Annotated in this window: 41 protein-coding genes; 18 read left to right on the top strand and 23 right to left on the bottom strand. The window is 63.3% G+C overall.

All coding sequences use genetic code 11. The features are described from left to right. Positions 1-202 precede the first annotated feature (202 nt). The gene (locus ACX80E_RS14045) at positions 203-997 is read right to left on the bottom strand and encodes a hypothetical protein (RefSeq protein ID WP_459302632.1); all 795 of its coding nucleotides are present in this window, start codon (positions 995-997) and stop codon (positions 203-205) included. Positions 998-1066: 69 nt separating this feature from the next. Here ACX80E_RS14045 and ACX80E_RS14040 point away from each other — a divergent pair, with 69 nt between their 5' ends. Then, positions 1067-1576, top strand: coding sequence for a prepilin peptidase (locus ACX80E_RS14040; RefSeq protein WP_459302631.1), 510 nt, complete (start codon positions 1067-1069; stop codon positions 1574-1576). Here the strand turns inward: ACX80E_RS14040 and ACX80E_RS14035 are convergent. Both ACX80E_RS14035 and ACX80E_RS14030 read right to left on the bottom strand, forming a co-directional pair. Continuing rightward, positions 1573-2235: a response regulator gene (locus ACX80E_RS14035; RefSeq protein WP_459302630.1), complete on the bottom strand. Its 663-nt coding sequence runs from the start codon at positions 2233-2235 to the stop codon at positions 1573-1575. The genes ACX80E_RS14040 and ACX80E_RS14035 overlap by 4 nt on opposite strands. Continuing rightward, the gene (locus tag ACX80E_RS14030; protein ID WP_459302629.1) at positions 2232-4001 is read right to left on the bottom strand and encodes a sensor histidine kinase; all 1770 of its coding nucleotides are present in this window, start codon (positions 3999-4001) and stop codon (positions 2232-2234) included. The genes ACX80E_RS14035 and ACX80E_RS14030 overlap by 4 nt, the downstream gene beginning before the upstream one ends. Positions 4002-4169: 168 nt before the next feature. Here ACX80E_RS14030 and ACX80E_RS14025 point away from each other — a divergent pair, with 168 nt between their 5' ends. After that, complete coding sequence (locus ACX80E_RS14025; protein WP_459302628.1) at positions 4170-5639, top strand: CitMHS family transporter; 1470 nt, start codon at positions 4170-4172, stop codon at positions 5637-5639. Positions 5640-5733: 94 nt separating this feature from the next. Beyond that, entirely contained in the window at positions 5734-6204 is a 471-nt protein-coding gene (locus ACX80E_RS14020; protein ID WP_459302627.1) for an NUDIX hydrolase, read from the top strand. 473 nt (positions 6205-6677) lie between these two features. Here the strand turns inward: ACX80E_RS14020 and ACX80E_RS14015 are convergent, their stop codons facing one another. The 3 genes from ACX80E_RS14015 to ACX80E_RS14005 all read right to left on the bottom strand — a co-directional run bounded on the left by ACX80E_RS14015 (position 6678) and on the right by ACX80E_RS14005 (position 9542). Then, on the bottom strand, positions 6678-8108 hold the full coding sequence (locus tag ACX80E_RS14015) for a class II fumarate hydratase (protein WP_459302626.1): 1431 nt from the start codon (positions 8106-8108) through the stop codon (positions 6678-6680). A 139-nt stretch (positions 8109-8247) separates the two neighbouring features. Beyond that, on the bottom strand, positions 8248-8904 hold the full coding sequence (locus tag ACX80E_RS14010) for a carbonic anhydrase (protein ID WP_459302625.1): 657 nt from the start codon (positions 8902-8904) through the stop codon (positions 8248-8250). Continuing rightward, positions 8901-9542: a DUF4245 domain-containing protein gene (locus ACX80E_RS14005; RefSeq protein ID WP_459302624.1), complete on the bottom strand. Its 642-nt coding sequence runs from the start codon at positions 9540-9542 to the stop codon at positions 8901-8903. Before ACX80E_RS14005 ends, ACX80E_RS14010 begins: the two co-directional genes overlap by 4 nt. A gap of 176 nt (positions 9543-9718) precedes the next feature. On the opposite strand from ACX80E_RS14005, the gene glpX reads away from it, so the two are divergent. Both glpX and ACX80E_RS13995 read left to right on the top strand, forming a co-directional pair. Continuing rightward, positions 9719-10756, top strand: coding sequence for a class II fructose-bisphosphatase (gene glpX / locus ACX80E_RS14000; protein WP_459302623.1), 1038 nt, complete (start codon positions 9719-9721; stop codon positions 10754-10756). 41 nt (positions 10757-10797) lie between these two features. Further along, positions 10798-11802 carry a lipid II:glycine glycyltransferase FemX gene (locus ACX80E_RS13995; protein WP_459302622.1) on the top strand — a complete coding sequence of 335 codons (1005 nt, stop codon included), beginning with the start codon at positions 10798-10800 and terminating at the stop codon, positions 11800-11802. Between the two features lie 81 nt (positions 11803-11883). On the opposite strand, the gene ACX80E_RS13990 is transcribed toward ACX80E_RS13995, so the two are convergent. The 5 genes from ACX80E_RS13990 to ACX80E_RS13970 form a co-directional block, all read right to left on the bottom strand. Further along, a complete protein-coding gene (locus ACX80E_RS13990; RefSeq protein WP_459302621.1) occupies positions 11884-12876 on the bottom strand; it encodes an endonuclease domain-containing protein in 993 nt (330 codons plus the stop codon). Positions 12877-13085: 209 nt separating this feature from the next. Next, positions 13086-14336, bottom strand: a complete 1251-nt coding sequence (gene manA / locus ACX80E_RS13985; RefSeq protein WP_459302620.1) for a mannose-6-phosphate isomerase, class I — start codon at positions 14334-14336, stop codon at positions 13086-13088. 80 nt (positions 14337-14416) lie between these two features. Next, positions 14417-16036 carry an LCP family protein gene (locus tag ACX80E_RS13980; protein ID WP_459302619.1) on the bottom strand — a complete coding sequence of 540 codons (1620 nt, stop codon included), beginning with the start codon at positions 16034-16036 and terminating at the stop codon, positions 14417-14419. After that, complete coding sequence (purE, locus tag ACX80E_RS13975; protein WP_459302618.1) at positions 16033-16638, bottom strand: 5-(carboxyamino)imidazole ribonucleotide mutase; 606 nt, start codon at positions 16636-16638, stop codon at positions 16033-16035. The genes ACX80E_RS13980 and purE overlap by 4 nt, the downstream gene beginning before the upstream one ends. 9 nt (positions 16639-16647) lie before the next feature. Beyond that, positions 16648-17802, bottom strand: coding sequence for a 5-(carboxyamino)imidazole ribonucleotide synthase (locus ACX80E_RS13970; RefSeq protein ID WP_459302617.1), 1155 nt, complete (start codon positions 17800-17802; stop codon positions 16648-16650). Between the two features lie 205 nt (positions 17803-18007). Between ACX80E_RS13970 and ACX80E_RS13965 the strand changes: the two genes are divergently transcribed. Then, positions 18008-18526, top strand: coding sequence for a GtrA family protein (locus ACX80E_RS13965; RefSeq protein ID WP_459302616.1), 519 nt, complete (start codon positions 18008-18010; stop codon positions 18524-18526). Here ACX80E_RS13965 and ACX80E_RS13960 read toward each other — a convergent pair. Next, positions 18523-19308, bottom strand: coding sequence for a TIGR03089 family protein (locus ACX80E_RS13960; RefSeq protein WP_459302615.1), 786 nt, complete (start codon positions 19306-19308; stop codon positions 18523-18525). The two genes, ACX80E_RS13965 and ACX80E_RS13960, sit on opposite strands and share 4 nt — an antisense overlap. Positions 19309-19685: 377 nt before the next feature. Here ACX80E_RS13960 and ACX80E_RS13955 point away from each other — a divergent pair, with 377 nt between their 5' ends. From ACX80E_RS13955 to ACX80E_RS13945, 3 genes are read left to right on the top strand one after another with little or no spacing between them, the layout of a single operon-like run. Further along, a complete protein-coding gene (locus ACX80E_RS13955; RefSeq protein ID WP_459302614.1) occupies positions 19686-20207 on the top strand; it encodes a WhiB family transcriptional regulator in 522 nt (173 codons plus the stop codon). Next, positions 20207-23602, top strand: coding sequence for a glycosyltransferase (locus tag ACX80E_RS13950; protein ID WP_459302633.1), 3396 nt, complete (start codon positions 20207-20209; stop codon positions 23600-23602). Before ACX80E_RS13955 ends, ACX80E_RS13950 begins: the two co-directional genes overlap by 1 nt. Beyond that, the gene (locus ACX80E_RS13945; RefSeq protein ID WP_459302613.1) at positions 23595-25352 is read left to right on the top strand and encodes a DUF5719 family protein; all 1758 of its coding nucleotides are present in this window, start codon (positions 23595-23597) and stop codon (positions 25350-25352) included. Before ACX80E_RS13950 ends, ACX80E_RS13945 begins: the two co-directional genes overlap by 8 nt. A gap of 360 nt (positions 25353-25712) precedes the next feature. Here ACX80E_RS13945 and ACX80E_RS13940 read toward each other — a convergent pair whose 3' ends face one another. Then, the gene (locus tag ACX80E_RS13940) at positions 25713-26270 is read right to left on the bottom strand and encodes a metallopeptidase family protein (RefSeq protein ID WP_459302612.1); all 558 of its coding nucleotides are present in this window, start codon (positions 26268-26270) and stop codon (positions 25713-25715) included. 67 nt (positions 26271-26337) lie between these two features. On the opposite strand from ACX80E_RS13940, the gene ACX80E_RS13935 reads away from it, so the two are divergent. The 5 genes from ACX80E_RS13935 (at position 26338) to ACX80E_RS13915 (ending at position 29694) form a co-directional block, all read left to right on the top strand. Then, a complete protein-coding gene (locus tag ACX80E_RS13935; RefSeq protein WP_459302611.1) occupies positions 26338-26739 on the top strand; it encodes a DUF3499 domain-containing protein in 402 nt (133 codons plus the stop codon). 40 nt (positions 26740-26779) lie between these two features. Continuing rightward, entirely contained in the window at positions 26780-26959 is a 180-nt protein-coding gene (locus ACX80E_RS13930) for a hypothetical protein (RefSeq protein ID WP_459302610.1), read from the top strand. A gap of 27 nt (positions 26960-26986) precedes the next feature. Next, the gene (locus ACX80E_RS13925; protein ID WP_459302608.1) at positions 26987-27805 is read left to right on the top strand and encodes an MBL fold metallo-hydrolase; all 819 of its coding nucleotides are present in this window, start codon (positions 26987-26989) and stop codon (positions 27803-27805) included. A gap of 69 nt (positions 27806-27874) precedes the next feature. Then, positions 27875-29137 (top strand): L,D-transpeptidase, encoded by a 1263-nt coding sequence (locus tag ACX80E_RS13920; RefSeq protein ID WP_459302607.1) that lies wholly within the window; start codon positions 27875-27877, stop codon positions 29135-29137. Between the two features lie 53 nt (positions 29138-29190). Beyond that, the gene (locus tag ACX80E_RS13915; protein ID WP_459302606.1) at positions 29191-29694 is read left to right on the top strand and encodes a prepilin peptidase; all 504 of its coding nucleotides are present in this window, start codon (positions 29191-29193) and stop codon (positions 29692-29694) included. Here the strand turns inward: ACX80E_RS13915 and ACX80E_RS13910 are convergent, their stop codons facing one another. From ACX80E_RS13910 to ACX80E_RS13870, 9 genes are all read right to left on the bottom strand, one after another. Continuing rightward, positions 29695-30597, bottom strand: a complete 903-nt coding sequence (locus ACX80E_RS13910) for a type II secretion system F family protein (protein ID WP_459302605.1) — start codon at positions 30595-30597, stop codon at positions 29695-29697. It lies immediately after the preceding gene. A 14-nt stretch (positions 30598-30611) separates the two neighbouring features. Then, positions 30612-31544: a type II secretion system F family protein gene (locus ACX80E_RS13905; RefSeq protein WP_459302604.1), complete on the bottom strand. Its 933-nt coding sequence runs from the start codon at positions 31542-31544 to the stop codon at positions 30612-30614. Between the two features lie 2 nt (positions 31545-31546). Continuing rightward, positions 31547-32974 (bottom strand): CpaF family protein, encoded by a 1428-nt coding sequence (locus ACX80E_RS13900; RefSeq protein WP_459302603.1) that lies wholly within the window; start codon positions 32972-32974, stop codon positions 31547-31549. Continuing rightward, positions 32971-34170 carry an AAA family ATPase gene (locus tag ACX80E_RS13895; protein ID WP_459302602.1) on the bottom strand — a complete coding sequence of 400 codons (1200 nt, stop codon included), beginning with the start codon at positions 34168-34170 and terminating at the stop codon, positions 32971-32973. Before ACX80E_RS13895 ends, ACX80E_RS13900 begins: the two co-directional genes overlap by 4 nt. Further along, positions 34167-34910, bottom strand: a complete 744-nt coding sequence (gene cpaB / locus ACX80E_RS13890) for a Flp pilus assembly protein CpaB (protein ID WP_459302600.1) — start codon at positions 34908-34910, stop codon at positions 34167-34169. The genes ACX80E_RS13895 and cpaB overlap by 4 nt, the downstream gene beginning before the upstream one ends. 16 nt (positions 34911-34926) lie before the next feature. After that, positions 34927-35952 carry a pilus assembly protein TadG-related protein gene (locus ACX80E_RS13885; protein ID WP_459302598.1) on the bottom strand — a complete coding sequence of 342 codons (1026 nt, stop codon included), beginning with the start codon at positions 35950-35952 and terminating at the stop codon, positions 34927-34929. Continuing rightward, positions 35940-36347 carry a TadE/TadG family type IV pilus assembly protein gene (locus ACX80E_RS13880; RefSeq protein WP_459302597.1) on the bottom strand — a complete coding sequence of 136 codons (408 nt, stop codon included), beginning with the start codon at positions 36345-36347 and terminating at the stop codon, positions 35940-35942. Before ACX80E_RS13880 ends, ACX80E_RS13885 begins: the two co-directional genes overlap by 13 nt. A gap of 118 nt (positions 36348-36465) precedes the next feature. Next, positions 36466-36666: a Flp family type IVb pilin gene (locus tag ACX80E_RS13875; protein ID WP_459302596.1), complete on the bottom strand. Its 201-nt coding sequence runs from the start codon at positions 36664-36666 to the stop codon at positions 36466-36468. Positions 36667-36885: 219 nt separating this feature from the next. After that, entirely contained in the window at positions 36886-37281 is a 396-nt protein-coding gene (locus ACX80E_RS13870; RefSeq protein WP_459302595.1) for a hypothetical protein, read from the bottom strand. 354 nt (positions 37282-37635) lie between these two features. Here ACX80E_RS13870 and ACX80E_RS13865 point away from each other — a divergent pair, with 354 nt between their 5' ends. Further along, on the top strand, positions 37636-37845 hold the full coding sequence (locus ACX80E_RS13865; protein WP_459302594.1) for a helix-turn-helix domain-containing protein: 210 nt from the start codon (positions 37636-37638) through the stop codon (positions 37843-37845). A 42-nt stretch (positions 37846-37887) separates the two neighbouring features. Here ACX80E_RS13865 and ACX80E_RS13860 read toward each other — a convergent pair whose 3' ends face one another. Next, complete coding sequence (locus tag ACX80E_RS13860; RefSeq protein WP_459302593.1) at positions 37888-38691, bottom strand: RDD family protein; 804 nt, start codon at positions 38689-38691, stop codon at positions 37888-37890. Positions 38692-38743: 52 nt separating this feature from the next. On the opposite strand from ACX80E_RS13860, the gene ACX80E_RS13855 reads away from it, so the two are divergent. The 3 genes from ACX80E_RS13855 to ACX80E_RS13845 all read left to right on the top strand — a co-directional run bounded on the left by ACX80E_RS13855 (position 38744) and on the right by ACX80E_RS13845 (position 41846). After that, entirely contained in the window at positions 38744-39736 is a 993-nt protein-coding gene (locus ACX80E_RS13855) for a stage II sporulation protein M (protein WP_459302592.1), read from the top strand. 93 nt (positions 39737-39829) lie between these two features. Continuing rightward, positions 39830-40687, top strand: coding sequence for an SGNH/GDSL hydrolase family protein (locus ACX80E_RS13850; RefSeq protein ID WP_459302591.1), 858 nt, complete (start codon positions 39830-39832; stop codon positions 40685-40687). 76 nt (positions 40688-40763) lie between these two features. Continuing rightward, complete coding sequence (locus tag ACX80E_RS13845; protein WP_459302590.1) at positions 40764-41846, top strand: TIGR01906 family membrane protein; 1083 nt, start codon at positions 40764-40766, stop codon at positions 41844-41846. Positions 41847-41974 lie beyond the last annotated feature (128 nt).

The raw sequence follows: 41974 nt of genomic DNA, 5'->3' as shown, positions 1-41974 counted from the left end.
GTCTTCCGGTGATGACATTTTCTCTAAAAAAGCTTCATTAATTGATGAAGACTCCATCGGTATCGCAACTCCAAAAGGTATGGAGTGTTGCAACGATCCCTGTAACTCGCCGAAAGGACCGGAAAGGGCTTTCCGCGGGGAAATCGGTCCAACAACTGCCACACAGATATTAGGCGGGGCGGGGGAGCCCTTCCGGTGGTGCTTAGGCGTTGGGGCCCAGATCCCAGGGGATGTGTGCCCGCACATCCGTCAGCCCCATGCTGATCTCCTCGAAAAGGTCATCGAGCATGTACTCGTCAATGCCAAGGAGCACCATCCAATGCCCGGCCCCGGCTGTGTCACCATCCAACGACTGGGAGGCGACACAAATCCCGGTCTCCAGATCAATGCGGACGGCGGTACGACCCGGAAACAGCAGCGGCGCGTCGGCAAAGGTGGGGTGGTAGGAGGCGTTGGGGCTCAGCACCGCCTCAATCGCCGGTCGGCCCTGATGGCTGACCTGGGCAATGTCGCTGATCTCCGCCACATTGGCGAAGGGTGCCTCCAGGGGGACCGGGCGATCCCCGGCCAACTCCACCGGGTCCAGCGCCGCCGAAAACCGGCCCGAGCCATAGGCCGGCTCACCATAGAGGGCCTCGGGACGCCGCACCACAAAACCATTGCCGTCCCGCACCGGGTTCACCAGTGGCGGCGGCAACAGCCACGGCTTGCGGTTCCCGCTGATAAATAACGAATCCCTGGATTCGTTGATCCTGGTGGTGCTGGCCAGCAGCGTCCCCGCCAAGGTTTCCACCCGCAAGGCGCCCGGGCGCCGCACCCAACACTGCAGCGCCGGCGCCGTGTCCTGGCTGCCCTTGCCGCCGGCAGACTCCGGCGGGCCACCCACGCCGTCGGCGGGAAATTTTCTGTGCAACTCAAAACGCACGCTTTGCCAACGCCACGGAGACGACCGGCAAATATGTCGGAACGTATCGGCGGTAAATGCTGAGTCAGTCATGTCCACAGCATAGCCCCGGGCCCACAAAAATTTGCCCCGCAGATCCCGTCCATGGCGTAGCATCACGCTATGGTGACTCGGCTGGCGTTCCTGTGGGAAGCACACCTTGTGGCGTTCCTGGCCGTCCTGGCTGCCTGCCTGTTTCTGGTGTGGCTTGCCGTGGTGCTGAGCGTCATCGACATCCGCACCCACACACTGCCCAACCGGTATGTGCTGCCGGCGTACCCTGTGGCGGCAGTCCTCCTCATGGGCGCAGCAGTGGTGGCGGGGACGCCGCAGGTGGTGGTGGGAGTTGCGGGGGGAGCGTTGGCCATGGGTGCCGTGTACTGGCTGCTATGGGCGCTCTACCCGGCCGGAATGGGCTTCGGGGATGTGAAACTGGCGGGACTGTTGGGCATTTTTCTGGGTTTTCTTGGCTTCGAGCATGTGGTCCTGGGCCTGGCCGCCGGGTTCGTCGTCGGCGGTTTATGGGGTGTGGCGTTGATCCTGAGCCGCCGCGGCACGGCCAAATCGGCGATTCCCTTCGGCCCGGCCATGCTGGCCGGGGCGCTGGCCACCATGGCCTTAATTCCCGGCTAGTGGGTGGCCGCACTGTAGCGGTGTTCGGGCCGGCCGGTGGCGCCGTAGCGCAACGAGATGACCACTGCGCCGTCGTCAGCCAGGGCAGACAAATACCGCTGGGCCGTGGTGCGGGAAATGCCCACAGCCTTGGCCACGTCGGCGGTGGACTGGTCCCCACCGTGGGCCAGGGCGCTGAGCACCGCCACCTCGGTTGCCGAGCCAGCCCTGGGACCCGTGGCCGCGACGGCAGGGTGCAGCGCCTGCCAGGCGGTTTCGAGCTTGTCCTGTGACAGGGTGCCCGTTTCAGCCAGCAGGCGCCGGTACCTGATGTACCCGCGCAGCCGGGACTCCAACAGCTGGGCGGAAAATGGTTTGATCAGGTACGCCAGGGCGCCGTGGCGCAGGGCCTGGCGGATGGTGTGGGGGTCGGACGCTGCGCTGAGCATCATGGCATCAGCGTCGATGCGCCGGAGCAGTTCCAGTCCTGAGGCGTCGGGCAGGTAGACGTCCAGCAGGACCAGATCCGGTGCGTGGGCGTGGATTGCCTTCAGCGCCTGGGCGGCAGTGGGTGCCGGCGGCAAGGCCGTAAAGCCGGGCACGGCGTCGACAAAGCCCGCGTGCAACCGCCCCACATGAAAGTCGTCCTCAACGATCAGGACGGTGAAATCGTAGCTCACGGGGTCTCCTCTGGGACTTGCACGTTTTCTGCGGGCACGGCGTCTGCGGGCACTGCCGCAACGACGCCGGGCAGGCGGGCGCAAAACACTGCGCCGTGGGTGGTGGGGGAGCCAGCGTCGGCGACCCAGACGTCGCCGCCGCGGCGGCGGGCCATATGCCGGATCAAGGCAAGCCCCACGCCGTGACCGGCGATCGGGTCGGCACCGCCGGGTTCCGCGGCAGCGGTTGAAAAACCGGCGGCAAAGACCAGCTCGCTGGCATCGGCGTTGGAAGAACCGGAGGTTGGTAGGCCCTCCCCGGAATCAGCCACCACCAGGTGCAGGGTGGCCCCGCCAGCTGAAAAGTCATCCAAGAGTTCCACCTCAACCCACTTCGGGTCGTCTGCGCCGGACACGGCAGCCAAGATGGCGTTGTCCAGAAGATTGCCCAGAATGGCAGTCACGTCCTGGGGGTCGGTGATGCAACCGCGCATCAAGGTGTCAGCGCCAATCCGCAATTCCACGCCCCGCTCCTGGGCTTCGATGCTTTTGGCGCCGATGAAGGCCTCCAGATAGGGATCGCCCAGCATGCCAAGGTCCCTGGCCGGGTACCGCAGCGGGCCGTTGCTCATAATGGCACCAACGTAGTCGCGGGCCTCGGCCGCCCGCTCAAGGTCCAGCAGCCCGGCCACCGTGTGTAGGCGGTTGGCAAACTCGTGCCGTTGCGCTCGCAGGGCGGTGCCGAGGGCGTTGACGGCATCCAATTGGCGGGTCAGAGCCTGCACCTCGGTCCTGTCACGGACCATGATGACCTTGCCCAGGGTCCGTGCGTCGTCGCCGTCGAGCTTGACGGGGCGGGCCGACACAATGACCACCCGGTCGCCGGCAGCATGCTCTGACGGGCCATATTCGCCCCCGGCTGCGGCTTCCAGGAGAAATGGTGGCAGTCCGCTCCCGCTCAACGCGATGCCGCCAAAGTCGGAGTCGGAGTCTGGGGCCAGCAGCCGCCGCGCCCCCTCATTGAACACTGTGATGGTGCCGTTTTCGGAAATGCCGATGACTCCTTCGTCAACGCCGCGCAGCACCGCCTCCTGGTCTTGTGCCAGACCGGCGATTTCCTCCGGCTCCAGGCCCAGGGTGAGGCGCCGCAGTCGGGTCCCCATCATGGTGGACGCCAGCGCTCCAAGTGCCAGGGACATAGCCGCCGTGAGCGCCAGGGGAAGAATGTTGGGCCCCAGGCTGGCGGCGACGTCGTCGCTGGAGATACCCACGCTGACCTCACCCACCACGTCGGTTTCCCCGCCGGGGGCGTACACCGGAACCTTGGCCCGGGCGGAGTGCCCCAGCGTGCCGGACTGCTGTGAAGTCTCTTCCCCGCCGCCCAGGGCCACCGAGGGGTCGGTGGAAACTTGCTGACCCAGCAGGGCCGGGTTGGGGTGCGCCAGACGGAGCCCGGTGTCATCGGTGATGACCACAAAAAAGGCCCCCGTCCGCTCCCTGGCGGACTCCGCGCCGAGTTGGAGTGGCCCGTTGGCAAGGCTCGCGGGGGTCAAGGTCGACGCCGGTGCAGTGGCGAGGGCTGCGGTTTCGCGGCGCACATCCTCCCCGGATGCCACGGCCCGGGCCACGGCCAGTGCGCGCGCCTCGGCCTGATCGCCCAGCCGCTGGTAGGTCAGGGCGGCAAAGGTGCCTGCGGTGATGAGCACCACGGCAAACACCACGCCCAGTTGCAGGAGCAGAACGCGAGTGGAGAAGCGCAGCCTGGGCGCGGGGCGTACCTGCTTCAACGAATTCTCCTTCAGGGATGGGACTCACGGCAAGTGTGGGCTTAATGGGCTAAACGTGTTCAATGGGCACTAGTTGGGGCAAGCGAACTTAACCACCATGTGTGATGCAGACCACTCTATTCTCTATAAAGCGGGTCACAAATGCGGCCTTTGTACAAAGGAGTTCAAATGCTGGTAATCCTTGGATTTGCCATGATAGCGGTGTTCATGGCATTGATCATGACTAAGAAATTGACGCCCGTGGTGGCCCTGATAGTTGTCCCCACCATCTTCGGCCTGTTCGCCGGAGCCGGCCTGGGCCTGGGCGACATGGTCATGGACTCCATGAAAAGCCTAACGTCCACGGCCGCCTTGTTGATGTTCGCCATTGTCTACTTCGGCATGATGATCGACGTCGGCCTGTTCGACCCCCTGGTCAAGCTGATCCTGCGGACCCTGGGTAACGACCCTGCCAAGGTGGTGCTGGGCACGGCCGTGCTGGCGGCAGTTGTTTCCCTTGACGGCGACGGCTCCACCACGTTCATCATCACCACGGCGGCCATGCTGCCCATCTACCTGCGCCTGGGCATGAGCCCTGTGGTGTTGACCTGCGTGGCCGGCCTGGCCAATGGAACTATGAACATCCTGCCCTGGGGTGGCCCCACGGCACGCGCCGCCGCAGCGCTGAAGGTTTCCCCCAGCGAAGTGTTCGTCCCCATGATCCCGTCGCTGATTGCCGGCATGATTGTGATCTTCCTTTTCGCCTGGCACCTGGGCCTGCGCGAACGCCGACGTCTGGTCCTGGCCGGTCGTGTGTGGTCCGGCAATTCCAAGCTCGACGGCGGCACCCCCTCGGGCGGGACCCCCGCCACTGTGCCGGCTGGCAAGGGATCAACCGGCACAGTGCGCACGGTGGAAAAGCCCCGCTCCGCGGCGCAGGCCCGCTTTGATGAGCAGGTGCTTGCCGTGGCCAACCAAGATGCACAGGCCGTCAACACCTCCCTGGCCGACTCCCAGCTGGACCCCAACCGCAGCACCCTGCGGCCCAAGCTGTTCTGGTTCAACTTGGCCCTGACAGTGACGCTCATGGTGGTGCTGGTCATGGACATCCTGCCGCTGCCGTACGTGTTCATGGTGGGCTCAGCCGTGGCCCTTGTGGTCAACTTCCCCCGGGTCAAAGACCAGGCGAGCGCACTCGTCTCCCACGCCGGCAGCATCGTGGCCGTGGTGTCCATGGTGATGGCTGCCGCCGTGCTGACCGGCGTGCTCAGCGGCACCGGCATGGTCGATGCCATGGCCGCCTGGCTGGTCAGTGTCATCCCCACCTCCATGGGCCCGTACATGGCAGTCATCACCGGGCTGTTGAGCATTCCCATGACATTCTTCATGAGCAACGACGCCTTTTACTTCGGCGTGCTGCCCGTGCTCAGTGAAACGGCCGCGCACTTCGGTGTTGACCCCGCGGCCATGGCCCGGGCCTCCATCACCGGCCAGCCCGTCCACATGCAGAGCCCCCTGGTGCCCGCCATCCTGCTGCTGGTTTCACTCTCCCGCGTTGACCTGGGCGACCACCACAAGAAGGTCCTGTGGCGCGCACTGGTGGTGTCCGTGGTGATGCTGGCCGTGGCCATCGGCATCGGCGTCATCCCCTTCGGCTGACGCTCGCACCGTGGTGCGCCACACCGCAGGGCCCGGCCCGGACTGCCGTGGATCTTCCGGCCCGGGCCTGTTTTCTTGGGGCTAGGCTGGGCCCATGGGATCACCGGAATTCATTGTCAAGATGCGGGAAAAGATTGGCCACGACCCGTTGTGGCTGCCGGGCGTGTGCGGTGTGGTGTTCGACGCCGAGCACCGGGTGCTGCTGGGCGAACGCTCCGACATTGGCGGCTGGGCGCTGATCACGGGCATCCTGGAGCCGGGGGAGGAACCCGGGCCCGGCATGGTGCGCGAAATCTTTGAGGAAACGGCAGTTGTTGCCAGTATTGAGCATCTCTTAGGCATCACAGTCGTCGGGCCGGTGACGTTCCCCAACGCCGACGTGTGCGACTTCCTCAACATTGAATTCATCTGCCGCTACGAAAGTGGCACGGCTCGTGTCAATGACGACGAATCGCTCGCCGTCGCCTGGTTTTCCGTAGACGAGCTGCCGCCGTTGCGCCCCCACCATCTGGCCTGCATTCAGCGGGCTCTGGCGTTCGACGGCGAATCCTACTTCCAGCGCTGACATCAAGGTGCAACCGCTCGTGGGGAGAAGGGACGGCGATCGCGCAAAAAGCCGGTGGTGGAGCGCCGGCTTTAGGCGCGAGCGCCGTCCTTTCCCCGCCAGCCGCCGGAGCCGCCAAAGCGTTGGCCGAAGGTGCTCGGCTGCCAGATTCTGTCCATTGCGGTTCCCCCTTAGTTCGCGCGGCTCACTCAGAGCGGGGGACTGCTGGGGGGGCCGTGACGGACGTTCGATGCTGGTCTACCGGGGGCGAATGTCCGCAACGGCCCCCGCAGCTCCTAAGGAGGGTCCGAAGCGACAGCGGATGACCACTTCGGCCCCCGGTGAGCAACAACTATTACGCAAATAGAACTTGCAGGTACCTCCGGCGCGGCGAAGCCGCCCACCAGCTGACCCGCAGTAGCGGTCGAAAAACACCGCGAATTCGCGATTTCTCGGCCACTACTGCGGGTTAGTTGGAAAAGCTCGCGCGGGGGCTACTGCGGGGCGCGGGTCATGGCGAGCACGTCAAGACCCTTGTCCAGCTGTTCGATGGTGATTTCGCCGCGGTCAACGAAGCCCAGTTCCAGCACTGCTTCGCGGATGGTGAGGCCATTCTTGACCGCGTGCTTGGCGATCTTGGAGCCGTTCTCGTAGCCGATGTACTTGTTCAACGGGGTCACGATGGACGGGGACGCCTCAGCCAGGAAACGGGCGCGCTCCACATTGGCGGTGAGGCCATCGATCATCTTGTCGGCCATGACACGGCTGGTGTTGGTCAGCAGGCGGATGGACTGCAACAGGTTCGAGGCCATGACCGGGATGCCAACGTTCAGCTCAAACGCGCCGTTCGTGGAGGACAACGCAATGGTGGTGTCATTGCCGATGACCTGCGCGGCAACCATGATGGCGGCCTCGGAGATGACGGGGTTGACCTTGCCGGGCATGATCGAGGAGCCGGGCTGCAGATCCGGGATGGCAATTTCGCCAAGGCCCGTGTTGGGGCCCGAACCCAGCCAGCGGAGATCGTTGTTGATCTTCATGATCGAGTAGGCGATGTTGCGCAGCTGCCCGGAGGCCTCAATGAGACCGTCACGGTTGGCCTGGGCCTCGAAGTGGTTGCGGGCCTCGGTCAACGGCAAGCCGGTGTCCTGGGCCAGCAGGGCGATCACGCGCTGCGGGAAACCGGCGGGGGTGTTGATGCCGGTGCCGACGGCCGTGCCGCCGAGGGGGACCTCCGCGACGCGGGGGAGTGAGGACTCCACACGCTCAATGCCGTAGCGGATCTGCGCTGCGTAGCCGCCAAATTCCTGGCCTAGGGTCACGGGGGTGGCATCCATCAAGTGGGTGCGGCCGGACTTGACCACTGTGGCGAATTCGGCTTCCTTGCGCTCCAGGGACTCGGCCAGGTACGCGAGCGCCGGAATGAGGTTGTTGATCAGGGCCGAGGTGGCGGCCACGTGAACGGAGGTGGGGAACACGTCGTTGGAGGACTGTGAGGCGTTGACGTGGTCGTTCGGGTGAACTGTCTTGTCGGACCCTGCAGCCCGCAAGGCTGTGTTGGCCAGGTTCGCCAGCACCTCGTTCATGTTCATGTTGGAGGAGGTGCCCGAACCTGTCTGGAACACATCGATCGGGAAGTCGCCGTCGAAGCTGCCCCCAGCCACCAGGTCGGCAGCTTTTTCAATGGCGCGGGCCAAATCGGCATCCAAAACACCCAACTCGGCGTTGGTCGTGGCGGCAGCCTTCTTGATGCGGGCCAGGGCTGCGATGTGGGCTGACTCCAGTGTCATGCCCGAAATCGGGAAGTTCTCCACAGCGCGTTGGGTCTGTGCGCTGTACAGGGCGTTGGCCGGGACCCGGACCTCGCCCATGGTGTCATGTTCAATACGGAATTCTTGTGCGTGAGCCGCGGCAGTATCAGTCATGCTTTCTACCCTATCGCCGCCGCGCCCCGAGCTAAAAACCGTGCCCCGTCGCGCCGCCCCTTTCTTGCTTACCAAAGCAGCTGCACAGCCGGCCCGACGGCGGGAGTTGCCTCACGCCGTCGGGCCGTCCCAGAGGTGTCTAGCTGATGGAGCCGTTGCTGTACACGAGGTCAGCGCTGCCGTCAGTGAGCCGGTACGTCAGGCCCACCACAGCCGTGCGCTGGCGGGCGACAGCGGTGGCGATGATGGGGGAGTTCTCCACCAGGCGGGCGGCCGTCTGGCGAACATGCTCCTCAATCATGTCGCTGACATCGCTGTCTTTATTCTTGCGCAGGGACGTCAGCACTGACGGGGTGATGCGCTCCACCAGGTCGCGAATGAACCCGGCGGGCATCTTGCCCGTGGCGACGGCCGTCTTGGTGGCCGTCACGGCGCCGCAGCTGTCGTGGCCCAGGACCACAATGAGCGGCACCTCAAGGTACTCCACGCTGTATTCGAGGGAACCCAGCACGGTGTTGTCAATGACGTGACCGGCCGTGCGGACCACAAAGGCGTCGCCCAAACCCAAATCAAAAATGATCTCGGCGGCCAGGCGCGAATCCGAACAGCCAAAGATCACGGCAAACGGGTGCTGGGTGGACAGCAAGGAGGCCCGGCGTGCGGCGTCCTGGTTCGGATGGGAGGAACTGCCGGCCACAAAACGGGCGTTGCCCGCCGCCAACCGCTCATACGCCTCCGCAGGGGTGTGGGGGTGGGGGTCAATGGGGCTGGTGGTCTCGTGGTCTTCACCGCTCATGAGGTGCTGCCCTTCGTCGATGACATGCTGGGTGCGTTGCTGGGGTTCGGCGCCGGGGCGGCCTCCAAGAGTTTACCTGCGGCGCCGGCCAGCACGTCGAACTCCCTGAAGTCTGCCGCACCGGTCAACACGATGGTGGTTGTGCCGCTCACCAGGACCAGGCTGCGGTCCCCTTGAGGGTTATCCCGCAGCTCCCACACCTTCCCGGCAATGGTGCGGCTTCCCGTCACTGGGGCGTTCTTGGCCTGTTCGGAGGTCCAGGTCGGGTTTGCGGTGATCGACTGGCGCAACGCGATGAACGTGTTACTTGATGTGACGTAACCGACGTCCCAGAATGAGACCCCGTCGGCGCCCGGCGGATTCCAGCGCGCATAGTTGGCGTACCAGCCATCCGGCAGGGCCGGGGCCACCGGGGTGAACCCCGCGGTGTCGGCGGCGTGACTGGCAACGGCCGCAACATCAATGGGTGTTCGGTACGTCTCGGCCTTTTGCTGCGGGTTAAGCCAAACAATGGTGACAACAATTGCCACGGTGGAGAACATGGCCAAGAGCATGCCAATGACGGAGGCGTTGGCGCGTTTTGCTGCTCCGGCGGCAATGACTGGCTTCACGGGAGGGGTAGGGCTGGAATCACTCACGTGACCATCTTCCCAGAAAACAGCCGTGAAAAATCACCGCAGGTCATGACGTGGGCCACATCACTACAGCCCCGACGGCTGCTTCGCTTATGATGGCTACCGTAGGCAATATCTTGCAGCTGTGCGCACCGTCGCGCACACAAAATCTGCGCCTACCTGAACAACGGGGTTTCTACGTGGCTGGAAAAGCATCACAATCGGATTATTCGCAGTTGTCCCGATCTCTCGCCGTGGGCGATGACGAACCGGACCGGAATCTGGCCCTGGAACTGGTGCGCGTCACCGAAGCAGCGGCCATTGCCGGCGGCCACTGGGTTGGTTTCGGTGAAAAAAACCTCGCCGACGGTGCCGCCGTGGACGCCATGCGTTCCCTGCTTTCAACGGTGCATTTCAACGGTGTTGTTGTGATTGGTGAGGGCGAAAAAGATGAAGCCCCCATGCTGTACAACGGTGAAGTGGTGGGCGACGGCTCCGGCCCCGAATGTGACGTAGCTGTTGACCCGATTGACGGCACCCGCCTGACAGCCATGGGCATCAACAACGCCATTGCCGTGCTGGCTGTGGCCGAGCGCGGCACCATGTTTGACCCCTCGGCCGTGTTCTACATGGAAAAACTTGTCACCGGCCCCGAGGCCGCGGACATGGTGGATCTGCGCCTGCCCGTCAAGCAAAACCTGCACCTGATCGCCAAGGCCAAGGGTGTGAAAGTCAACCAGCTCACGGTCATGGTGCTGGACCGTGACCGCCACCAGCCCCTGATCCAGGAAATCCGCGACGCCGGCGCCCGCACCAAGATCATCCTCGACGGCGACGTGGCCGGCGCCATTGCGGCCGTCCGCACGGGCACGGGCGTTGACGCGCTCATGGGCATCGGCGGCACCCCCGAAGGCATCGTCGCAGCCTGCGCCATCAAGACCCTGGGCGGCGTCATCCAGGGCCGGCTCTGGCCCACGGACGACGACGAGAAGCAGAAGGCGCTCGACGCCGGACACGACCTGGACCGTGTCCTGTCCACCAACGACCTCGTCACCAGCGACAACTGCTACTTTGCCGCGACGGGCATCACCGACGGTGACTTGCTGCGCGGGGTCCGCTACGACAAGGGCCGCGTCTTGACCCAGTCGATCGTGATGCGCTCCAAGTCAGGCACCGTCCGCTTCGTTGACGGCGAGCACCAAGCCGCCAAATGGGAGACGTACGCCCGCCGCAGCTAGCCGAAGCCGGCTGGGCCGTCGGCTGCCGGTAGGGTTGAGACATGACTTTGACTGTTGTACCGTGCCGTGTCCGTGACGAGTGGGATGCCGCTGTTGATTCCCAGCAGGGGCACCCCATGCAGTTGTGGGGGTGGGGTGAAACCAAGGCCGCCCACAACTGGCGGGTGGATCGGGTGCTGGTGCTCGAGGATGGCGAGCTCGTGGGCTCCGCGCAAATCCTGCTGCGCTCCCTGCCGGTGCCGTTTCGCTCACTGGCGTATCTCGCCAGGGGACCACAGGCGGCGGCCGGGCGCGAGATGGAGGTGCTGGACGCCGTCGGACGCTATGTGAAGGCAACCCACAAGTCGGTGGCCTTGAGCATTGAGCCTGATTGGGATGCCGACTCCGTTGCCGTGGCGTCGCTGCCGGCGTCGGGCTGGGCGCGCAGTGCCACCACCATTTTGATTCCGCGCACGCTTATTTTGGACCTGACCGGCAGCGAGGATGAGCTGCTGGCCGCCATGTCCAAAAAGACCCGCCAGTACATTCGCAAGTCCAGCCGCGAGGCCTTGGAGTACCGGGCGGTGACAGCGGCCGAGCTGCCGCAGTGCATGGCCGTGTACAAGGAAACGGCTGAGCGGGCCGAATTTGGCATCCACCAGGACGCCTACTACAGCGACATTCTCACGAACCTGGGGTCGGCGTCGCCTCTCTATGGGGCGTTCGACGGCGACAAGCTCGTGGCGTTCCTGTGGCTCGCCGCCAGCGGCTCCACAGCGTTTGAACTGTACGGCGGCATGACGGAAACCGGCAGCGCGCTCCGGGCGAACTTCTCCTTGAAGTGGCTGGCCATCCAGGAGATGAAGGCGCGCGGGATCACGCGTTACGATTTCAACGGTTTGCTCAATGACGGCGTCTCCAAGTTCAAATTCGGTTTCGCCGACCACGAGAACATGTTGGCCGGCACGTGGGATTTGGGCCTGTCACCCTTGTACCCGCTGTTCGCCAAGGCGCTCCCCGTGGCCCGCACGTCCTTGAAGAAGGCCCGCGGCATCCTTAAGCGCTAATCCCGCCCCGTCACTGGACAGATAATGCCGCTTTGATCTTTCAAAGCGGCATTATCTGTCCAGTCAGCGGTGAATGGGCCATCAACCGAAGTCCTTGCGGGTGTTCAGCAGCCCTTTAAGCGACCGGCCGGCGAGATTCTGTGGATCCGGCCAGCCTCCGAGTTTGAGTGCGCGGGCAATTTTGGTGACCACGACCAGTTCACCGGCCCGGATGTCGTCGTTGTTGATCAATACCTGATGCCATCCCTGCGCCCTGGTGATGAAGTCCCTGTCATGGTCCTTGGCGTGCTGCGCCGGGGTGAAGTGGTGCTTGCCATCATATTCAGCGCAGGTTTTGTACTCTTTGCACGCCAGATCCGGTCCAACCAGTCCCTTGCCTGCAGCATTTATGATCTCAACATTGTGTTCAAAAGTGGGCAACGGAGAACGCCCGATCATCAGCCGCAATGCCGATTCCCTGGCCGAATCCGAACCGACCCGGACCAGTTCCATGGCGGCACGGAGCTTCCGCATTCCCCTGTGGCCTGGACGCTCGGCGAGGTAAGCATTCAGCTCATCGAGCGGAACCGTCGGATAGACGTGGGGGCCAAAAGTGCGATGGTGCTCGCATACCAGCTGGTCCGCGATGGCTACCAGCTCCTCGACCGTGAGAAGCGGGGCAATGTCCAACAGGGTCCGCTGCGCCGTGGTTACTCTGACACCCGAGTAAATGACAACGTCCCGCGGGCCCAGCTCCAGTTCCCGCCCGTGGACGCCTTTCCTTCGAGGTCTTCCCTCGCCCATCGGCCGGGCCACATCAAATAGTGTTTGCTCCCCAAATCTCCATGGGAGATAGAATCCGTGGATTCTCGCAGCCGTGAGATGGCTGATGACTCCGTTGGGAGTCACCTCGGTCAGCGTCCGGCAGTTGTCCAGCAATTCGAAAGTCGTTGCCCGGGGCACCCTGATGCCGCGGCTGGGCGTCCAAAGGTCAATGGCGCGTGTCCGGCGACGCGTCACGCCGCGCCGCAGGGCCGATTCCAGAGTGAAGGGAACCCTGGCAATGGATATCGGTAGGGGAGCTGCGCGTCTCATGCTTCCATTAGTGCAGAACCCCGACTCCTCCCTGACGGAAATGTGCCATTTTCAGCAAATCTGTGGACAAGGCACAGTGCTATCCACAGCTACAGGCACACGACGGGGCCCATCTTCTCCTCACTGGACAGATAATGCCGCTTTGATTTCTCAAAGCGGCATTAGCTGACCAGTGAGCGCCGGAATCGCGTGGGCGGCCCGGCGAGGGTCTACCCGGCCACGGTGACAGCAAAAACCACTGCCGGGGACTGTGACGTCTCGGAGCCTTCCAGATGCGGGTGGACCATGACGGGGTTCTCGGCGGCCGGGACAAACACTGACCCGCCGCGGCGCAGCACCATGTCCCCGCGGGGCGAATCCAACAGCACTGACCCGGACACGGCGAGCACCAGCAAGGGACCGTTTTGGCGCAACGGGATGGGCTCGGCACCGACTGAAATCTCCACCCGCTGCAGGGAAAACTCGGTAAAGGGCGGTTCCCAGACGTGTTGGCCCAGCTCCGTGACCCGGGTGGGGACAACAGGCACTCCGCTGGGGGTGAAATCGACTGTTTCCAACAGCTCGGGCACGTCAATGTGCTTACCCGTCAACCCGCCGCGCAGCACGTTGTCCGAGGACGCCATGACTTCAAGGCCGAGCCCGGACAAGTACGCATGGATGTTCCCGGCGGGCAGGTAGATGGCATCACCTGGCACCAGGGACACCCTGTTGAGCAGCAAGGAGACCAGGACGCCGGAGTCGCCAGGGTATTGCCGGGCCAGGTCAACCACTGTGCCCAACGCGGCGGGCAGCTCGACGGAGGTGGCGGCCAGCGCGTCGGCGGACAGCCCCACCAACTCCGTGGTTGCCGTGCCACCGTTGATCAGTGCCTCAAAGGCGCGGCGAATCACCACGGGCGCAGCCATGCGCGAGTTCAACGTCATCTCCACCTGCTGCAGCAGCGCCGGGACCGTGGCACCTGTTGCAGCAATGGCCGTTCCCACGGCACGAAACAATTCCGCGGCTTCGGCACAGGGCCGGAAGCCACAGAGCGCCTCAAAGTTGGAGAGCGCAAGGATCATCTCCGGTTTGTGGTTCTCGTCCTTGTAGTTCCGGTGTGCAGCGTCTCGCGGGATGCCGGCGGCCTCTTCCTGGGCAAAGCGCGCACGGGCACGCGCCAGGGTGGGGTGCACCTGCAGGGACAGGGCCTTGTCGGCGGCCAGCAGCTTCGCCAGAAACGGCAGTTTGGCCCCAAAGGTGGCGTGGACGTCGGCACCCAACGTGGCCAGCGGGTGCTCAGCGATCAGCCGGTCTAGGGCCACAGGGCCCTCCGGAGTGGCGGCGAGCGAGGGTGAATCCGGGTGGGCGCCCAGCCACAGCTCGGCCTCGGGCCCGCCACTTGGTGCACAGCCCAGGAGCTCTGCGATGGCAGTGGTTGAGCCCCAGGGGTAGTCGCGGGTGACGTTGGTGAGTGCAAACATAAGGTGTTTCTCCTGGTCCAAGTCAAACGTACGATCGATGGCAAGTCGCTGTGAAAAAGGCACCAACCCGGGCTTCGGGCCTAGCCCGGGGAACAGGTCCCGTTGTTGGCCAGCAGGGTGAACAGTGCCGCCTCGTCATTGTTGATGGCGAGCTGCTGCAAGTACTCCTCGGTGACTTCAGGTGTTGTGGCGGGCGCCTGAGGCGCCGCCTCGGGTGCCGCTGGTGCCTCGGGCGCCGGGGCCGCCGGAGCCGCCGGAGCCGCCGGATCTGCCGGCGAGGCCGGGGCCTTTTCCGTCTTGGGCTTGGGCTTGGTGGTGGGCGCTGGCGGGTTCAATGTCGTCTGCACGCGCTTGTGGATAAGGTCAAAGTCCGGGTACGTGGAGAAATCTGTCGGGAAGTCCGGCGGGCCAATCGTCAAACGGGCCAGTGGATGTTCCTTGGATTTCAAGGCCAGCGAGACGAAGCTGCCCAACTGCCCGGCCGGAATATCGGATTCGATGACCTTGGCGCCGGCATCTGCGATGGCGTTGAACTTGGTGAGAACCGTGGCAGGATCCATCTGGGCCAGCATGGCGGCCTGGATGCACTGTTGGCGTTGGCTGCGATTGTACTCGGGCACCCACTGGCGTGAGCGGGCGTACCAGAGAGCGTGGTAGCCGTCGAGCTTGTGCACACCGGGGGCAATCCAGCCGGTCGGTGGCAGGTGCTCGCCGGTGCCGTTGACGTCGTCGCCGCTGATGGGAACCCAGCCGCCGGCCTTGACCGAAACCCCGCCCAGGGCGTCGATGAGCTTGGAGAACCCTGCCATGTCGATCAAGACGTAGCCCTGGACTTTCAGGCCCAAGGTCCCGCCGGCAGCATCCATCATGGCCGCAGCACCCGGATCCGGGGCGTCGGGATAAAGCTCGGGATGCTTGTTGGTCACATCCGTGTACAGGAAGTTAATGATGCACTCATCGCCGCAGTTGTAGCCCTCGGGGTAGACGCCCCACAGCGGGGAATCGGGGGAGAACTGGGCGTTTTGCAGGTTGCGCGGGATGCTGATGGTGGCGGCCTGGCCGGTTTTAGCGTCGACGCTGACAACAATGATGGAGTCCGGACGCCGGCCCGCGCGGTCTTCGCCGGCGTCGCCGCCCATGACTAGGAAGTTGTAGCGGCCATCGACCGGGACCATGTCGGGCCCGCCCTGGAAGATGCTGGTGATGGCGTTGCGGCCGGAATTGATCAAAAACGCGCCGTAGGCCAGCGACCCGCTGGTCAGCACCATGAGCACCACCAGAGCGCAGCTGACAAGACCACGCATGCCCGGCGCCAGCATGGACGGGCGAATAATTTTCAGAGTATTGAGGAAAACAACTGCCCAGCCCACAGCAACCGCCACCAGTACCACAATGATCAGCAGTGAGGTGACAGGGTTCGTGAACAGGTTCAGTAACGTTTCGCGCTGCACCACGGCAAGGACGACGACGGCAATCACCAAGGCCCAGAGCGTGAAAGTACAGCGCAGCGCAATACGGCCAAAACGCTTGTTGCCGGCCACGAGTTGGGCCGCGCCAGGCACGAAGAGTGACAGCATCAGCAAAAACCAGGCCCGTTTTGAGCGCGCAGGTGCTGACGCCGATTCCGGGTAGCGGACGGGGTTGGTCAACACCGGCGGGCGGTTAGAGGCACGGGACATCTTGGGGCTGCTGAAACTCATGCGGTCGCGTTCACACCTTCCGTGCCGGCGGCGGTGCCCGTGGCGGCTCCGGGTCTAACCGCCAGGGGGTACGTGGCGCCGGCTTTTTCACGCAGCGCAGCACCCTTGGCCGAGGCCTGGTCGTTGAGGTCCTGGGCGAAAATGGCCAGCTTCGCCGCCAACTCCGCGGCAAGTTCGTCGGTGGCGGAGGCCAGCATCCGCACGGCAAGCAACCCTGCATTGCGGGCGCCGCCAATGGAGACAGTGGCCACGGGCACCCCGGCGGGCATTTGCACAATGGACAGCAGGGAGTCCATGCCATCAAGAGTCTTCAACGGCACGGGGACACCGACCACCGGCAGGGTGGTGACCGAGGCCAGCATGCCCGGCAGGTGGGCTGCGCCGCCGGCCCCGGCAATGATGACCCGGATGCCGCGGGCTGCCGCGTTTTGGCCGTAGGCGATCATTTCGGTGGGCATGCGGTGCGCCGAGACAACGTCAGTTTCGAAGGGGATACCGAATTCGCTCAGGGCTGCGGCCGCCAGTTCCATGACGGGCCAGTCGGAATCTGATCCCATGACAAGGCCCACCAGGGGCTGCCGGGGTGTGGAATGTTCGCTCATAATGATTCCCTATGCTCCGTCACGGATGATGTTTGCCACGGTGGTGGCGCGGGCGCGGACAGCTGCGACGTCGTCGCCCGCGGAGCCGATCACATTCACGTGACCAATCTTGCGGCCCGGACGCACCGATTTGCCGTAGCTGTGCACCTTGACAGTGGGTTCGGCAGCCAGCGCCGCACCATAGGCACTGTACAGGTCGGTATTGGTGCCGCCCAGAAAATTTTTCATGACAACAATGTCGCCAAGGGCTGCTGTGTCACCCAGCGGCAGGTCCAGCACGGCACGCAGATGCTGTTCGAACTGGCCGGTCACGGCGCCGTCCATGGTCCAGTGCCCGGTGTTGTGCGGGCGCATGGCCAGCTCGTTGATGAGGTAGCCCGGCGCGCGGCCAGGGGTTTCAAAAAGTTCCGCGGCCATGACGCCTGTGACACCCAGTTCACCGGCGATGAGCAGTGCTGCGGCCTGGGCTCGTGCAGCCACCTCGGCCGGAATTAGGGGTGCGGGGGCGATGACCTCATCACACACACCGTCCACCTGGATGGACTCGGCCACCGGCCAGGCCCGGGCCTCACCGGAGGGGGTGCGGGCAACCAGGGCCGAGAGTTCACGGGAGAATGCCACCATCTCCTCCACCAGCAGTGGGCTCATGGCCTCAAACCAGTCCGTGGCGGAGGTGGCGTCGGCGGCGGAGCGCAGCACCTTCACGCCCTTGCCGTCGTAGCCGCCGCGCGGCATTTTGAGGACAACGGGCCAGCCGTGCGTGTCGCCAAAGGCAACAATGTCGGCAACGCCGGAAACGGCAGCCCACGCAGGATTGGGCAACCCCAGACGCTCGATGGCCGCACGCATGACCAGCTTGTCTTGGGCGTTGAGCAAGGCGTCGGGGCGTGGCTGTGCGTTCACGCCCTCGGCTATGAGCGTTTGCAGGTGCTCGCTGGGGACGTGTTCGTGGTCAAAGGTGAGCACGTCAACGCCGCGGGCAAATGTGCGCAGCGTGTCCAGGTCGGTGTAGTCCCCCACGGGCGCCGTTGCCACAACGGGTACGGCACACACGTCCGGGGATTCAGCCAGCACACGTAATTCAAAACCAAGGGCCACGGCGGCAGGGGCCATCATGCGGGCCAGCTGCCCGCCGCCCACAACACCGATTACAGGAAAAGTCACAGTCCCCAGCGTACCGAAAATCTGCCCGGTTCCTTGCTTTTGGGCCACGGTGCGCGGCTGGGATGGTGCAAAGTCACAGCTTTTTAGGGCCCACAGTGGTCACTGACAAGCCGCAGCGCAGACGCGAGGAGCCGATTGGCTTAGAATTCAACTAATGGCTCTTAGCGTGTTCCACCCGTTTTGGCCCCTAACCCAACGGAGGACCATGTACAAAACACTGACTGATCGCATCACCGGCCTGGTGGGCCTCCTCTGGCGTGAGGTGGCCAAATTCGGCGTTGTGGGTGGCATTGCCTTCGTCATCGACACGGCCATTTACCTGTGGCTGCTCGCCGGCAGCATGGGCGGGCACCCCACCCGGGCCAAGATCATCTCAGCCGTGGTGGCCACAGTGTTCTCCTGGGTTGCCAACAGGTACTGGACGTTCCGCCACCGCCGCCAAGCGAACGTGCTGCGCGAAGCGACCATGTTCATCATCATGAACGGGATTGGGCTGGGCATTGCCGCGGCCTGCGTATACATCTCCCACTGGGTGTTGGGCTATGAGACGGCCGTGGCGGACTTTGTTGCCGGCTCCGTGGTGGGCCTGGTCTTGGGCACCATCTTCCGGTTCTTCGCCTACAGGTATTGGGTCTTCACCGAGGAACTGGATCAGGAACCCGGATTCGACCACGACCACGAGCTGATCGAGACAGAACACAAACACGAATTGCCCAAGCTCTAACCCAGGGTGATGTTTTCGGTGCTGCGCAGATGGGCAGTGGCCGCCACGCTGTCGTCCAGTAGAACGACCGAACCGCCGGCCGCCCAAATTGTCAGGGCCGCAGGTACGACGGCGTCCCAACCGTCGCGCACGTGCAGCAGCACCCGCTGTGGCCCAGATGGTAGCTGCTGCGCCGTGCCGGCGATCATGATTTCTCCCTGGCCGCCCTGCCCCAGCAACCCGGCATAGCTGACGGTCAGTGACTCGTGCGCCCAGGCAACGTCGCTCGGGGCAGGGGCAAGATCGGCAAAAAACACGTCCGCGTGCGCGCGCACATCGCCGGAGTAGTCCAAGGTGGCCGGGGGCAGCTCGCCTAGCCACCGCATCTGCAGGGCCGGTAGCGCCACAGCCACCAGCAGGGGTGCCGGCGCAACCCCCGCCAGTCGATCCAAGGCGGCAGCAGGGTTCGCCGTTGCCACAATGTTCGGACCATCGGCTGCCTGACCGTCCGGACCATCGGCTGCCTGACCGGTAACGGCTGTGGCACCCACAGCCCACGTGGCCAAGAGCCACACCAGCGACCGCCAGTGCAGCGGCAGGTCCACGGCGACGACTGTGCCGGGTTCGGCGTCGAGCTCGTCAACGAGGTAGTTGGCCGTTTTGGCTACCCAATTTTCCAGCACCCGGCCGGAGAATTCCACCCGCTCGGAATCGGGCCCGTACCAAGACAACCGCGGGGATGTGGCACGGTGGCTGCGGAACGCGGCGAGAAGATCTGCGGGGGTGCTGGGCGTGGTGTTCATAGTGTCCCATCTTCGCACTTTCCGGGCAACAGAAAACTCCGGTGAGTGGAGTCAGCGTCATATGGAACGTGACGTGCGTTACATAAGGGTTCGGGTATATGTAGCCCGTGCCATAAAAAAACGCCACGACGGCGCGGAATCAATGGATTTAGGCGATTCAAGGGCGTAAATGCGCGGGTGTATTGGTATGAAATTGCCGGGCGTGGCGTGCGGGATATTCGTTGCCTGTAGTGGTTATCATCCTGTTCCGCTTGACGTGAGGGACTTACATGGATGTAATTAGAGCCACGAGCAGCTGACAAGGGCACCGAAAACCGCATGCCGCGGTGACAGGGATTCTCTCAGCAGTACTTACCGCAACATTCAGGAGGACGATTATGGGGCAAGCACAACTGAGTGTGGCAAATATCAAAGACGACTCCGTGGCGGCTCAGGCTGCGGACACGTATCACTCACGTGGGGTGCCCACTGATTGGTATGTGGATCCGGCAGATCCTGATGCGGCTGCATTTCATGAGCGCAAGAACCGCCAGGCCCTAGAAGATGCGGCCACGGCGTTCTTGACCGAACATGAGCAAGACGAGTCGGCGGTTTCGCATCAGGGACCCGTCGCCGGCGGTGACGCCGTGGCTGTGTGGATTGGACTACGGCCCTCGAAGGAGGACTTTAGTGACGAAGGTGAACTAGGCTGGCAGACTGATGCACTCTGTGCCCAGACTGATCCGGAAGCGTTCTTCCCCGAAAAGGGTGGCTCCACCCGGGACGCCAAAAAAGTGTGTGGCGCCTGCAATGTAAAAGCAAAGTGTTTGGAATACGCTCTAGCCAACGATGAGCGGTTTGGAATCTGGGGCGGCCTGTCCGAGCGTGAACGCCGGCGGCTGCGGAAGCGAGCAGTCTAATTCTTGAAGCAGTAAAAGTTACGGCCGTTCTGGTTGCCCACAACGGCGGTGCCTATCTCCCCGCAGTTTTGGCCGCCTTGGCCGCACAGACACGTCCGGCAGAGGAAATACTGGCCGCCGACTCGGGCTCCAGCGACAATTCGGGGGAGTTGCTGCGCAAGGAGCTCGGTGAGCGCAACGTCATCTCCCTCGATGCGCGCAGGGGCTACGGTGCTGCCGTCAACGCTGTCCTTGAGCAGCAGAGCCGGGCCCGCTCGGGCGGGCGGGTCACCGCCGTGAACAATTCCGCGGCACCCGCAGCTGGCGCCGTCGCCGTCCTGACGGAGGAGCCCGCGGCCCGCCACGAATGGATTTGGCTGCTCCAAGACGACGCCGCCCCGGCCCCCGACGCCCTCCAATTGCTCTTGGAAGCCACCGAGCGGGCCACCAGCGCCACAGTGGTGGGTTGCAAACAGCTTGATTGGGATAACCACAGGCGCTTGGTGGATGTTGGGCTCCAGGCCAGCCGCTGGTTTGATCGGTTCTCCATGATGGATCTGGATGAACACGACCAGGGCCAATACGATCACTTCACCGATGTGTTTGCTGTCAACACCGCAGGCATGCTGGTGCGGCGGGACGTGTTTGAAAAACTGGGCGGCTTCGACCCCGCACTGCCCGGTCCGGGCGACGACTTGGACTTTTGTGCCCGGGTGCGTTTGGCCGGGGACAGGGTCCTTGTGGTTCCGCAGGCCCGCATGTTCCACGTGGTGAACAGGCCCAACGGCATGGGCTCGGCAGCAGCCGCCCGCAAGGCCGGAATCTTTTTGCGGCTCAAGCATGCCCCGGCTTGGGCCGTGCCCGTGCTGGCCGTGGGCAGCTTTTTTGCCGCCCTCTATTGGTTGATGGCCGGTTTCGTGCTCAAAGCCCCGGGGCATGCGGTGCGCATATTCGTGGCAACCTGCGCCGGGCTCCTGCGGCCGGCGGCGTTGCGGCGCAGCAGGGCAGCGTTGGCGGCGCACAGAAACAAGCCACGCTCCGTGCACAAGGCGTTGATGGTGGAGGACAGGGCTGCGCGCGCCCATCTGAAGTTGCTGCGCGAAGCAGTGGCCCCGGAGGAAGCGTCGGCCCCTGCGGAGATGATCGGGCCTTCGCTGTTGGAGCCAACAGGTGAGACCCACCAGTCCACTGTGACGCCGCTTGCGCTCAGTAAAACAGCGCCCGTTGTTAGCGCCGTGGCGTTGGTTGCCGTGCTGGCGTTGTTGTCACTGGTCACGCTTTCACGTTTCCTTGGCGCCCCAGCCTTGAGCGGTGGCGCCCTGTTGCCCGTCTCGGCGCAGCTGGCCCAGGTGTGGCAGCACGCCACGGACTGGTGGGTGTCCCTCGGATCCGGGATGCCTGGCCGCGGCAACCCGTTTAACGTTGTTCTGGCCCTGCTCGGTACCCCCGGCGGCAACGCCTCAGTCTCGGTGCTGTGGCTGGTGCTGCTGGCCCTTCCGCTCTCCGGCTTGACCGCCTGGTTGGCGGCCGGTGCCTTGACACTGCACCGCTGGCCCCGCATTGTGGCTGGGCTGGCGTGGGCAGGCGCCCCCGTCTTGCTGGTGGCCATGGGCCAGGGCCGGCTAGGCGCCCTGGTGGCCCATGTGCTGCTTCCGCTGGTCATGTTGGGCTTGATCCGGGCCGTTGGCGCCGCCGTGAGCCCCGTGGTGAAACCGGACCCCGCACATGGCGGGCTGGAAGAATTGGCCGCCGGGAAGCCGCTGACGAAGTTGGGCCGGCCAGGTGTTGACGGCAACTCGTCTTGGACTGCCGCAGCCGCGGCCGGTCTGGTGCTGGCCGTTGTGACAGCAGCCTCACCGACCCTGTTCCCGGTAGCCGTGGTGGGTATTTTGAGCACAGCTGCACTGCTGAGGCGTCGCGGAAAAACCATCTGGTGGGCGTTGGTGCCCTCGGCAGCCGTGTACCTTCCCTTCGTATGGTCGGCATGGGGGAACCCCCGGGCGCTGCTGGCCGATCCCGGACTGCCCGTCCCCTCCACCCCGGGGCCCCTGTGGCAGCAACTGCTAGGTTTCCCCGAACAGCTGGTGGCCTCCGAGGGTGCGTTGGGGATTGCCGGCTTGAACGCCCCGTGGTGGCTCTGGGCGGCGGTGTTCGTCATTGGAGTCCCCGTAGTCGCCGCAGCCTTGGCGGCCCTAGTGCTGCCCTTGCGCCGCGGTGCCCTGGTCCGCGCCCTGTGGCTGGTGGCCTTGCTGGCGTTGGCCGCTTCCTACGGGGCCAAGATGATTGCTGTGGCGTTCGACGGCGACACTCTCGTGACGCCGTTCACCGGCGCCGCCGTCTCGCTCGCCTTTTTTGCCCTGCTTGGCGCGGCCATCCTGTGCTTCGATGCCGTGTACAGCCGGGCCTATGACGTGGCTCCTCGCGGACGCCCCCAGGGCGCCCGGATCATGGCAGCAGTCCTGTCGGTGACGCTGGTGGCCGCCCCGGTGGCAAGCCTTGCCCTGTGGGTTGCCCAGCAGACCTCGGAGCAACCCGCCAGGGCCGCCCTGACTGGGCCATTTCTGCCCCAGGCTGCCAGTACGGGCATTATTCCCGCCACAGCCGCCGACCGTGGCACCGGGCCCGAAGCCAGCCGCACAATAGTTTTGGCCGTGCAGCCCGGCGGCCGCGTGCAGGCAACCCTGATGCAAGGCGCCGGCACCACTCTTGACGCCCTGTCCAGCATTGCTGTTGCGGCACGCGTCAGCGGTGCGCCGGGGCAGGAAACCGTGAAGGACGCGGACCCGGCAACAGTGGCCCTTCAAGACAGTGTCGCCGCCATCTTGGCCAAGACAGGCATTGACCCGCGCCCCGGGTTGGTGGAATTGGGGGTCGGTTTTGTGGTGCTGCGCCAAGGTGACACCGCCGCGGAACTGCTGGCCGGGGAACTCGACGCCGTCCCGGGCCTTGCCACCGTGGGCCCCACAGATTCGGGCTGGTTGTGGCGGGTCAAGCCCAACTACGCCACGCCGGGTCTCAGCGATGTGGTGAACCGGGTCCGCCTCGTTGACGCGAAGGACAAGGCGCTGGCTCCTGTTCCCTCGGAAGGGCAGAACGTCAAGGCCGCCATACCGGCCGGTCAGGGTGATCGCCGTGTGGTCATGGCTGAAAAGTTTGACCCGGGCTGGCAGGCATGGCTGGACGGCAAGGCGTTGCCGAGCGTCAGCTCTGACTGGGCGCAGGCCTTTGAGGTTCCCGCAGCCGCCGGCACCTTGGAAATCCGTTATGTACACCCCCTCGGCGGCATCATGAGCCTGCTGCAGCTGGTCCTGCTGGGCTTGACTGTGCTGCTGGCACTTCCTGTGAAGGCACGCCGCGGCCGCACAGGGGCCTACAGGGATGAAGCGTCATTGCAAAAGGTTGGTAGAAGTGCCTGAATCAAGTGAAAACAAACCCGTGGACAAGCTGACAGCCGGCGAAACCGGCGACGCACCGAAGCCCGGGAAACGCTCCCGTCGCGCCGGTAAGCCGACGCGCCCGGACAAGGCTGATGCGGCAAAGGCGCCGGTCAAGGCGCCGGCCAAGGCGCCGGCCAAGACGCCGGCCAAGAAAAGGGCGCCACGCCGCTGGCCGGTGGTGCTGGCCGGGACCGCCACCGTGGCCTTGGCTGTGGGTGCTATTGGTGCAGGCACACTGTTTCCCGGCGTCAATGCCACGGCGGAATCCACACCGAGCCCGCACGCCTTGCCGGTGGGGGACACCCTGGCGAATTGTCAGGGCCCCACCCAGCTGTTGGCGGGCTCCGCCGCCGGGGCGGATCCGCAGTTTTCGGCCAATTCCTCCGCGACCAAGTCACTGCTGAACGCAGTGGTCTTAAGCAACTCCGGCGGTGACTTGCCGGGCACGGTGGTCCAGGCCTTGGATACCAAATTTTCCTCCCTGCTCACCATCGCAGCGGCGTCTGCTAACGCACCGGCCACGGACCTCGCCGCCTCGCCCAAGGCCCGTGCGGCAGTGGTGCGCGGGGATGCTGTGGGCGGCTCCTCCGTGCTGCGTTCCAAACCCTTTGGCCAGGAGCGGTCCACGGCGTCGGCCTCCGTGGTGGTTGAAGCCAACGACGGCGACCTTGCCGGCCTGGCGGCGGCAACATGTCAAAGCCCGGCCAATGAACTGTGGCTCTCCGGTGCCAGCACGAGTGTTGGCCGCACAGCGGTGCTGATGGTTGCCAACTCCTCGCCAAGCCCGGCCACCCTCTCACTGGATCTGTTTGGCAGCACGGGGCCCATCAACGCACCGGGCGCAAAAGGACTGGTGGTTGGCCCGGGCGGCGTGCGTTCGGTGGTCCTCTCCGGTTTGGCCCCCGACCAGGAACTGTTAAGTGTGCACCTCAAGAGCGCCGGTGGCGCTGTCAGTGCCGTCATCCAACAATCGGTGCTGCGCGGACTCACCCCCGGCGGGGTTGACTACCTGGCTCCTGTTCAGGCGCCGGCACCCTCGGCCACCATTGCCGGTGTGCGGGTCCAGGCACCGGAGGTCGCCGCGAAGATTTCGGCGCAAAACTCCTATGCTGACGCGTCCACCGAGTTGGCCGTGACGGTTCCCGGGGTCGCCGACTCCGTGGTGGAGGTCAAAGCTTTTGGCGAGTCGGGGCAGGTGGCACTGCCCAACGGTGGTGTATTCACCGCGCCAGCTGGCAAGGTCAGTTCGTTGTCGCTGGCAGGCTTGCCGGAGGGCAACTATTCGCTCAGCGTGAGTGCCGACGCCTCGGTGACGGCTGCTGTCCGGCTGGTGAATTCAACAAAACCCGGGGAAGCTGTGGATATGGCGGTGGCCCCCTCCACGGAGCGGCTTGGCGACAACCATCTACTCACGGTGCCCGCCGGTGTACGCTCCAGCTTGGTATTTGCCGCGCCGCAGGGTGCCGCGACTGTGCAGTTGGTGCCCATCTCGATCAAGGGCGTCGTAGGCAAGGCAAAGACAGTGGAATTGAAGGGCGGAAGTACCTCTGTTGTGGTGCCGGGCGCGTTGTTCGGTACTGACATGGCGGCGCTTATTGTGTCGGCGTCGGGTGCACCCGCCTACGGCAGCCACTTGTTGGCCAAGGACAGCACAGCCGGCATTGCGGTGCTGCCGATCCCCAGGACCAGTGCGGCAAGCAACTCGATCAATCTCACCACGGGGTACTAGGCCCCACGCCCTCCCTAGCGCAGCCGCTGGCGCGTCTGTGCTTGGGCCCTCGGGCGCGTGGGCCCACCCACTGCTCCCACCACTCGCAAGCTCGCGGCGGGTCCCTCGCAGTTGTGGGCCCACCCACGCCCTCCCAAGCGCAGCCGCTGGCGCGTCTGTGCTTGGGGCCCTGGGGCCCTCGGGCGCGTGGGCCCACCCACCGCTCCCACCACTCGCAAGCTCGCGGAGGGTCCCTCGCAGTTGTGGGCCCACCCACTGCTCCCAAGCGCAGCCGCTGGCGCGTCTGTGCTTGGGGCCCTCGGGCGCGTGGGCCCACCCACCGCTCCCACGCCCTGCCACCGGGCGCAAGCTCGCGTGGGGTCAGGGGCCGCGGAACTTGCGGAACAACGGGTCAACCATGTCGGGGTCAATATTGAGCAGGCCCGCAACTTGTTCCACCATGACCTCGTGCACCAGTTCGCGGATTTGCCCGGGATTATCGCACAAGACCTCCACGGGGTGCCGGTAAATGGCTATAGTCGCGGGTGTTGCGGGGGAGCTGTCCGTGGCCGCCGTGGCCCGGGCGTACTTGCCCAGCGGCGCCTGAGCGCCGGAGGCGATGATGGTTTCGAGCTGATCGGGCACTTCCTCCACCAAATATTCCACCGACGCCAGCGAATCGGGCCACAAGCCGCGCAACCGCTCAACGGAATCCACCACCAGGTCTTCAAACATTTCACTGCGTGTGCGTGCGGCGGGCAGGCTTTCTGGCAGCACTGGCCCCCGCAAACCCCGGCCATGCCTGTCGCGGCGGCGGCGCACAAAGGACCGTCCGGCAGCGCTTTCCGCTGCGGCCGAACTCGTGTCCTGGTCTGCGGAAACCGCCGGTCCCAGTGTGATGGTGAGCGTTTTTTCGCTGTCTCTGGCATTGAACTGCATCTATTTACTCTAGGCTCGGGAGCCGCGGAGGGGAAATATCCCGGCGCTAAGGGTAGTCTAGGGAATCGTGGGAACACTTCGTCAATGCACAAGATCAGCCTGCCGTGAAGCGGCAGTGGCCACTTTGACGTACGTATATGCCGATTCCACGGCAGTTTTAGGCCCGCTGGCCACGTTCGCGGAGCCGCATTGTTACGATCTTTGCGCCAAACATTCGGCCCGGTTGAGCGCACCCCGGGGGTGGGAAGTCATCCACCTGGCCCGTTCCGACAAGCCCCCCGCGCCTGGTCCCGACGATCTGCTCGCCCTGGCCGACGCCGTGCGTGAGGCCGCCAACCCGCAGCCCGCCGGTGCTGCGCCGGCAGCCGCCGTGCGCGAATACCGCGGAACGCTTGAACCACCTGCGCACACTCCCGGTGTGGGCAACAGTGCGGGGCGGCGCGGCCACCTGCGCATCCTGCGCGACTAAACAACTCATCCAGTGGCATCCCCGAGCGAAACGGAACACAGTGGCTAAAATTAGCGGAAAATTGATGGCAGTGTTGCGCTGCCCCGTCACCGGATCGGCCCTGATCCAGGACGGTGAGGAACTCGTGAGCACAGCCAACGGCCCCGCCGGGATCCCCTTGCGCTACACCATTGACGAAGGCATCGCCTTGCTGCTGCGCCCCGAACAGATCACGTCATAGCATTCACGGAAGCGTAGGGCATAGCTCATGAGCGCACGGTGGGAGAGCGTCGGCAGCCTGGTTCGGCGTCGGCGGGCCGAAAACCCCGGCCCCATGACTCTTGACGGGACCAATTCGTGGGTGCTGGGCGCCCCGGGGGCTGCGGGCGTTGTGGTGATCGACCCGGGTCCGCTGCTGGCCGGGCATCTGGGTGAGCTTGCAGACGCCGGGGCCGTGGAACTGATCCTGCTCACCCACCACCACGGCGACCACAGCGACGGCAGCGCAGCCCTGCACCAGCTCACCGGCGCCCCCGTGCGCGCCGCCTTGGCCAGTTTTTGCCACGCCGGCACACCCTTGTCCGACGGCGAACTCATCCAGGCGGGCGGGCTCACCATCACTGTGCTCGCCACGCCGGGCCACACCAGTGACTCGCTCTGCTTTGCCGTTTCCGCCGGTGCTGGCACACCCGAGCACCTGGTGTTCACGGGGGACACCATCCTGGGCCAGGGCAGCACAGTTATTTGTTACCCCGATGGCAGGCTGGGGGACTACCTGGGTTCCCTAGAAAAACTGCGCCGCTGGGGTGTTGAGCACGGCACGGCGGGACTGCCCGTCACGGCGCTGCCCGGCCACGGACCCGTCCTGGCTGACGTGGCGGTAGCCGCCCAGGCCTACCAGGAGCACCGGGCCGAGCGGCTCGCCCAGGTGCGTGCCGCCGTCGAACATTTGGGCGCCGAAGGTGCCGAGGCTAGCGCCGCCGCGGTGGCCGGTGTTGTATATGGCGATGTGCCGGTGAATCTTCAGAGCGCGGCGCAATTGTCGGTGGCAGCCCAGTTGGACTACTTGCGCGGCGGCATGGCGTAAAATAGGCCGAAGCGACGTGTGCGTCGTGGGTCACGATAGTGGAGTTAGTCCACTGAATGGGGAGTATGCATGGCTGAGTTGGAAGAGACCAGGAAACCTTCTCGAGGGTGGAAGATCGTGCTGATCTCCCTGGTCGCTTTGGGTGTTGTTGCCGGTGGAGTCGCTGCCGCAGCGGCCAACGGCTTACTGCCCCTTGACCAAATCGTGGGGCAACCCGCAGCTCCCACATCGGCGGCAACGCCCCAGGGCACACCCACCCCAACAGGTGCCGCCATCCCGGTCAATGTTGCCATGGTGCCCAAGAGCGGCGCCACCTTTGTGAACCCGGCGGGGGAAGTGGCAGCCGAGCTCATCAACGGAACCGTCTCTCACGCCGTCTTGAAGGAAACAGCCACGGGTGCCGTTCTTGACGGCGAACCAGTGGTCAGTGGCCGCAAGTGGATCTCCAAGGAACCGCTAAAATTTGCCACCGACTACACGTTCAATGTCACAGCCATGGACGCAGCTGGCGCCAAGACCACTCACATCAGCACCTTCACCACCGTCCCGGCCACGCATGAGGCAGACGCCGTGCTGTACCCGGGCGCCGATTCCACCGTGGGCGTGGCCCAGCCGCTGGAATTCAAATTCAGCGAACCAGTGGTGAACAAGGAGGCCGTCGAGAAGGCCATCACCGTCACCACCGGCACCGGCCAAAAGGGCGCCTTCCGCTGGTACTCGGACACCCAGGTGCGTTACCGTGCCGCAGACTATTGGCCCGCAAACTCAAAAATCAGTGTTGACGTGAAGCTGTTCGGCCTTGACGTTGGCAACGGCATGATCGGCAATTTTGACAAGAACTACACGGTCAACATTGGCAACAAGGTTGTCATGGAAGCAGACGCCGCAGCCCACAGCGTGCGGGTCCTGATCAACGACCAGGTGGCCAAGGTGTTCCCCGCAACCATGGGGGATGAGGTTTTCCCCTCGGCTTCCGGATTCATTGTGCTGACCAATGACAAACAACGCAACGCAACGTTCAAGGCCTCCAGTATTGGCCTGAAGCCGGGCGATCCCGGCGACTATGGCTCCGTGGACGTGGAATATGCCACGCGGCTTTCCTACAGCGGAATCTTCATCCACCAGGCAACACCCTCGGCCATGCCGTACCTGGGCGTCGCGAATCTCTCCCATGGCTGCATTGGCCTGTCGGCGGAAGGCGCGGGCTGGGTGTTCAACAACATGGGCGCAGGCGACATCGTCCACACGGTGGGCACCCCGAATGAGACCATTGCCGCCACCGATGGTTTTGGTGACTGGAACATCCCGTTCGCGCAGTACGCCTCCCGCTAGTACCGGGGCGACACAGTACGGATGCGAAAGAGCCCATGACGTAGCATCTGCCTATGAGCAATGTGCTGCAGGACTTGTGGACTGATGCGCCCATCGCTTTTTGGCTGGTCGTCGCGGCCGGGCTCTACTACCTGGTCATGGCAACATGGCTGAGCGTGATCGATATCAAGCACCAGCTGCTGCCCAACCGGATAGTGTTCCCCTCGGCGGCCATTGCTGGGGTGCTGCTGTTGTCGGCCAGCTTGTTCATGCACGACGCCGGAACCGCCTTGCGCACGCTGCTTGGCGGAACTGTGCTCTGGGTAGTGTATGTGGTGCTCAGGCTGGTTTCCCCGTCCAGTATGGGTTATGGGGACGTGAAACTGGCGTTCGTGTTGGGCCTGTACCTTGGCTTTATCGGCTGGTCGGCGGTGCTGTGGGGGACGTTCCTGGCGTTTGTGCTGGGGGCGCTCTGGGGCTTGGCCCTGATGGTCACCAAAAAGGGGACAGGGAAAACCCAGATCCCCTTTGGCCCGTTCATGCTGGCCGGTGCACTGATCTTGCTAGTGGTGGGGTGACTATCCTCCGCCTAGGGCTCCGCCAGAGGCGAAGATTCCAATGATGTTGATGACTGCCGGTCCCATGATGATGATGAACAGTGTGGGGAAGATAAAGAGCAGCAGCGGAAAGAGGACCAGAACGGGAAGTTTCATGGCCTTTTCCTCTGCACGTTGGCGACGTTTAATGCGCAGCTGGCTGGCCTGCACCCGTAGCACCTTGGCAATGCTGATGCCGTAGATTTCCGCTTGGATGACGGCCCGGACAAAGCTCTTCAATTCCGGTACGGTGGATCGGCTCGCCATGGCCTGGTAGGAGTCACGGCGAGGGCGACCCATCTGCATGTCCTGGAGAGTTCGTTTCAGCTCCTCCGCCATGGGGCCCTTGCCGTTCGCGGCTGCCCGTGCCATGGCACCTTCAAAACCAAGCCCGGCTTCGACGGCAATGAGCATCTGGTCCAAGGTGTCCGGCAGTTCCAGCTGCATGGATTTTTGGCGTTCCTGCCCCTTGCTGTGAATCAACAGGTCGGGGATGAAATAGCAAAGCACTGTGAGGAAGAGTGCCAAAAGTACAGTGGTGGGTCCCGGACGAAGTGCAACAAACATCAGGCTGACTGCCGCGGCGCCCATGGCAAGCAATGGCTTGCCAATCAGCAGTCTGGACAACGGCAGGTTTGCCGGCCGGCCGGCGCGGGCAAGCAGTGTATCCAGTTTGGCAACGTAGCCAGCGGGCGTGACCCGCTTGGCCAGGGCCAACCAGCTTTTGTCGCTGAAGGCAGGCGCTCCTTGGCCGCGCTGGTCGGCGCGGCCCAAGTTGTTGCGAATGGTCAGCAAGGACTTGGAATCAACACTGACGAATGACCAAACCAAGTAGCAGATAGGCAAAACTATGGTGGCAATGATGAGCCAGGGCACAACAGTCATGGTGTTCACACCTTTCAGAACTTGATTTGGATGGTTTTGTGCATCCACAGCGAGCCAATGATCATCATGATGGCGCCGACTCCCAACATGACCAAGCCGATGGGGTTGGTGAAGAGCACGCCGAGATACGTAGGGTTGACTACCGAGAGCATGATGGCCATGACGAATGGCAACGCCACGAGGATGATTCCAGACAATTTTCCTTCGGCACTGAGGGCCTTTACTTGGGCCTTGATCTCGCCACGTTCACGAATAGTCTCCGCCACATGATCCAAAACTTCGGCCAAATCGCCGCCCACTTCACGGTTGATCTGGATGGCCTGGCTGATCCACGAGAAATCGTCGCTTTTCATGCGGTTGGCGGTTTCGGTGAGCGCCGCATCGAGGTCCCTGCCAATCCTGACCTCGTTGACAACCCTGGCAAACTCCTCAGCGGTAGGTGATTCGGCTTCCTTGGCAGCCGCGTCAAGGGCAGCCAAAACGCTGTGGCCTGCACGGAGTCCGCCGGTGACTAACATGAGGTTGTCACCGAGCTGCTGATCAAATTTCGCGCGCCGCCTATCCGCCAACAGGCTCAGCACCAGCCAGGCCAGGATCGGCGTCACCACAGCCAGGATGACTGCCAAGGCGGGGCCGTTGAGCAGCAGCCCCAGCAGGGCCATGACTGTGCTGGCCGCCACCACGAGAATGAGGAAATTTGAGGGAGGTAAGCGAAGGCCTGCATCCTCGAGCCTGCTGCGGCTGTAGGGGCCGCCACCGACTGTCTTGTCCAACACAGCAACCGTGGAGTCCGTGAAGCTGCTCAGCGAGGATTTGGTTGCGTCCCCGAAAGGCCGCCTTCTCATCTCGGGGATTGCCGCGCCCCAGGGTTTGACCACCAGCAACAAGACCACCACGAGCGAGGCGAGACAGAACGTGAAGCCGAGGATGGGCAGGACCGCGTCCATGATTATCTCTTTCCTTTGACAGGTGCAGGAACAGAAAAAATATGACTGGGGACGGAGATGCCCATGTCAGCAAAATGGTCCACAAAGCGCGGCCGGACTCCGGTTGATATTGGCTTGCCCAGGAATCGTCCGTTACTGTCCACCCCTGCTGAATAGTCAAAGACAAACGCATCCTGGAGTGTGACAACGTCGCCTTCCATGCCCTGCACCTCGGTGATGTGGGTGACCCTGCGGGTTCCGTCCCGGAGTCGGGACAAGTGCACAATGAGGTTGACCGCGGATGCAACTTGTTCGCGGATGGCCCGCAACGGCAGGTCCATGCCGGCCATCAACACCAGCGTCTCCAGGCGCGCTATCGCGTCCCGGGGTGAGTTTGCGTGGACAGTGGAAAGGGAACCGTCATGGCCGGTGTTCATGGCCTGGAGCATGTCCAGGGCTTCGCCGCCACGGACCTCACCAATCACTATTCGGTCCGGGCGCATGCGCAATGAGTTGCGCAGCAGGTCCCTGATGGAGACCTCGCCACGGCCCTCGATATTGGCTGGCCGGCTCTCCAAACGGACTGTATGGCGCTGCTGCAATTGCAATTCCACGGCGTCTTCAATGGTGACGATGCGGTCCTCTGCCGGCAGGAAACCGGACAACACATTCAACAAGGTGGTCTTGCCGGTGCCCGTACCTCCTGTGACGAGGATGTTCAGCCGGGCCCGGACGCAGGCATCCAGCAGGATAGCCATGTCCGGTGTCAGTGTGCCATAGCGGGCTAGATCCTCAACCGTCAACGGCACCCTGCTGAACTTTCTGATCGTCAGCGAAGGGCCGCTCACGGCAAGCGGCGGGATGATGGCGTTGACGCGGGAACCGTCCTCAAGCCTGGCGTCGACCATGGGTGAGGACTCGTCGATTCTCCGCCCGATTCTGGAAACAATCCTCTCAATGACCCGGCGAAGGTGGGCTTCGGTGGCAAACCTGGCTCCCGTGAGGATCAGCTGGCCTCCGCGCTCAATGTAGATCTGGTCTGGTTTGTTGACCATGATTTCAGTGACTGTGTCGTCATCCAGGAAGCGTTGCAGGGGCCCCAACCCGAGCACGTCGTCTCCGATCTCCCGAATGAGGCGGCGGCGTTCTTCCGGTGTGAGCGGAACCTGTTCCTCGTCAATGACTTGGCTGAGCTCTTCTCTGGCGGTCTTGCGCAGGTCCTCTTCGGAAATGTTGGGATCGACCAGCCGGCCACCCATCCTTTCAAACAGTGCTTCGCCGGCACGTTGCTTTAGCCCTGCGAGGGCTGTTCCGGTGCCGTCGGCACCCAAATAATCGTCGGGGATTCCCTGCTGAGTGTTGATTCGTGAGGACGTGAGTACTGTTGTCGTCTCGAAGCTTGTCGCCGGGGTGATGCCGCGGGCTGCGTTCAGCCGATCGGAAAGATTCATGATACAACCACCCTTCGGTGCAGCTTCTTGTTTATTTGCCCGGCAGAATCGGGCGCAAAACGCTCGACGAGCTTCTTAAGATTCTTTGACACAGGACTTCGTGGGCCGTCCTGCAACAAGGGCACCCCCTTATTGGTGGCAAAAGACACCGCAGGTGACAGTGGTAGCACCACATCCACGGGTACCCGGAGCGTGGCTTCGATGTCCTGGACGCTCAGGCCCGTGTGGCGGTTGGCAAAGTTGAGCACAACGTGCCGGCCCTGGGGAACGAGCCCCAACTCGTGCAAGACCCCGAAGCCGGTACGCAGTCCCTTGATGCTAGGGATGTCCATCCCGACCACCCACACAGCGTCGCTTGCCTGCTCCAAGGTGGCAAGTGCCAGTTCACCCAGCCCGGGGGCCGTGTCCACCACCACGTACTTGAATTCCGTGGCCAGTTGCGCGATCAAGTGACTCACGTGATCGGCCGTCACGAGATCGGCTTCATTGGGGTTGATGGGAGCGCACAATGCGTAGATGCCCCCAGTGTGCACCGTAAGGAAGGCTTTTAGGACCATTGCATCGTGTGCAGCCGCCCCGGTGACGGCATCCACTAAGGTGTGTTCCGGCTCCAGGGACAACGCCGAGGCCACATCCCCAAACTGGACATCCAGGTCAACAATCACCACTCCCATGGGAGCCATCTTGCCAAGACCCATGGCCAAGTTAGTGGCCACAGTGGTCTTTCCCACACCGCCCTTGGGTGACATGACGGCAATGACACGTCCAGTTTCATGGTCGCCGCTGGCCGGGCTCGACAGTCCGCGTCGGCGTCCAGCGGCAGAAAGGCAGGCGCGTTCCAACACGACCCGGATCTCAGCCATGTCCGCCCCAGGGCTGACAATGTCACGAATTCCCGATCTCATGGCTGTCAGCACCAGCTCCGGTGAAGTCTCTGCCGCAAGGATGACGCTAACCTCCGGGAATTGGAGGTCGAGAACTGTCGCCAATTTGAGTGCCTCGTCGGTGGATACGCCTGGCCCCAGGATGACAACTTCAGGGGGTTCAGCTGGATCCTGAAGGATGATTCCGTGGGGAGCGCCATTGATGGCTGATTCCGGAAGCCTTTGGACGTTTCCGTGCAGGCCTCCGGCCACTGCTGCACGGACCCGCTGCTCGAAGCTCGTATCTGTTGTGATGATCACGAAGCGGCTCATCTCAGCACCTGATTCTTGAGTAGTGTGCCCACGGGAGCAGTGTTAGTCGCGGCATTTTCCTTGGACAGGTATATGTGCCCGAATTCGATGCCGTGGACTGTCTTGGTGGCGTCGGTGCCCGACTGGGCCAGGGTCACCATGATGGTGGTGCTGGCCTTGGCCGACTCGTTCTTTTTTGATTCGGTGTCGTCGGAGACGCCGTCCCCGGTGCCGACCTTGGTCACCAGAACCTTGTGGAATTGCAATTTGGTGGCCTGAACGTCCCCAGTCCCCGGCGCAACACCGTCGTTGTAGGAGATGAACACGCCCACGGTGTCCCCAGCCTTCAATTCTCCGCCCAGGACGCGGTCCAAGGGCAACACCAGGCTTAATTCAGCCAAGCCCTTCGGCACGTCAACACTGTTGGGCGCGGCCAGACTTTTTGGATCGACAAGACGTGATGCCAGCAATTGTTCCCCGGGCACCAGATCCACTGCAGCGACCCTGCCCTTGAAGTCATCCAGCTGTGTCACGGCACCGTCCGATACTGCCGTCTTGGGGAACGATTCCACCTTCACCAGTGACTTGAGGTCATCGACGGTGGTGCCAGCTGTTATTGGCTGCTGGACGACGAGTACTTCCACCGGCTCCATGCCGGCTTGGGCACGGTCGTCGGCTGCTTGTACGTACGAGGAGAGGAGGATTGCGCCCACAATGGCCAAAACCAGTGCGACAACGCCCCCCAGTAGGCGTGTTTTCACTTCTTGCTCCTTAATTTTATTCGGTCAGGCGGACTATTGATCCACCAAGGTTCGGTCCAGTTCCCAGTGACAGGCCTTCCTCGAGTGAAACAAATCGGGTGAAGTAGCCCATGAAGCCCCTGCAATCTTTAGTGCAAGCTGGGGCCAAGGAATCCGGATGAGTCTCCGGATTGAATTTCCACCCGGTTACCTGGAACGCAGCAAATCCGTAAATTGTGTACTCAGCATGTTGTCCGCCCTTGTCTGTGGACGAGGAGAAGATCGGGATCAGGATTGGTTCGGCCAGCATGCCAGCCAGTTCCGGCTTGCATAAGTTATCTATGCTGTTGCCTGGTTTGCTGCCGGCGGCGCCGGTGCCAACATCTACGGTGGCCTCGCACTTGCCGCCTTCCAGATCAAGCCATCCAAAGCCGCCTGTCGCGTAACCAAGCGCGGCCGTGCAACCGGGGTAGCTGGCACCCGTGTCGGAACGAAGCAATATATGTGCACCGCTTGGATCCCCCGTGAAATTCCCCGTGGCCGCAAGCTCTGCTTTTTGGGCGGCGGTCAGGCTCTTGTCAAAAACGCATTTACCGAAGGTCCAAGGCACAGTGGTTCCCGATTCCGGCGGTCCCCAGCTTGCTGTGGCGGAGGCGCTGACATCCGACTGGCTTTTGCCAAAGATGTTGGCAAAGACGAGTTGCACCGGATTGCCGCCGGCGGCATCCTTGCTGACCACAACTTTCACGCTGTTGCTCGTGGGCCGGGTGACGCTCTTGAACTTGGCCAGCTCGTCATTGGAGTTCATTTTTGCTAAGTCAGCGGCAGTGACTTCATTGGCAGCCTGGACACAAGTTCCTTTGGCGCAGTTGTTGGCGATTGCCAAGGCAGCTGCGTCGGCGCCATTTTGAAGTTGGGCACGTGAGGCGTACAGCATGCCAACGTCGATGGAGATGGCGGCGAAGGCCAAAAGGACCACCATGAGGATGGCCGTTGTGACGGCAGTTGCCCCGCGCTCGTTCTGCGCTCCGCCGGTTTTGGGGTGTCTGGTTATCCGCCGCATTGCATGACCCCTACTCCGGAAATGGCTGGTGCGTTGCCTGGGATGAATCCAATGAGCCAGCCACGGACCGGCCCCGGTGCAACGTTTACGGTGACTGTGACTCGGACACCAGCTCCGCAGGCGGATCCTGAGCTGTAGGTAATGGTCGGCGGTCCCGCGAAGGCAAGCGTCGGTGCCGCGTCTTCCGCTGCTGTTTCCACGCTGGCAGGAAAACCAGGGTCGGCGTAATGGATGGCGGCGTTCCTAGCTCCCTCTCGGGCGGCGTTGGTGGCCGAGATCTGTTGGTTGAACAGGAATCCAAACTCCATGATGCCGATGACCAGCAGCAGCAGAACAGGCAAAATGAATGCTGCTTCGACGGCTGCTGCGCCGCGTTCGCTGTCTTTGTTTTTCATGCGACGCTCCCCCAGGGGTGGTCAAGAAAACTTGTGCAATTAATGGAGTTGGCGGCCTTGGTCGAAAACCAAGGCCGCCAACTGAGGCCTGCTTGGCAGGATTCGCAGAGGAATTTGGTTACGGAAGCGCAGTTTCGACCAAATTGAAGCCTCGGAGGACGTCCTGTCCGATGAGGCCGACGACTCCGACGATGACTGCTGCGATGAGGGCCACCATGATGCCGTACTCAACGGCGGTGGCGCCCTTCTCGTTGTCGCTCTTGAGACGGTCGGTGCCGGCGATGAACAGGGTCTGCATGGTAACGAAGAACTTCAACATGGTGTGCTCCTTGAAATGGTTGAAAAGGTTTCACTGAATTTTCTGATGTTGTGAACTCGTCGATATTTCCGCTGTCCCCCAGTTAGGCGGTCTTGGGAATTCGATACCTAATGAATACAGAGTTCACCCAAGGATGGTCAACACTTGGTTTTTATCTGGACCGCGATGCACCACTTGCTTTTTTACCATCACTACTTGGATGACTACTCAGTTTGCCCCCTACAGAAAAATTGAAGAGAGCAGAATGTGCCCAATCTGTGAGCCAAAGACATTGTCCAGGAATGACCAGGAAAGCATTGGTGGTTCGAACGGCATGGAGCTCTTTCTGCCCGCCAGTCCTGCTATCACAAGAGCGCCACTAGTCACAGCACCAACAGCAAGCCCAAGGAACACGTCCAGCACCATCAGTCCCAGGGCGTGGTTGCGCAAGTAGAAACCAAGTACCGCCGACGGTTTGACGTACTCATGCGCAATCTGCGCGGAAAATATATTGGTCCTGAACCGAAAAATCACGAACTTTGCGGCGGATCCAACCATCTCCAGCAGCTCGATCCCGGACAGCACCATGCCAGCCACCGAGAGGAACAGGTGGGCCGGAAGCAGCCATGAGAGCACGACTCGTCAGGCCATCGCGCCATGAGCGCTCCGGTGACGGCCGCCAGCCAATGCCACGCAAAGTACTGTTAGTGGAATGCCGGCAGGAAATGCAGGCCGGGATGCTCGTGTTCGCAGTGCCATAGGCAATATGAAGGCAAGCAAGGAATGAATAACTAACACTTGCTCAAGGTTTACGAAAGATTATATGAAGCACAAGGTCGGAACGGTTGAAATAAAATAAATGTTGCATTTATGGGTGGTGGGGAACTATTGTGCTTCTCATTAGCGTTAAAAGATATGGATGCGGGGAGCCTTGCGGTGACCACACCGCCGCCCGCGCTCACGCGCCACTGATCTGAAAGGTTGAGTTCGATGTCAACACCCAAACCAGCTTCATCGAACTTCCTCACCATTGATGAAGTGGCCCAACAACTGCGCGTCTCAAAGATGACCGTGTACCGGCTCGTGCAGACCCACGAAATTGAGGCAGTCCGTTTTGGCCGTTTGTACAGGGTGCCGCAGGAGGCAGTTGACGCCTACATTGAGCGGTCAGCGATCCAGGGCGGGCACACGGAAGAGTAACCGCAGCGGCACGGCGCAGGCGGAAGCCGGCGCTCACTTGTGCTAATTGCCGCCCACTCCGTGGCGTTGCAGCTGCGCACGGACTTGGTCGGCCCGCTGTGCTGCAGCACTCATGCGTTCGAACTCACGGTCCCTGCGCTCGGCAATCAAGGCGGCCAGGAACATCTCCGGGGGTGTTCCGGGGGCCGGCAGCGGGGCGACGAAGTGGCTGGCCTCGCCAGCAAGTTCCACAGCCAGGGAGAAACGTGAGGCTGCCGCCATGGCGCCGCCCTGACGCAGAAACAGCGAGATACGCCGGGCCAGCGGGTCCGGCAGGCGGCCAATGTCCGCCACGGCGGCCCACTGCGCCAGGGCCGGGGCCACGGACACCTGCAACGGCTTGGGCTCCGGGGCCCTGTCCCTGATGGCGTAGGTGCCGGCGAGCATGTCGCCGAGCCGCTTGGACTTGTCGTTGAACAAGGACACCAGGCAGGCCACCGACCCCAGGGTCAGGTAAATTTCCAGCACGGCAAGGATCCCGCGGATCAAGGCTTGCCGGAAGCGGATGGAGCCGCCGTCGTCGCGCACGATGCGCAAGCCCATGACGAGTTTCCCCAGCGACTTCCCGCGGCTGAGCGTCTCCACGGTGATGGGGACAATCACAAAGAGCGTGACCACCGTCAATAAGATGATGGCCCGGACGGCCGCCGGATCAACGCTGAAGGGCAGGGCGCCCAGCAGCAGGAGCAGGCCCAGGCCCACGACCAGGGTGGCCAGCACGTCGATGCCTGTGCCCACCGATCGGGCGGCAAAAGACGCGGGGCGCAGCTCAAGAACAACGGCTTCACCGGTGATGATCGCGGACATGTTGACAGTCTAGCCACTGTGCGCGCCGCCAGTGCCTATATGCTTGGGCACGATGGACATGGACGCTTTTACCGCTGTGCACCGCCCGCAATGGGAGCGGCTGAAGTCCCTTGCCCGGAAACGGCGGCTAAACGGGGCGGAGGCCGATGAACTGCTGGAGCTGTACCAAAGCGTGTCCGCCCAGCTGTCCCTGATCCGCTCGGTCACCGCCGAGAGCGCGCTTTCGGCCTCCCTTTCGGCCATTCTGGCCCAGGCCCGGACCCGCTTCACGGGGGCCAAATCCAACATTTTCGTGGACACCGCCCAATTCTTTGCGATTTCCCTGCCGGCCGCGTTTTACCGGCTGCGCTGGCTGACAGTCATCATCGGTGCCGTCTTCATCGTCATCGGGTCCTTGTTTGCCGTGTGGACGGCCGGGAACCCGGGCGTGTTGGCCGTCATGGGCAGTGACGCCAAGCTGCAACAACTGGTGGATCACGACTTTGTGAACTACTACTCGGAAAACCCGGCAGCATCCTTTGCCGGGGCCGTGTGGACCAACAACGCCTGGATCGCTGCCCAATGCGTGGCCTTCGGGGTCACGGGCGTCTTCATCCCGTACCAAATATTTCTCAACGCCCAAAACGTGGGCATGACAGCGGGCGTCATGTTCGCCTACGACCGCGGGGATGTCTTCTTCAGCTATATCCTCCCGCACGGGCTCATGGAACTGTCGGCCATCTTCATTGCCGCCGCCGCCGGGCTGCGCATCTTCTGGTCCTGGGTCAGCCCGGGCCCGTACACCCGCCTGGACTCACTGGCCAGGGAGGGCCGCTCACTCATCACGGTGGCCGTGGGATTGGTGCTGGTGCTTTTCGTCTCCGGGCTCGTCGAAGCCTTCGTCACCCCGAGCCCGCTGCCCGTGTGGGCTAAAATCGGCATCGGCGCCCTGGTGCTCGCCGCGTATTGGGCCTACACCTTGATCCTGGGCCGCAAGGCGGTGCTGGCCGGTGAGTACGGTGACCTGGGTGAGGACGACGCCGGAGCCTCCGTCCGCTCCGCCTGACACCCCCGCCCCGGGGCAGTCGTGCTCGGGTCGAAACGCATCTGCTCGGATTGCCCCGTGCCAAAACAACACTCACGGGTGCACTATGGGGGTATGGAACTTCAAGGCGGCGGTGACCAGGACAGCCTGCCGCTTCCGCTGCCACCGGCCGCCCTGCCACCGCACCCCTGGCACCGGTTTGTGGCCATGGGTGACTCCTTCACCGAGGGCATTGACGACCCTGAGCCGGGCAGTCCCGGCGGCTACCGGGGCTGGGCGGATCGGGTCGCCGAGGAACTGAGCGTTGGTGTGCCCGACTTTGCCTACGCCAACCTGGCCGTTCGGGGGCAGCAACTGCACGAGGTGGTGGAGACTCAACTTGGCCAGGCCGTCTCGCTGGGACCCGATCTGGTGTCCGTGCAGGCCGGCGGCAACGACCTCCTGCACCCGGGCGCCGATCCGGACAAACTCGCCAGCATCCTCGAATCCGCCGTGGCAGTCCTGCGCGGCCAGGGCGTCGACGTGGTGATCTTTGTGGGCCCGGATTCTGGCAGGTCAACAGTGCTGGGCCAGTTTCGCACCAAGATTGCCATCTACAACGAAAACCTGCGCAGTATCGCCCAACGCCAGGACGCCTTCATCGCCGACCTGTGGGCCATGACAGGGCTGCACGATACGCAAATGTGGAGTAGGGACCGCCTGCACCCTTCCGCCACCGGCCACCATGCCGTGGCGATCATGGTGCTGGATACCTTGGCTGTGCGGCATTCACTGGTACCACTCTCGCCACGACCACTGCCGGAAAAGAGTTGGCGCCAGGCCCGGGCCGGCGACATTGTGTGGGCGCGGGAATACCTGATGCCGTGGATGCTGCGCGGCATAAAACGCCAGTCCCCAAGTCTCGGTGCTGCCTCCAAACGCCCCCTGCCGGCGCCCATGTTTGGTGCCACCGCCCCACTGGAGCCGCGCTGACCATCCGGTGACAGTTTGGCATCGGCTCGGGGTGGCTGCCCCGGCCCGCGCCGGGGTGCCGGTATTCTTTGTTCTTGTGAGCGAGAATCCAGAGCACCAAGACTCAGTCAAGAGCCCTGCTGTGGGCTTCCCCCCGAAAGATGCCGCGGCTGAACGAATCAGCGCACGCCGCGCCGCGCCGAACACGCCCGGAACGCCGGCCACAAGGATCAAGCTCGACCCCGGCCTGGCCGGTGAGGACAGAGAACCCATGCGCCCCGCCGGCAGGCTGCCCCGGCTGCCCAGCGAGGAGGAGATGGCCGCCGAACGCGGCAACGACGTCGACGGTGCGACGGACACGGAGGAAGCTCCCGGCGTGCACCACGAGGACAGCCCCACCGGCCTGATGCAGCTGCGCCCGCCGGCAGAAGAAGTGGCCAGGCGCCAGGCAGCCCGGGAGAAGGCGGCCAACACCAAACCCGTGCTGACCCGCGTGTTCCAGGTGCTGATAGCCGTGTTTTACCCCATTGTGCTGTTGGTGCTCGCGATCCGCCTGGTGACAACACCTGTGTTCTTGTGGGTTGAATACCACCGCCCCGGCTTCCCCGCGGACTCCTTCGGCTTCAGCGCCGAGGACCGGCTCAGCTACGGTTCCTACACGGTGGATTATTTGTTGAACTTCGCCCCGCCCAGGTACCTGGGGGACCTTGTCCAACCCGGCGGCGATCCGCTGTTCCTGGCCCGCGAGGTGGAGCACATGGCCGACGTCAAGGGTGTCATGGTGATGGCGTTGCTCGTGGGGCTGGTGCTGGCAATTCTGATGGTGGTCGGCATGGTGTACCTGTCCCGGCGAAGTTTCGGCGGGATCCGCCGGGCCCTCTTTGCCGGCTCCATCGCCACCTTGGCCCTCATTGTGGGGTTGGGAATCCTTGCCGTGACAGGCTGGGAGCAGTTCTTCACCGAGTTCCACAAGATCTTCTTCGCCAACGGGACCTGGACGTTCTACACCGACGACACCTTGATCAGGCTCTTCCCCGGCCAGTTCTGGATGGACTCGGGCATCTTCATTGGCGTGTTTGTGTTCCTCGTGTCCTCGTTGACGCTGGCCTTCACCTGGCCCACCAAGGACCGCCGCCTGGCCCAGGCGGCTGCCGCGCGGCCGGGGCGCCGGGCAGCTTAATAGCCTGCGGTGCGTCCGCTGGCGAAAAATGCCGCCGTTTGGCGCCAACGCCACCGGTTGTCCTCTTTTACTTTCTTTCACCAGCGGAAGTTTTTTTTGGTGGGTTGGCTTGGGTCCGCTGGGTAGCA

Source organism: Arthrobacter sp. TMN-49 (assembly GCF_054511095.1).
The sequence above is the reverse complement of the archived record's forward strand: the minus strand, read 5'-3'. Positions and strand labels throughout refer to the sequence as shown.

Coding starts and splice junctions, on each gene's coding strand:
- ACX80E_RS14045 (WP_459302632.1), bottom strand. CDS start 997: ATGACTGACTCAGCATTTACCGCCGATACGTTCCGACATATTTGCCGG.
- ACX80E_RS14040 (WP_459302631.1), top strand. CDS start 1,067: ATGGTGACTCGGCTGGCGTTCCTGTGGGAAGCACACCTTGTGGCGTTC.
- ACX80E_RS14025 (WP_459302628.1), top strand. CDS start 4,170: ATGCTGGTAATCCTTGGATTTGCCATGATAGCGGTGTTCATGGCATTG.
- ACX80E_RS14020 (WP_459302627.1), top strand. CDS start 5,734: ATGGGATCACCGGAATTCATTGTCAAGATGCGGGAAAAGATTGGCCAC.
- ACX80E_RS14015 (WP_459302626.1), bottom strand. CDS start 8,108: ATGACTGATACTGCCGCGGCTCACGCACAAGAATTCCGTATTGAACAT.
- ACX80E_RS14010 (WP_459302625.1), bottom strand. CDS start 8,904: ATGAGCGGTGAAGACCACGAGACCACCAGCCCCATTGACCCCCACCCC.
- ACX80E_RS13995 (WP_459302622.1), top strand. CDS start 10,798: ATGACTTTGACTGTTGTACCGTGCCGTGTCCGTGACGAGTGGGATGCC.
- ACX80E_RS13990 (WP_459302621.1), bottom strand. CDS start 12,876: ATGAGACGCGCAGCTCCCCTACCGATATCCATTGCCAGGGTTCCCTTC.
- manA (WP_459302620.1), bottom strand. CDS start 14,336: ATGTTTGCACTCACCAACGTCACCCGCGACTACCCCTGGGGCTCAACC.
- ACX80E_RS13980 (WP_459302619.1), bottom strand. CDS start 16,036: ATGAGTTTCAGCAGCCCCAAGATGTCCCGTGCCTCTAACCGCCCGCCG.
- purE (WP_459302618.1), bottom strand. CDS start 16,638: ATGAGCGAACATTCCACACCCCGGCAGCCCCTGGTGGGCCTTGTCATG.
- ACX80E_RS13965 (WP_459302616.1), top strand. CDS start 18,008: ATGTACAAAACACTGACTGATCGCATCACCGGCCTGGTGGGCCTCCTC.
- ACX80E_RS13960 (WP_459302615.1), bottom strand. CDS start 19,308: ATGAACACCACGCCCAGCACCCCCGCAGATCTTCTCGCCGCGTTCCGC.
- ACX80E_RS13955 (WP_459302614.1), top strand. CDS start 19,686: ATGGGGCAAGCACAACTGAGTGTGGCAAATATCAAAGACGACTCCGTG.
- ACX80E_RS13940 (WP_459302612.1), bottom strand. CDS start 26,270: ATGCAGTTCAATGCCAGAGACAGCGAAAAAACGCTCACCATCACACTG.
- ACX80E_RS13925 (WP_459302608.1), top strand. CDS start 26,987: ATGAGCGCACGGTGGGAGAGCGTCGGCAGCCTGGTTCGGCGTCGGCGG.
- ACX80E_RS13920 (WP_459302607.1), top strand. CDS start 27,875: ATGGCTGAGTTGGAAGAGACCAGGAAACCTTCTCGAGGGTGGAAGATC.
- ACX80E_RS13915 (WP_459302606.1), top strand. CDS start 29,191: ATGAGCAATGTGCTGCAGGACTTGTGGACTGATGCGCCCATCGCTTTT.
- ACX80E_RS13910 (WP_459302605.1), bottom strand. CDS start 30,597: ATGACTGTTGTGCCCTGGCTCATCATTGCCACCATAGTTTTGCCTATC.
- ACX80E_RS13905 (WP_459302604.1), bottom strand. CDS start 31,544: ATGGACGCGGTCCTGCCCATCCTCGGCTTCACGTTCTGTCTCGCCTCG.
- ACX80E_RS13900 (WP_459302603.1), bottom strand. CDS start 32,974: ATGAATCTTTCCGATCGGCTGAACGCAGCCCGCGGCATCACCCCGGCG.
- ACX80E_RS13895 (WP_459302602.1), bottom strand. CDS start 34,170: ATGAGCCGCTTCGTGATCATCACAACAGATACGAGCTTCGAGCAGCGG.
- ACX80E_RS13885 (WP_459302598.1), bottom strand. CDS start 35,952: ATGCGGCGGATAACCAGACACCCCAAAACCGGCGGAGCGCAGAACGAG.
- ACX80E_RS13880 (WP_459302597.1), bottom strand. CDS start 36,347: ATGAAAAACAAAGACAGCGAACGCGGCGCAGCAGCCGTCGAAGCAGCA.
- ACX80E_RS13875 (WP_459302596.1), bottom strand. CDS start 36,666: ATGTTGAAGTTCTTCGTTACCATGCAGACCCTGTTCATCGCCGGCACC.
- ACX80E_RS13865 (WP_459302594.1), top strand. CDS start 37,636: ATGTCAACACCCAAACCAGCTTCATCGAACTTCCTCACCATTGATGAA.
- ACX80E_RS13860 (WP_459302593.1), bottom strand. CDS start 38,691: ATGTCCGCGATCATCACCGGTGAAGCCGTTGTTCTTGAGCTGCGCCCC.
- ACX80E_RS13855 (WP_459302592.1), top strand. CDS start 38,744: ATGGACATGGACGCTTTTACCGCTGTGCACCGCCCGCAATGGGAGCGG.
- ACX80E_RS13850 (WP_459302591.1), top strand. CDS start 39,830: ATGGAACTTCAAGGCGGCGGTGACCAGGACAGCCTGCCGCTTCCGCTG.